This is a genomic window from Achromobacter sp. 1014246743 (assembly GCF_059760725.1).
Map to the genome: position 1 here is coordinate 1 of NZ_JCBANA010000027.1, position 57,671 is coordinate 57,671.

Sequence of the window (57,671 nt, forward strand, 5' to 3'; positions counted from 1 at the left end):
GCAACAAGGCGGTGTACCTGGCGCTGGGCGTGCTGCCGGACGGCACCCGGGACATCCTGGGCCTGTGGATCGAGCAGACCGAGGGCGCCAAGTTCTGGATGAAGGTGTTCAACGAGCTTAAGACCCGCGGCACCCAGGACATCCTGATCGCGGTCACCGATGGTCTGAAGGGCATGGAGCAGGCCTTGAACGCGGTGTTCCCGGCCACGACGCTACAGACCTGCATCGTGCACCTGATCCGCGCCAGCCTGGACTACGCCAGCTGGAAGGAGCGGCGTACGGTCGCAGCGGCGCTCAAGCCCATTTATACCGCGCCCACTGTCGAAGGCGCGCTGGCGGCCCTGGCAGAGTTCGAGCGGGGGCCCTGGGGGCAACGCTACTCGCCGATCGTCGATGCCTGGCGCCGAGCGTGGGACCGGGTGATCCCGTTCTTTATGTTCCCCCCGGCCATCCGCAAGGTGATTTACACCACCAATGCCATCGAGAGCATCAATGCGCAGTTGCGTCGGGCGGTCAAAACCCGAGGCCACTTCCCCAGTGACGAGGCGGCCACCAAACTGCTCTGGCTGGTACTGCGCAACATTACCGAGAGCTGGGGTGGCGCCACACATGACTGGAAAACCGCCATGAACCAGTTCGCCATCATCTATGCCGAACGCTTCACTGACCCGTATCGCTGAGATAGCATCGATAGGCCTGACCGAACCTCGGTCAGGCATTTACTGCCTTAAACACAAAAATACTGACAGTCCCCTGCTTGCGCATGCTGACTATCTCGCGCGCCGCCCATCGGGCGCTGCACATTCATGTCGAACGCCACGGCATCCGCGCCGCTACAGGCCAACAGCATTGCCGATGCCACCTGCATCGCACACACACAAGAGCGACATCGTCACGCCACCAACCCCGCCACCCACACGCGAGAGCGGCATCGGTGCACGCAAGACGCCGCGTAAGCTTCGTAAGGCCGCCCGCGCGGCCGGCACGAAGCGGGCAACGCCCCACCCCGCCCACCCCACTCTGACGGGGATAAATATGCCAAGCACACCACCCGCCCCAGCGCCCGAGGCTAATCTTCAACGTGAGCGCTTGGCGGTGTCGGTGTGGGGTGGGCGGGGCGTTAGATGCGCCCGAGGGAATCCGTAGGGAAGGCCGAAGGCCTGGACGAGGATGACGACGGGGCAGTCCGGAGCGAAGGCTCCGGACCGCAATCGTAGCCCCGCCCACCCCACACCGACACCGCCAAGCGCGGCTCAAGAACTCAACAGGCTCAAGAGCCCAACTCAAGGCAACCGATACTTCTCTTCCCGATAGACCCAACTCCCCCACAATCCATGCGCCAAAGCTTCTTTCACAAGCGCATCGTCTGCCGGCTCAACAGGTTCGTAGATCTCATCACGCCCCACCGGCGCCGCCTCATACCGATATTCTTTTGGTGCCTTCGACGGTTCCAGAACCAGCAGCTTGTCGCCGCGTAGATAGCCGAAATTATCTGCGTACTGCATCAGCGCCCGATTCGGATCTCGTTGCGTCAGATCTGCGCCCAGCATCGGGTTCACGTTGTCCAGGCCGATCAGGGACAGCAGTGTCGGCGCCATGTCGATCTGGCTCACGATGCGCTCGTCCTGGCGGGGGGTGATGCCGGCGCCCAGGATCAGCGCGGGGATCTGGAAGTGGCGCACCGGGACCGGGATCGAGCCGTAGACGCGGGAGTCGTGGTCGGCGATGACCAGGAATACGGTGTTGTTCCAGTACGGGGCCTGGCGGGCCTTGTCGAAGAATTGGCCCAGCGCCCAGTCGGCATAGCGCACCGTGTTGTCCACGCTGGCCGGGTCGCCCACCGGCTGGATGCGGCCGGCGGGGTACTCCCAGGGGGAGTGGTTGCTGACCGAGAACGCCAGGGTGAAGACCGGCTTGTCGCCGTCTTCGCGCAGCAGGCGGTCGACCTGGTTGAACATGTCTTCGTCGGACGCGCCCCACGAACCTTCGAATACCGGGTTCACGAACTTCGGACGGTCGACGATTTCATTGAAGCCGTTGCCCAGGAAGAACGCGCGCATGTTGTCGAAATGCGATTCGCCGCCGTAGACGAAACGCGAGTGGTAGCCGTGCTTGCCCAGCACCTGTGCCAGCGTGAAAAAGCCGGTCTGCGAGCGCGGCAATTTCACCACGGCGTCGGCCACGCTGGGCAGGAAGCCTGCGGTCACGGCCTCGATGCCGCGCACCGAACGGGTGCCGGTGGCGTAGGCGCGGTGGAACATCCAGCCGTCCTTGGCCAGGCGGTCGATGTTGGGCGTCAGGTCCTTGCCGCCCAGGCTGCCGACGTATTGGGCGCCCAGGCTTTCCTGCAGGATGATCACCACGTTCAAGGGCTTGTCGCGACGCACGGTGGCTTTCTGTTCGTGCAGGCTGGGGTAGCGCGGGTCCAGCGGCGGGCCGGACAGGCCGGCTTTTTCTCGCACGATGGCGTTCATCTCGTCCACCGGCATCTTGGGATACATCGCGGCCGACGAGCGTTCGTCGCGCATGCGGTAGGCGGCGTCGAACACGCTATACAGCGAGTTCAGCGCCAGCGAATTGACCATGGCGTCGGAACTGAATGCCACCTTGGCCGGATTGATGGGGCGGTGTTCCAGCGTGCCGCGGGCCCCCAGCACGACCAGGGCCAGGATGACCAGCGTCGCCACCGGCCGCTTCCACCATGCCATGAACGGGTCGCGCACGCGCACCGGGAACAGCTTGATCGCCAGCCAGGCCGCCAGGATCAGCACGATGGCGGCGGCGAGCAGCACGCCCTTGTAGCCTTGCCACAGCATCGAGCCGACTTCTTTAGGATTGAGCAGGTAGATGAAGTACAGGCGGTTGGGCCGCGTGTCGTATTCGGCGATGAATTGCGGCGTGGACACTTCCAGCAGCACGTACAGCATCCACCAGAGGCGGAACCACCAGGCCGTGACGCGGGCGCCCCAGGCGCGGTGGCCGAACCACGGCGAGAACACCGCGGGCAGCGCGATCACCATCGACAGCAGGCAGACGTCGATGCGCAGGCCCCCGAACAGCACGGGCCACAGGCCGCCGGCGGCTTCGACGCGGTCCCACATCCACAGCGCCAGGCCCAGCCGGCTGAGGGTCAGCAGGATCAGGACGGACAGGATGAACCGGAGTGTCAGGCGGCGCATGCGACGGCCCTCCCCTGGCGGCTGCCAAGCCCTAGTGTTGATGCGTCGCTACGATGACCGAGCCAAACCATGCCGTGCCGTCCGGTGAATGAAAACGGCCACAAGGTTAACGCGGTTTCATGGCCCCGACGGCGGCGAGTCGCGAAGGCAGGACGACGAACAGAAGCATACAAACGTTGTATGACGTCGTATTTCAATTGCGCCGGCATCGCGCCCGGGCGGGTTGATGGCCGTATCGTCCGCTGCGACGGCCCCAACGCGGGGTGCGCCGCCGCGGCGGCGCCCTGGCCCTTATTGCACCTTGCGCAAGCGCTCGCGGCTGTTGCTCAAATGGGTGCGCATCGCGGCGCGGGCGCCTTCGGCGTCCTGGCGGACGATGGCGCTGTAGATGTCTTCGTGCTCCAGGTTGACCCGGGCCAGATAGGCGGGGCGGTCTTCGTGGGCGAACTTGGCCGAATTGATGCGGGTACGGGGAATGATGGCCGAACCCAGGTGCGACATCAGGTCGGCGAAATAGCGGTTGTCGGTGGCCTGGGATACCAGCAGGTGGAACTGGAAATCGGGGGTGATGGTGTCGCCGCCGCTATCCAGCGCGCTCTTGAAGGCGTCCAGCGCGCGGCGCATGTCGGCCAACTGGGCCTCGCTGCGGCGGATCGCGGCCAGGCCCGCGGCCTCGCTTTCCAGGCAGATGCGCAGTTCCAGCAGCACCAGCACGTCGCGCACGGTGGCGATATCGGCCGGGTCCACGCGGAAATCGCCGCCGCCGCTGGGCTCCAGCGCGTAGGTACCCACGCCATGGTGGGTTTCGACCAGGCCTGAAGCCTGCAGCCGCGACAGGGCTTCGCGCACGACAGTACGGCTGACGCCGAACTGCCGCATGATTTCGGACTCCGTGGGCAGCTTGTCGCCCGGGCGGATCTCGCCGCTCCGGATGCGTTCGGAGATGCTCTCGACCAGGCCCTGGGCCAGGTTGCGGGGACGACGCTGCGGCAAGACGGGGGTATCGACAGGAGCGTTCATCAGGGATTATCCGAAAGCGGTTGCGTGGAGCTTGACTGCAAAATTTCGTGGTTATTATACTTTGGGCAGGTTGTACGATAACGTACCAGATACGTCCTCTCCACCGCGCCATCCACCGAGTGTTGCGCCATGAGCCAAGTTGTCGACCGCATGCCCGCTTCTCCGCGTTGCCATCGCCTGCTATTGACCGGCGCGGCCGGCAACCTGGGCAAGGTACTGCGGCCACGCTTGAAAGCCCATGCCGACGTGCTGCGGGTTTCCGACGTGGCAGCGATGGCGCCCGCCGGCCCCGGCGAAGAGGTCATGCCCTGCAACCTGGCCGACGCCGCCGCCGTGTCCGAACTGGTGCGCGGCGTCGACGCCATTGTGCACCTGGGCGGCGTTTCCGTGGAACGTTCTTTCGAGGAAATCCTGCCGGCCAACATCCAGGGCGTGTACCACGTGTACGAAGCTGCCCGCGTCCATGGCGTGCGGCGCGTGGTGTTCGCCAGTTCCAACCACGTGATCGGCTTCTACGAACAAGGCGCGCAACTCGATGCCGACGTGCCGCTGCGCCCCGACGGCTACTACGGCCTGAGCAAGGCCTACGGCGAAAACCTGTCGCGCTTCTACTACGATCGCTACGGCATCGAGACGGTCTGCCTGCGCATCGGCTCGTCGTTTCCCGAGCCCAAGGATCGCCGCATGATGGTCACCTGGCTCAGCTATGACGACCTGACCGACCTGGTGGTGCGATCCCTCTTCACGCCGGGCGTCGGCCACCTGATCGCCTACGGCGCGTCGGCCAACCGAGACAGCTGGTGGGACAATGCCCGCGCCGCCGCGCTGGGTTTCGCGCCCAAGGACTCGTCCGAAACCTTCCGTGCCCAGGTCGAGGCGCAGCCGCCCTTGCCCGCCGACGACCCGGCCGCCCGCTACCAGGGCGGCGCCTTCGTCAAGGCCGGCCCCTTCCCCTTTCCGCCCCGCTGATTCCCGCCCCCGCCATGGCGACCTCCGCTGAACGCATCGGCACCCAGCTCTGCGGCGTGGGCGAAAGCCCGGTCTGGCGCGCCGCCGAGCAATCCTTCTATTGGACCGACATCCCTGGCCGTGCACTCTGGCGCTGGACGCCGGCCAACGGCGCGATCGACCACTGGGCGCTGCCGCAGATGGCCGGCTGCATCGCGCCGCGCGGCGACGGCTGGCTGCTGGCCATGGAAGACGGGCTGTACGCCTGCGGGCCGCTGGTCGCGGGGCAGGCTTGCCTGCCGCAGTCGCTGGTCTGCGTGCAGCATGGGGCGCCCGGCATGCGCTTCAACGACGGCCGCTGTGACCGCCAGGGCCGCTTCTGGGCCGGCACCATGGTCATGGACATGAGCCTGGCCAGCCAGGCCGGCCGCCTGTACCGGCATGACGGCGGCGACGCGCTGCATGCCGTGATCGACAACCTGATCGTGCCCAACGGCCTGGCATTCAGCCCCGACGGCCGCACCCTGTACCTGTCGGATTCGCATCCGGCACGGCAGGTGGTCTGGGCCTACGACTACGACACCGACACCGGCGTGCCGAGCAACCGCCGCGTGTTCATCCCGAAGCTGCCCGCCGGCCGCCCCGACGGCGCGGCCGTGGACGCCGACGGCGGCTACTGGATCTGCGGCAACGAAGCGGGCCGCATCTACCGCTACACACCGGACGGCCGGCTGGACCGCAGCGTCGACGTGCCCGCCCCGCGAGTCGCGATGTGCGCCTTCGGCGGGCCGGACCTGGATGTGCTGTTCGTCACGTCCATCCGCCCCGCGGACGCGGCCCCCGGCTCCCTGGCCGGCGCCGTCTTTGCCCTGCGCCCCGGCGCGCGGGGGCTGGAGGAAACCGCAAGCGCCGGCTAGCACCCGACCGCGGCGCAAGCCTTGCGCCCACGCATGAGTAGTAGGCAGGTCCGACACATCAAAGAGCTTCGGGGCCCCATGGGCCCTCAACGAAACGCCGTACTCCCTACCGGAGGTAGACATGCTTGCCCCGACCCTGACCCGCGCCCTCCTGGCCGCGGCTGCCTTGCTGACGCTGATTCCCGCGACCCATGCCGCCGAGCTGCGCTCCGCGGATATCCATCCCGACGATTACCCCACCGTGCAAGCCGTGCGCCAGTTCGGCGAACAGGTCAAGCAGCGCACCAACGGCCGCATCACCGTCAAGGTGTATGCCGGCGCCGCGCTGGGCAACGAAGACGATTCGATCGAACAAGTGAAGATGGGTGCGCTGGCCATGGCGCGCGTCTCCAGCGCCGCCATGCACAACATCTGCCAGACCACGCGGGTGCCGTCGCTGCCGTTCCTGTTCCGCTCCAAAGAGCACTTGCACAAGGTGCTGGACAGCGACATTGGCGAGCAGATCCTGCGTTCGTGCGAGTCGGCCGGCTTCGTGGGCCTGGCCTGGTATGACAGCGGCTCGCGTTCGATGTACACGCGCAACAAGCCGATCAAGACGCTGGCCGACGCCAAGGGCCTGAAGATCCGGGTGCAGCAGTCGGACCTGTCGGTGGCCATGGTGGAAGCGATGGGCGGCAACGCCACGCCGATGCCGATGGGCGAGGTCTACACCTCGCTCAAGACGGGGCTGGTGGACGCGGCCGAGAACAACTACCCCAGCTACGAGAGCGCGCACCACTACGAAGTGGCCAAGTACTACGCCATGACCGACCACACCATGACGCCCGAGATACTCATCTTCTCGAAGCGGCAGTGGGACAAGCTGTCGGCCGACGACCAGAAGATCCTGCGCGAGGCTGCACGCGAATCGGTGCCCTACATGCGCAAGTTGTGGGACGAGCGCGAACAGAAGTCCCGCGCCGTGGTCGAGAAGGCCGGTTCGCAGATCGTCGAGGTAGACAAGGCCTCGTTCCAGGCGGCGATGAAGCCGGTCTATGACCGCTACGTCACCACCCCCGACATGAAAGACCTGGTCGCCAGGATCCAGGCCGTCCAGTAAGGGAACATCATGTTGGCTACCTCCACGAATGAACCGGATGTCGCGGCGGGGGGCCGGGCGCATGCCCTGGCTGCCCCGCTGGACGCCTACTCCCGCGGCTGCGCCAAGCTGGCGCGCCTGTGCATGTGGACCAGCGTGTTCGGGCTGGTCTGCCTGATCGTCGCCGTATCGCTGCAGATCTTCGGCCGCCATGTGCTCAACAGCACGCCCACCTGGGCCGAAAGCCTGGCCTTGCTGCTGGTGCTGTACGTCACCATGCTGGGCGCGGCGGTAGGCGTGCGCGATGCCGGCCACATCGGCTTCGAGTCGCTGGTGGACGCGCTGCCCGCGGCCGGCCAGCGTCGCCTGAAGATATTCATCCATCTGCTGGTGCTGCTGTTCGGCGTGCTGATGGCCTGGAACTGCGCCCTGCTCGCCGAATCCGTCTGGCTCTACAAGATTCCCAACCTGGGCATCTCCAATGGCTGGAAATACATTCCTGCAGCCCTGTCCGGCACGTTGATCGCGCTCTTTTCCATCGAGCACGTCATCGCCCTGCTGCGCAACCAGAAGGTGGTACCGGCATGGCGCTGACCCTACTCTCGTTCACCTTCATGGGCTTCCTGGTGATCGGCGTGCCGGTGGCCTTCGCCATCGGCCTGTCGTCCATCACGGCCATCATGTACGAAGACCTGCCGCTGGCGGTCGCCTTCCAGCAGATGACCTCGGGCATGAACGCGTTTTCGTTCCTGGCCATCCCGTTCTTCATCTTTACCGGCGAGCTGATGCTGTACGGCGGCATCGCCGACCGCATCGTGGCCTTCGCCAAATCGCTGGTGGGGCACGTACGCGGCGGCCTGGGCATGTCCAACGTGGTGGCCTGCACGCTGTTCGGCGGCGTGTCGGGTTCGCCCGTGGCGGACGTGTCGGCGATGGGTTCGGTGATGATCCCGATGATGAAGCGCGAGGGCTATCACGCCGACTACGCCGTCAACGTCACGACCCACGCGGCGCTGGTCGGCGCGCTGATGCCCACCAGCCATAACATCATCATCTACACGCTGGCCGCGGGCGGCAAGGTGTCCATCGCCGCCCTGATCGCCGCGGGCGTCGTGCCCGCGCTGATCCTGACGCTGTGCAACCTGGCGGCGGCCTATTTCGTGGCGCGCAGCCGCGGCTACCCGGCAGGCACGTTCCCCGGCTGGGTCATCGTCGCGCGCTCGCTGGTGGCGGCGGCGCCGGGGCTGTTCGTGGTGGTGCTGATCATCGCCGGCATCCTGAGCGGCGTCTTCACCGCAACCGAATCGGCCGCGGTGGCGGTGCTGTACGCCTTGGCGCTGACCATCTTCGTCTATCGCTCGCTGACCTGGGACCAGTTCGTGCGCGCCGCCAGCAAGGCGGTCAAGACGACCGGCGTGGTGCTGCTGCTGATCGGCATTTCTGCCACCTTCGGCTACCTGATCAGCTTCTATGGCGTGGCCGAGAAGACCGGCGAACTGATGGCGTCGGTGTCCACCAGCCCCTGGGCCATCTTCCTGATGGTCAACGTCATCCTGTTCGTGCTCGGGACCTTCCTGGACATGGCCGCGACCATCCTGATCTGCACGCCGATCTTCCTGCCGATCTGCATGCAGTACGGCATGGGCCCGGTGCAGTTCGGCATGGTGATGCTGCTCAATTGCGCACTGGGGCTGAACACACCGCCGGTGGGCACGACGCAGTTCGTGGGCTGCGCCATCGGCGGCGTCTCGGTGGGCACGGTGATGCGAACGATCTGGCCGTTCTACGGCGCGCTCTTGGCGGCCCTGGCGCTGGTGACCTACGTGCCGGCGTTCTCGCTATGGCTGCCCGGCGTGCTGCTCAACTGAACCGTTGGAAGCGGGGACGCGCCGCTGGCGTTCCGTCCCCGCAGCACCGGCCAGAAGAACAGCGCCGCGAGCAGCCACATCAAGGCCGCGGACCAAAGCGTCTGGCTCAGGAAGTGCGCCCCTTGAAGGATGCGTACGGCGGAAAACGCCACACCGGCCACCACGCCCGCTGCCAACCCCCACCACCGCCAGCCCGGCCGCCCGGCCGCCCAACCGGCGAAATACAGGGTCAGCATGGAATAACCGGCGCCGGCATGCCCGCTGGGCAGGGCGCCCCCCGCCTTGCTCCGGTCCCAGGTCCACCAGGACAAGGGATACGGCGTGTAGCCGCCCAGGGTGTCCAGGTCATAGGGACGCGGCAACGTGGTGTAGTGCTTGAGCTGGTTGACCGCCAACTGTCCGACCAGGCAGGTCAAGGCCACGGCCAGCGCCGCACCGCGCAACGGACGCCAGGCCGGGATGCGGTAGCTGGCGGCGGCAACCGCCACGGCGCCCAGGGCGATGCCGATGGGCAGGGTGAGGACCATGCGATGCCCCACCAGTTCGAGCCAGCGGTTGGTATGCAATGGGAAATCATCCAGCGCGGGGCTGAACAACGCCCGTCCGATCGCCAGGTCCAGGCCTGACGCGTTTGCCCACCACGCCAGGCAGGCGAGCATCAGCGTCACGCCAAGGACATGCGTGAAGAAATAGGAAGCAGACGTCGGCCTGGCAGACGCAGGCAGGGATAACGGTGGCATGAAGGGCACGGGGCGGCGGCGGTCGGCCGAAGCGGACAGCTTAGGCTCGGAATAGTCGAAAATTCGTCAAATTCGCTCACGCACTGCCATCCCGCTCGTGCGTGCCCCCTGAGCCACCCGCTCAAGCCGCTGCGCCGGCCGTATCCAGCCGCAGCGTAAAGCGCGTGCCGCGATTGTCGCCTTCGCGGGAGGAATCGACTGTCAGCGTCCAGCCCTGCATGTCGCAAACCCGCTTGGCGATCGCCAGCCCCAGGCCGCGGGCGGTTTCGTCCCGCCCGGCCATACCTGAATCGCGCATCCGGCCGCTGTAGTAGCGACGGAACAAGAACGGCAGATCGTCCGCCGCAATCCCTTTGCCGTCGTCTCGGAGCAAAAGGGTACCGTCGGCCTCGAGGCTGGCGGTCAGGGTGGCCGGCGCGGCGTGTTCGACCGCATTGCGCACCAGGTTGCGCAGTACGGTCAGCAGGGCATAGCGGTCCAGGATGCGGATGTGGTCCGCCGCGATGCGATTGTCGAACCGCAGACCGGCCATTTCCGCCTGCGTTTCATAGCCGCGCCACGCGTCCAGCATGCACTCGGCCAGATCGACCGGTTCCGGGGGCCGCAGTTGGTCGCGGGCCATGGCGCGCGCACTCTCCAGGCAGACGATGACGTCATCGACGTTATCCACCACGCGCGTCAACCGCTGGCGCTGATCCGGGGTCAGTTCCTGCGTCAACAGCATCAGTTCGCTGTCGGACCGGATGGCCGCCAGCGGGGTCCGGACCTCGTGGCTGAGATTGCCGGCAAATTCGCGCTCGCGCGCGATCGATCGGTCGACCTGATTCTGCACCCGGTTGAAGGCCTCGATCAGCCGGCCCGCCTCGTCGTCACGGGTCACCGCCAGGTCGGGCGCCCCCGGCGCCCAGGTCGACAAGCGGTCAGTCAGGTCAAGCAGCGGCCCGACCGCCACCGCGGCCACCCTGCGTGACAAGGCATAGGCGCCCACCACGCAAATCGCTCCGACACCCAGCACGATCAACCCGAAATCATGCACCCGCTCTTCGTTGTCGGTCGCGTCGTACAGCAGGTAAACCTTGCCGGTGCCGGTTTCAGCCACCATCACATGCCAGGTGTAGGCGCCGGGCTCGATCAGGTGCAGGCCGTTGTCCAGCCCGCGGATCTCTTCGGGCATGCCGACGGCCGGCTCGCCGTCGACGCTGAGCCAGGCCCGCATGGACCCGCCCAGTTCGCGGGCGCCGCGGCGCGGCAGGAACTGGTCGCTGGTGCGTGCGTGCTGCACCAGGCGGTCCATTTCGGTGTTGAGGATGTCGTTGACCAGGTCGTCTTCCATCTGGTCGAACGTCAGGTAGGCCAGCAACGCCAGGGCGGTGACGAACAACGCCACGGTGCCTGTCAACGCCCACACCACGCGTTGGGTCAGGGTCCCCGCCCCTGTCGAGGGCCGATTCATGCGGCCGCTCCGCTGGCCACCAGCCGCCAGCCCGTGCCGTGCAGGGTTTCGATGCCGTCAAAGCCGGCGTCGGCCAGCGCACGGCGCAGCAGGTGCACCTGGCTGCGCAAGGCGTCGGAAGACGGCGGTTCGCTGCCCCACAGTTGCGCTTCCAGCTCTTCCCGCGACACCACCCTGCCCGGATCGCGCAAGAGCGCTTCAAGAATGATGGTTGCCTTGCGCGTCAGGTGCACCGGCTTGCCTGCGATGGACACCATGCGGCTGCGCGTGTCGTACTGCAGGTCGCCAAACACCCGCACCGTGTCCACCGTGGAACCCTTGGCGCGCTGGATCAGCGCCAGCAGGCGGGCTTCGACCTCCAGCAGCGCGAACGGTTTGGTCAGGTAGTCGTCGGCACCATGGGAAAAGCCGGCCAGCTTGTCTTCGAGGCTGTCGCGCGCGGTCAGCACCAGCACCGGCAGCGCAAGGCGCTTCTCGTTGCGCAGCGCGTGCAGCACCGCGTTGCCGTCCATGCCCGGCAGGCCGATATCCAGGATCATCGCGTCGAATCGCTGCTCTTCCAGGCGCTTGAGCGCGGCCGGGCCGCTGTAGGCCACGTCCGGCAGAAACTTGCGCGCTTCCAGGAAGGTGTACAGGTTGCCGGCGATGATGTGATCGTCTTCGACGATCAGGATCCGTTGATTCTCACCCGCTGCGGGACTGGCCGCCATCGTTGCATTCCCCATGGAAAGAAAGGTTGAGCGCCCCGCGTCAGGCCTGCAGCACCTTGCCGGGATTCATCAGGCCTTGCGGGTCGAGCGCGCGCTTGATGCGGCGCATCAGCGCCAGTTCGACCGGACTCTTGTAGCGCGGCAGTTCGTCGCGCTTGAGTTGGCCGACGCCATGTTCGGCGCTGATCGAGCCGGCGTGGGCATGCACGCTGTCGTGCACCACGCCGTAGATGTCGCTTTGCAGCGCCAGCAGTTCAGCTTCGGTCTGGCCCGGCGCATTGGCCACGTTGTAATGCAGGTTGCCGTCGCCCAGATGGCCGAAGATCACGTGCCGCACGCCCGGAAAGCGCGCCTGCAGCAAGGCGTTGGTCTGGTGTACGAACCCGGCGATGGCAGAGATGGGAATGGACACGTCATGCTTGACGGACTTGCCCAGCTCGGCCTCGGCCAGCGGGATGCTTTCGCGCAGGTGCCAGAGCGCCTTGCTCTGCGCCACGTTGGCGGCGATGGCGGCGTCATTCACCAGGCCGGCCTCGATGGCCTCGCCCAGCACGGTCTCGAAGCGCTCGCGCGCGTGGGTCTCGCTTTCACTGTCGGACAGTTCCAGCAGCGCGAACCAGGGCGAGGCGGCGGATTCTCCTTCAAAGGGCAGGCGCTGCTGCGGAAACAGCCGCACCACGGCCTGCAGGCAGTGGCCGCTCATCAGCTCAAAGCCGGTCAATGCGGCACCGAAGCCGGCGCGGGCGCGGGACAGCAATTCCACCGCGTTGTCGATGCTGTCCAGGGTCAGCAGCGCCGTGCACGAGGCCACCGGCCGGGGGAACAGCTTCAGCGTGGCGGCCGTGATGATGCCCAGCGTGCCTTCGCTGCCGATGTACAGGTCGCGCAGGTCGTAGCCGGTGTTGTCCTTGCGCAGGCCACGCAGGCCGTCCCAGATCTCGCCTTCGGCGGTCACGACTTCCAGCCCCAGGGTCAGGTCGCGTGTGTTGCCGTAGCGCAGCACCTGCGTGCCGCCGGCGTTGGTCGCCAGGTTGCCGCCGATGGTGCAGCTGCCTTCGGCCGCCAGGCTCAGCGGGAACAGGCGGCCCGCGTTGGCCGCGGCCTCCTGCACCGCCTGGAGGATGCAGCCGGCTTCGACGGTGATCGTGTCATTGTCGGTATCCAGCGCGCGCACCCGGGTAAGGCGGGCGGTGGACAGCACCACGGCGTTGCCGGAATCGTCGGGCGTGGCGCCCCCGCACAGGCCGGTATTGCCGCCCTGCGGCACCACCGGCACGCCGTGGCGCGCGCACAATTTGATGGCGTCTGCCACTTCCTGGGTGGAGCCCGGGCGGATCACCGCCAAGGCCGCACCGCGGTAGCGCCGACGCCAGTCCAGCACGTAGGAATCGGCATCCGCGCCGGTCAGCACATGGGACTCGCCCAGGAGGGACTGCAAATCGCTCAGCAAATTCATACGCGCCGCACAGGAAATCGCGCCGGGCCGCGCCCGGACGCTGTTCAAGGGAGATGCGGCCTATTGTAGAGGCAGCGGCGCCTCGGGCGCCCGTCCGGCCTGACCGACCGCCTGATCCAGTCGGGTGCCCGTCAGGCCCGTGCAGTAGGCCCGCGACGCGATGCGATTCATCAGGAAGGCCCTGTCCACCCCGGCGGGGCCAGGCATTTCGGACAGCGCGCGGTAAGCGCGCCGCAGGGCTTCGCCGCGCGTGGCTCCGCACACCAGCAGGCGGGTGCAGGGTTTGCGGCGCTCAGCGCAGCCGTCGATGCGCACTTCCAGCGCATGCGCGGCAACGGGTTCGAAATCGGCCACCGCCGCCCCCGAGCGCGGTTGCGATTCGGCGCAGATCACGCGAAAGACCCCGCTGCGGTCGTCCAGCGAAAAGGCCACGGTGCCCATGCCTTTCCAGGCACGATCGCGCGCGACGCTGGCCGCAATGGCACGCAGCGCGCGTTCGATGGAGGCCGGCAGGTGCGGCGCCGGACATTCGGCGATCAGCACCCGGGCATCGCGCCAGACGCAACGCTCCCAGGCCCGGCCGGTCGCCAGGTCGCCCTCGGGCGATACGAATACGTGGATGTCGAGCCGGCGCTCACGCCCGGCGGCAGGGCCGGCGAAGTCCGTGGGCGGGCCCCGCCTGCGTCTGGCGCCGCCCGATGACATGACTGTGGATACTTTGGCTCCCATGGCCCCTCCGGTCTTTCCACTTGCATGACAAGCGTATCACCTTCGGATGACCCGCAACTTTCGGGCCCTTGGCCTTGCCCTTGCGCAAGCCGCTTGACGCCCTACGGCGGCCGCCGGATGATGCGCCCCGCCCCAATGGGGGATAATTCACGTTTGTGCCCCGCCCGTCCGGTGCTTCCGGCGTAGGGGTTAACCAGCAGACATGGCCGGATTTCCTCGCAATGCCCTGCCCGCTGCACGCCATATCGTTAATGGAATAAGGAACCGTCGTGGCCGACAACACGCAATTTCCCGCCTCGGTATTCAAGGCCTATGACATCCGCGGCACCGTCCCGGACCTGATCGACGCCCGCTTCGCCCGTTCGCTGGGCGTGGCGCTGGCCGCCCTTGCGCAGGCCCAGGGCATCCAGACGCTGGTGGTGGGCCGCGATGGCCGCCTGAGCAGCGAAATGCTGTCGCAAGCGTTGCAGGAAGGCATGCTGGAAGGCGGTGTCGACACCCTGGACATCGGCCAGGTACCCACGCCGCTGGTGTATTTCGCTGCGAACACCATGCAGACCGGCTCGGGCGTTGCCATCACCGGCAGCCATAATCCGCCCAAATACAACGGCTTCAAGATGATGATGGGCAGTCGCGCCCTGTATGGCGAAGACGTGCAGGCCCTGGCCCGCGTCATGAATGGCGCCCCTGCTGCCCCGGCGGCACGGCCGGGCGTGCGCCGCGAACTGGACCTGGTGGCCTCCTACATCGCCCGGGTGGCGTCCGGCGTGAAGCTGGCGCGCCCCATGAAAATCGCGATCGACTGCGGCAATGGCGTGGCCGGTGCCATTGCGCCGCAGCTGTTCCGCGCGCTGGGCTGCGAAGTCACCGAGCTGTTCTGCGAAGTCGACGGCACCTTCCCCAACCATCATCCCGATCCGGCCGAACCCAAGAACCTGCAAGACCTGATCCACTGCCTGGCCACCACCGATTGCGAGCTGGGGCTGGCGTTCGACGGCGACGGCGACCGCCTCGGCGTGGTGACCAAATCGGGACAGATCATCTGGCCCGACCGGCAACTGGTGCTGTTCGCCCGCGACGTGCTGGACCGCAACCCCGGCGCCACCATCATCTATGACGTCAAATGCAGCCGACACGTCGGCCTGTCGGTGCAGGCCGCAGGCGGTGAACCACTGATGTGGAAAACCGGCCACTCGCTGGTCAAGGCCAAGCTGGCCGAAACGGGCGCCCCGCTGGCCGGCGAAATGAGCGGCCACATCTTCTTCAAGGAACGCTGGTACGGCTTTGACGACGGTCTCTACACCGGCGCCCGCCTGCTGGAGATCGTGTCCCGCTTCGCCGATGCCGGCGCGCCGCTGGAAGCGTTGCCGCAAGACATTTCCACGCCCGAACTGAAGCTGGAAATGGAAGAGGGCCAGCCCTTCACGCTGGTGCAGGCGCTGCAAGAGCAGGGCCAGTTCCCGGACGCCGTGCGCGTCGTGACCATCGACGGGGTGCGGGCCGAATACGCAGACGGCTTCGGCCTGGCGCGTCCCTCCAACACCACGCCCGTCGTGGTGCTGCGCTTCGAGGCGCAGACGGCCGAGGCGCTGGCCCGCATCCAGGGTGATTTCCGCCGCGAACTGGCCAAACTTGCCCCCGACGCCACGCTGCCTTTCTAGATTCCCATGTCCTTGCCCAACAGCCCCGCCTGGCAGCGTTTCACCGCCGCGGCAAAAACCGCCAACCTGGACGGCGAGCAACTGCGACTGATCAACGCTCCTGGCCTGCGCCTGGACCTGAGCGCACAAGCGCACTCGCCCGAGCTGCAAGGGGCCGCGGCCGATCTGCTGGCGCAGCAAGGCTTCGAGGCCGCACGCGCCCGACTGTTCGACGGCGGCAACGCCAACTGGACCGAACAGCGCCCCGCCTGGCATACCGCGCTGCGCGCCTCGCAGCCGCCTGCCCTGGTCGCCAGCGCGGTGCTGGCCGAGCGCGAACGCGTGCGCCAGTTCGTGCAGCAGGCCGACGCCGCCAAGCGCTACAGCTGCGTGCTGCACCTGGGCATCGGCGGCAGCGACTGGGGCCCCCGCCTGGTGACGCGGGCCCTGCGCTACGGCGCCGCACGCCGCGAAGTGCGCTTCGCCTCCAACGTCGATTCGCACTCCGTCGCCGACGCCATGAGCCGGCTCGATCCGCACAACACGCTGATCATCGTCGCCTCCAAGTCCTTCACCACCACCGAACCGCTGGCCAACGCCGAGGTCGCCATGAACTGGCTGCGCGATGCCGGCGTGGCCGACCCGATCAAGCAGGTGGTGGCCATTACCGCCAACGTCGAAGCGGCGCTCAACCTGGGCATTTCGCCCGACCACATCTTCCAGATCTGGGACTGGGTGGGCGGCCGGTATTCGCTCTGGTCCGCCATCGGCCTGCCCGTGGCGCTGGCCCTGGGCAACGATGCCTTCGACCAATTGCTGGCCGGGGCCGCGGCCATGGACGACCACTTCCGTCACGCGCCCTTTGCCGAGAACGCGCCCCTGCAACTGGCGCTGGCCGGCGTCGTCAACCGCAGCGTGCTGGGCTACGACTCGCTGGTCATCTCGCCCTACGATTCCCGGCTGTACCACATCGTGCCCTGGGCGCAGCAGCTCGAAATGGAATCCCTGGGCAAGGTCGCCACGGCCGATGGCAGCCCGGCGGGCGTCCCGACCGGGCCGGCGGTGTGGGGCATGTCGGGCACCGATTGCCAGCACACGTTCTTCCAATGGCTACACCAGGAATCGACGGGCGCCCCCGTCGATTTCATCCTGTGCGAGCAGCCTGACCACGACTATGCGCGCCACCACGAACTGCTGATCGCCAACTGCCTGGCCCAGCGCGCGGCGCTGCTGCGCGGCAAATCGTTCGATGATGCGCTGGCCGAAACCTCGCTGACCGAAAAAGATCCCGCCAAGGCCCGGGTGCTGGCGCAGCACAAGGTGCATCCCGGCGGCCGCCCGTCTTCGTTGATCGTGCTGCCGCGCCTGGAAGCCTATGCGCTGGGCGCGCTGCTGGCGCTGTACGAGCACAAGGTCTTCACACAGGGCGTGATCTGGGGCATCAATCCCTTCGATCAATGGGGCGTGGAGTTCGGCAAGGCGCTGGCCAAGAACATCATCCGCGAGCTGGACGCGCCCGCTTCGCAGGCCGCCCCCCAGGACCCCTCCACGCGATTCTGGATCGACGCGATCTCGCGCCGCGGCTGACGCCCCCCCCTATGGACAGGGCTGGATGACGGGCCAATAATGGCCCGTCATCCATTCCGGAGCGCCCCATGCATCCGCTAGCCCGTCGCACCACCCGGCTTCTCGCCTTCCTGGCGCTGACCGCCGCCGCAGCCAGTGCCCAGGCGCAAACCACCCCGGGCATGGTCGCCGCCGCCAATCCGCTGGCCGCGGCCGCGGGCCTGGATGCCCTGAAGCGCGGCGGCAGCGTCGTCGATGCAGCCATCGCGGTGCAGATGGTGCTGACCGTCGTCGAGCCCCAATCGTCAGGCCTGGGCGGCGGCTCGCTCATGCTGGTATGGGACCAGGGCAACGCCACCCTGTCGGCGCTGGACGGCCTGGCCGCCGCGCCGGCACGGACCACCGCCAGCCTGCGCACCGACGTCAACGGCGAAACCCTGCCCCTGAAAGACGTGGCGCGCTATGGTCGCCCGGTAGGCGTGCCTGGCACCGTGCGTGTCATGGCACTGGCGCACCAGCGCTACGGCAAGCTGCCCTGGGCCAGCCTGTTCCAGGCGGGCATCCACAGCGCCGAAGACGGCTTCCCGATGTCGCCCTATCTGCACGACAGCCTGCAACGCCTGCCGCAACTGGCCGAGAACCCCGCCATTCGGAGCGTGTTCTACGACTCCCAAGGGCAGTTGCTGCCGGTCGGTGCCACGGTGCGCAACCCGCTGCTGGCCGATGCGCTGCGCAAGGTAGCCGCCGACCCCGAAGCCATCAACCAGGGCGCCCTCACCGCCGATATCCTGGCCGTAACCCGCGCCGGCAAGTATCCCAGCCTGATCCAGGCCCAGGACCTGGCCGCGTATCGTCCGGCCGAACGCTCGCCGATCTGCGGCCCCTTCCTGTCCTGGAAGGTCTGCACCTTTCCGCCCCCCAGCTTCGGCGGCGTCTCTGTCTTGCAGCAACTGGGCATGCTGTCGCAACGCCGCATCGACAGGTTGGCCCCCGGCTCGGCCGCGGCCGACCATATGCTGATCGATACGGCCCGTATCGCGCGCGCCGACCGGCTGGCCTATATCGGCGACCCCGACCAGGTCCAGGCACCGGTGCGCCAGTTGATCTCGCCCGCCTACGTCGAGCAGCGCACCGCTTTGCTGTCCGGCAAGGCAGCCGTGCATCCGCGCCCCGGCGTGTTCGCGGGCGTGCCGGCGCCGGCCGGCGCCGAGGCCCCTGGCACCACCGAGACCAGCCAGGTCGCCATCGTCGATGCGCATGGCAACGCCTTGTCCATGACCACCACCATCAACCTGAACTTCGGTTCCTGGCTGATGCCGCATGGCTTCTTCCTGAACAACGCCCTGACCAACTTCTCGTCGGCCCATGGCAAGGATGCGCCCAATGCCATGGCGCCCAACAAACGGCCGGTCACGTCGATGGCGCCCACCATGGTGTTCGATCACGACGGCAAGCTGGTGCTGGTGACGGGATCCGCCGGCGGCGGCTACATCGTCGACTACATCGCGCAGGCCGTGGTGGGCACGCTGGCTTGGGGCCTGCGCCCGGCCGATGCGCTGGCGCTGCCGCACGTCGCGGGCAACACCGGCCGCAGCCAGGTCGAAAAAGACCGTGTGCCACTCGAAACGGCCGCGCAGTTGGCGGCGCAAGGCCACAAGGTCGAACAGGTCGAAATGAAAAGCGGCGCCGCCGCGATTCGCGTGACGCCGCAAGGGCTGGATGGCGCGGCAGACCCGCGCCGCGATGGCGCCGCGCTGGGCGGCTAGAACCCAGGCCTGGCGGCGCCCAACCGCGCCGCAAGCGGGCCGGCGAGTGCGCTACGCGCTCAGCGTGTCGTACAGGTCCACGTGGATTCGGGCAACGCGCTCGATGTTGAACTCGCGCTCGGCCAAGGCCCTGCCGGCCGCGCCCATGGCCTGCCGCAACGCCGGATCGCCGGCCAGGCGGGCAATGGCATCCGCCAGCGCCTGCGGGTCGCGCACCGGCACCAGCAAGCCCGTCTTGTCGGGGTCGATCGCATCGCGGCAACCCGGCACATCGGTCGTCACCACGGCACGGCCGCACGCGGCCGCTTCGATCAGCGATTTGGGCAAACCCTCGCGATACGAGGGCAACACGGCGATGTGCGAAGCCGCATACAACTGCGGCACATCCGAACGCTCGCCCAGGGCCTGGACGCACCCTTCACGCTGCCAGGCGTCCACCTCGGCCTGCGTGGCCGAAGCGGGATTGCCCGCGTCCACGCCGCCCACCAGCCGCATGGTCACCGGCACGCCGCGCTCGCGCAGCAGCCGGGCGGCCTGCACGAATTCCTGTACACCCTTGTCGCGCAGCAGACGCGCCACCATGGTCGCCACCACCGGCGGCGCGGCCGGTTCGGGCTGCGCCCGGTAGTCGTCCAGGTCCACCCCCGCGCCGCGGATCAGCACCACCTGTTCGTCACGCACCGCGCCCAGCGACTTGAGCATGTCGCGATCGCTGGCGTTCTGGAAGATGACGCGGCTGTTGGGGTGCCCCAGCGCAATGCGGTACAGCCGCGCCACCACGACGCGCACCAGCCGCATCTTCAGCGAGTTGGACAGGAACACGAAGCCCAGCCCGGAAATTGCCGCCACCATGCCCGGCACCCGGGCCAGGCGCGCGGCGATGCCGCCGTAAAGCACCGGCTTGATCGTCACCAGGTGCACCACCTGCGGCCGCAGGCGGCGGAACAGGCGTAGAAGCGCCAGCAGCGTGCCCAGCTCCTGCAGCGGATGCTTGCCGCTGCGCGTCATGGGAATGGCGTGGTGCGTCATGCCCAGCGCCTGGATATCCGCTACCGCAGGGCCGTCCATCGTGGCGACGTGCACGTCGTAGCCCGCGCGCTGGGCGGCCAGCGCCAGCGGCACGCGGTGCGACATGAAGAACGCGGGGTTGTTGACGACGAACAGCAGACGGCGGGCGGCGCTCATGCCGTTTCTCCGGAAATGCGGCGCCAGACCGCGATGTAACTTTGCACCATCCGCGCCAGGTCGAAGTTTTCCAGCACCCGGGCGCGCCCTGCCTCGCCTGCGCGTCCCTGGCCACGTGACGCCACTTCACGCAGGCCTGTTTCGATGCCGCGCGCCAGCGCCTCGGGCTGCTCGGGCGGCACCACCACGCCAGTCTCGCCGATGATGTAGGCAGCATCGCCCACGTCCGTCGCCACGCAATAGACACCGCAGGCCATCGCCTCGGCCACCACGTTGGGAAAGCCTTCGGCGCAGCTGGACAACACATGCAGGTCCAGCCCGTTCATCACCGCAGGCACGTCGTCACTGGGGCCGGCCAGCACCAGCCGGTCGCGCAGGTTCAGTTTGTCGACCAGCGCCATCAAGTCCGGGTTGTCCACAGTCATGCCGCGCCCTACCAGCACGCAGCGCAGGCCGGCATCGCGGCCGTCACGCACCAGCGCGGCCACCGCGCGCAGCAGGTTGGCATGGTCTTTGAGCGGGTCCCAGCGGGCCACGCAGCCAATCACCGGCACGTCGCCGGCCAGGCCCCATTGGGCCCGCACGCGTTCGCGCGCGGCCAGGTCCGGCGCGTAGCGCGACAGGTCGTAGCCGTTGGAGATCACCACCATGCGGTCGCGCCGGTAGCCCTTGGCGGCATGGCGTTCGGCGGCATTCTGCGCGGCGCAGACAATCGCCCTGGGCAAAACGCCGGACAAGGCCGCGCACGCACGCAGCACCATGCGCGCCGAGCGGCTGCTGCGCTCAAGATGGGCGCCCGAATTGCGAATGCCCCAGGCGATCGCGCGCACGCCAGCCAGACGGGCCGCCATGCCGCCGATCAGGTCGGCGTGGTACATCCAGGTCTGCACGGCGTGCGGCTTGGCCTGCGCGATCACACGGCGCAGCGCCATGAAACCGCCCAGGCTGACGCGGCCGCGAGCCATGCCAAGCGCGTGGACGGCAACCCCCGCGGCGCGCAAGCGCGCACCGTAGATGCCTTCGTCGGTGAGCGACACCACCACGTGTTCGACGGCCGGGTCCGGATAGGTGGCCAGGCGCCACAGCACGGATTCGGCGCCGCCCTGCCCCAGGCCGGTAATGACGTGCACGACACGCAATGCGGCCTGGCTCATCGCCCTTCCCTGACGGCTTCGAACAGTTCATCCCATTCCGACAGCACGCTGGCCAGCGCATAGCGCTGGCGCACGGCGGCCGCGGCGCGCGCCCCCATCTGCTGGCGCAGCGCGATGTCGCCCAGCAGGCGCCGCAGCGCCTCGCGCAGCGCGTCGCGGTCGCCAGCGGGCACCAGCAGCGCGTCCTGGCCGTCGCGCGTCATTTCGCGCGGGCCGCTCGGGCAATCGAATGCGGCGCAGGGCAGGCCCAGCGCCATGGACTCCAGCAGCACATTCGGAAACCCTTCCACCAGCGAACTCAGCACGAAGGCCTGGCCACGTGCCAATTCGTCCCATGGCGTTTCGGTTCGGCCGGGCAGCGCGACCCGCGATTGCAGGCCCAGCCGTGCCACCTGTTGTTCGAGCGCGCCGCGCTCGGGGCCTTCGCCCCAGATGCGCAGGTTCCAGTCCGGAAAATCGGGCGCCAGCTGCGCGAACACATCGATCAGGAGGTCGAACTGCTTGTCGGTCACCAGCCGACCCATCGCCAATAGCGTGCGCGGCGAACCGTCATCGCTCTGCGTCACCAGCGGCGCATCCAGCAGCGGCGCGGGCAGCGGGTTGGGAATCACGGCCAGGCGTTTGATGCCCGGCACCTGGCGCGAAAACGGGCCGGCCGTGTCGGCCGCCTGCACCGTGACCATGTCGGCACGCGGATACAGCAGGCGGCGCAGCCGACGCCACACCGTGCCGGTGGTGGTCTCGGCCACCGGGTTGGTGCGCTCGCAGACGATGAGCGGCGCGCGCAATCCGCGCGTCGCCAGGATGGCGGCGACATTGACGTTGGTCAGGAACGACACCACCACATCCGGCGCGGTATCGCGGATGTGCCGGCGCAGCGCCAACAGGCGCCGCAGCGCGGCCAGCGGCCCCGACACCCGGGTACCCGCCAGGTCTGCCAGCCATTCCAGCTTGACCTTTTCCGACAGGGGATAGAAGCAGGTTCCCTTGGACGAGTAGGTCGGCGTCAGGGTGACATCGTCTCCGCGTTCGGACCAGGCGTTGACCAGCGTGGCGGCCACGCGCTCGGCGCCCCCGGCGTGCATGGAACTGACCAGCATCAATATCTTCATTCGTCAGCGACTCCCAAACGTTCCTCCTTGCTCACCGCCTGCGCGGTAGCGGTCCAACCAGGCCTGCATCATCAGCACGCCCCAAAGATGGCTATCCCAATTGCGATGGCCGGACACATGCTCGCGCCACTTGCGCAGAATGGGCTCCGGCTCGAACCAGCCTTCCTGGCGCAGGCGCGCCGGGTCCAGCAAGGCCTCGGCCCAGTCGCGCAGCGGACCACGCAACCAGGCGGCCAGCGGCACCGCGAAACCGCGCTTGGGCCGGTCCACCAGCGCCTGCGGCACGTGGCGGTACAACACCTGGCGCAGCAGCCACTTGCCGGTGGCGCCGCGCACCTTGTACTGGTGCGGCAGGCTCCAGGCGAATTCATAGACACGGTGGTCGATCAGCGGCACGCGCGTCTCGAGGCTGACCGCCATGGCGGCGCGGTCCACCTTGACCAGGATGTCGTCCGGCAGGTAGGTCACCGTGTCGAGCTTCATCATGGATTCGAAGATCGAGCCGCGCATCTCCTGCGCGAACTCGGAGACCGGCTCGACGCCGCCCTTGACCACGCGGGCCGGGTCGGACCAGTACGACACGAACAAACGATAGAAATCGCCGCGCGTATCGGCGCGCAACAGCTCGCCCAGCTTGCCGACCTTGCCGCGCCAGGCGCCACGGCCTGGCAGATGGGTGGACGCGCTGAGCAGCGCGCCGGCAGGCGTCCGCAGCAGGGACGGAACCCGCTCGAATTTCTGCCACCAGTTGTTGACGCGGAAATAGCGCGAATAGCCGCCGAACAGTTCATCGCCCCCGTCGCCCGACAGGGCCACGGTGACATGCTGGCGCGCCATGCGCGTCACCAGCGAGGTGGGAATCTGCGACGAATCGGCGAAGGGTTCGTCGTACATGTCGGCCAGACCCGGCACCACGGCCAGCGCGTCGTCGGCGGTGACGTACAGTTCGGTGTGGTCGGTGCCCAGGTGCATGGCCACCGCCTTGGCGTGCTGCGCCTCGTCGTAGCCCTTTTCATGGAAGCCGATGGCAAAGGTGCGCACCGGCTGCGAGCTCTGCGCCTGCATCAGCGACACGATGGTCGATGAGTCGATGCCACCCGACAGGAACGCGCCCAGGCTGACGTCGGACAGCATCTGGCCACCCACGGCCTTGGACAGCACACTTTCCAGCGCGTCGGTGGCTTCGGCATCGGAACCGAACGACAGGCGCGATTGCGCCGCGGCGTCCGCGGCTTCGCGCGCCGACCAGTACACGTGCGGCTGCGGCATGCGGCGGCTGCGGGTGTCGTCAGCAGTGAATTCGATCCAGGTGCCCGGGGGCAGCTTGGCAATGCCTTCGTAGATGGATTGCGGCGCCGGAATGTAGTTGTGCCGCATGAACGAGGCCAACGCATTGCGGTTCAGGTTGCGGCCGAATCCCGGGATCGGCATCAGCCCCTTGAGCTCCGAGGCGAACACCAGTTCCGCGCCGGAATACCCGTAGTACAGCGGCTTTTCGCCCATGCGGTCGCGCGCCAGCATCAGCTTGCGCGAGGCGCGGTCCCACAGCGCGATGGCGAACATGCCTACCGAGGCCTGCAAGGTGGCCTCGATGCCCAGCGCGGTGAAGCCCGCCAGCAGCGTCTCGGTATCCGAATGGCCTCGCCAGTCCGGCGCCAGGCCGGACTGTTCCAGCTGCTGGCGCATATCCATATGGTTGTAGATCTCGCCGTTGAACACCATGACGTAGCGGCCGCAGGCGGACACCATCGGCTGGTGACCGGCCTCGGTCAGGTCCTGGATCGCCAGGCGCACGTGCGCCAGCGCCAGCTCGGCGCCGGTGTCTTCCCAGAAGCCGTTGCTGTCCGGTCCGCGGTGACGGATGCGGCGGCAGCTTTCCGCCAGCACTTGCGCCTTATCGCCCAGGGGGCCCCAAATTCCGACAATTCCACACATGATCTAGGTTCTCGTGGTCACCGCAGCAACGGCGTGACGCGCGGCCTATCGGCCCGGTGCGCGCACGCCGTCAAAAAGTTCTTCCCAAAGGCCCAGCACCCGCTCGGCCGAAAACCGCTCGCGCACCGCCGTGGCCGCCTGGGCCATGCGCTGGCGGCCGGTTTCGTCGGACATCACCGCATCGAGTGCGCGGCACAGCGCATCCACATCGCCGTTGGGCCGCACCAGCACGCCATCGACGCCGTCACGCACGATCTCGCGCGGGCCGGTATCGCAATCGAATGCCACCGCGGCCAGACCGCTGGCCATGGATTCCAGCAGCGTATTGGACAGCCCTTCGAAACGCGAGGTCAGCACATACAGATCGGCGCTTTGATACCAGTCGCCCACGTTGCCCGCCCGGCCGGGCAAGCTGACGCGGTCTTGCAGGCCGGCGCCTTGCACCTGCGCCTCCAGCGCGCGGCGTTCGTCGCCTTCGCCCAGGATAACCAGATCCCAGTCCGGATGCGACGGCGCCAGCCGGGCATAGGCCTGCACCAGCAGGTCGAATCCCTTGTCTGCGTGCAGCCGGCCCACGGCCAACAAACGCTTGCGGCCGTCACCCGTTTGCGGCGTCAGCATCGGCATGCCCTTGGGCAGGGGCCAATGCACCGGATTGGGGATGACGGCCAGCCGCGACCCCGGCACATGCTGCGCCAGCCAGTCGGCAGTGCCGCGTGTCAGGGCCACGACACGCGCGGCCCGGGGATACGTGAATCGGCGCAGTCGCTGCCAGAAACCGGACATCGCTTGCGAGGGGGGATGGGTGTGTTCGGTGGCGATGACCCGCGTGGACAGCCCGGTCGAAGCCAGCACGGACAGGACCGACGCCGTCGTCATCATGCCCAGCACGATATCGGGGCGAAACGCCTTGATCACTCGGCGCAGCGCGCGCACCCGCTGCACATTGCTCAAGATGCCGCGCAGGCCCCCGCCCTCGCCCGCCGTATGCAGCACTTCGCGCCGCACCTTGGGATGCAGGGTGTAGACGTCGCCGTCGGCGCTGGCCTGCGTCACCACCATCACCTCGCGGCCCATGCCGGCCCAGTGCGCGCTCAGGTCGGCGGCCACGCGTTCGGCGCCGCCGCCATGCAGTGAATGGATGAACAGCAGCACGCGTTGCGTGCGGGCGAAGTCGGCTACGGGCATTCAGTCGGCCTCTTGGGGTTCAACGCGGCGCAGGGCCACCACCAGGTAGCAGGCATAGGACAGCAAATACATCAGGCTGGTCGCCAGCATGATGCCGGCCGCGCCCATCCTGGGCGCCAGCACCATGTTCAGTCCTGCCTTCAGCGCAAAATTGCCCACCGCGATGGCGGACATGATGCGATAGCGGTTCTGGCTGGCCAGCAACTGCACCAGGATCAGCACGCCAAAATAGAACGGCAGCTGCAAAAGGCCCCAGCGCAGCACGTGCGCCACGGCCTCGGTATTCTCGGCAGTGAACGCACCGCGCTGGAACAGCACCGATACGCCCCACGGCGCCAGCAGCCAACCCACGGCCACGGCGGCCGCGCCGGCCAGCACCATCAGCATCGACCATTTCAGTGCCATGGCGCGCGCACGCGCCGTATCGCCCCGCGCCTGCACGTCGGCCAGCACCGGCAAGGCCGCACGCCCCACCGATACCGCGCCGATGCCCAGCACCAGCGACAGCAGGCGGCTGGCGTAGCCCAAGGTCGCGTTGGCATTGGCGCCCAGGTTGGCCGCGGCGTATTGGTCCAGCGGCCCCACGAAGCTCATGGCCACCTGGCCGATCAGCATCACGCCCGCGGCGCTCATCAGTTCGGGCCAGTGCGGCGAGCGCAACGTCAGCCGGGGCGAACCCCAGAAACCGCCGTCGGCCCGCGCGGCCAGCCAGGCCAGCCACACCGTCTGGATCGCATAGCCCACCAGCGTGCCCCACAGCAGCGGCCCGACGCCGTCGGCGCTGGCCGCCAGCATCACCCACGCCAGCGTGGCCACGGCAGGCACGCTGTCGAGCAAGGTATTGACGTGGCGTTCATGCGACCGCAACCGCGCGGCGCTGATGCCGGCCACCAGCAACAGGGCCGACACGGGCGCGAACGCCACCAGCAGATCGCCGGTCATGCCGCCCACCCGCGCGGACAGGCCCTGCCCCAAACTGCTCAGCACATGCGGCCAGGCGAACCAGGTCAACAGCGCCAGCGCAATGCCGGCCGCCGCCACCCAGCCCTGCAGCTCCCGGATGAATTGGTCCCGCTCGGCGTCGTCGGCGCGGCGCAGACGCACCAGCACCGGGATCAGCACCACCGACAGCACGCCCACGATCGTGACCGGCAGCCAGGTGGCCATGGTCATCGTGAATTGATAGGCGTCGACGGCGTCGCTGACGCCGTAGCGGTACGCCACCGCCATTTCCTTGATGGCGCCGGCGGCCTTGCCCAACAGCAGGAACACCGCCACCCGGAACGCGCCTTTGAAGATGCGCTGGTGGTCCGGGTGGATGGTGCCGAGTTTTCGGATGAGTGCTTTCAAATCAACGCAGGAATTGCGTGTACCAGGGCATTGCCACTTCCAGGCCCTGCAGCACGGTGTGCGTGGGCTGGTAACCCAGCAGACGGCTGCCCTTGCTGACGTCAGCCTGCGAATGGCGCACGTCGCCGGCGCGGAAGTCGCCGTAGACCGGCTTCTTGCCGTAGGCGACGTCCTGCTTGCCCAGCGCCTGCACCAGGAATCCGAACAGGTCGTTCAGGGTGCTGCGGCCGCTGACGGCCACGTTGTAGACCTGGTTGCGGGCCTCGGGCGGCGCCATGGCGGCCAGGATGTTGGCCTGCACCGCGTTGTCCACGAAGCAGAAGTCGCGGCTGGTCTCGCCATCGCCGTTGATGGTGACGTCGTCGCCCTTGATCATGGCGGCGGTCCATTTCGGGATCACGGCAGCGTAGGCGCCGTCCGGGTCCTGGCGCTTGCCGAACACATTGAAGTAGCGCAGTCCCACCGTCTCGAAGCCATACGAGCGCGCAAACACGCTGGCGTACAGTTCGTTGACGTACTTGGTGACGGCGTAGGGCGACAGCGGATTGCCGATGTTCTCTTCGACCTTGGGCAAGGCCGGGTGGTCGCCGTAGGTGGAGCTGGACGCGGCATAGACGAAGGATTTCACTTCGGCGTCGCGCGCGGCGACCAGCATGTTCAGGAAGCCGCCGATGTTCACCTCGTTGGTGGTGATCGGGTCTTTCAGCGAACGCGGCACCGAACCCAGGGCAGCCTGGTGCAGCACGAAGTCCACGCCCGCGGTGGCGCGGCGGCAGGCTTCCAGGTCGCGAATGTCGCCTTCGATGAAGCTGAAGCGGCGCCATTGCTCGGGCGTGACGGTGTCGCGCACCTCATCCAGGTTGCGCTGGTGGCCGGTGGCGAAGTTGTCCAGGCCGACCACGGTCTGGCCCAGCTTGAGCAGCGTTTCCAGCAGGTTCGAGCCGATGAAGCCGGCGCAGCCGGTCACCAGCCATTTGCGCGGCGTGGCGGAAAGTTCACGGGTAACGGTTTCGTAGCGGGTCGTCATGGCCGTATCCCCTTACAGACGCAGATCGGATTCGGCGGGCGACAGCACGTACTTCAGGTCGTACAGGATGTGCTCGGCCTTGCCCAGCTTGCGGATGCCTTCGGCGCCCAGGGCCTTGAACTGATTGTGCGCGACTGCCAGGATCACGGCGTCGTACTTGCCCTCTTCGGGCTTGGCGACCGGCGTGATGCCGTATTCGTGCACCGCTTCTTCGGCCTCGACCCACGGGTCGTACACGTCCACGTCGACGTTGTAGTCGCCCAGTTCCTTGACGATGTCCACGATGCGCGTGTTGCGCAGGTCGGGGCAGTTTTCCTTGAAGGTCAGGCCCATCACCAGCACGCGCGCGCCCTGCACGTGGATGCGGCGCTTGGTCATGGCTTTGACCAGCTGCGACACCACGTAGCCGCCCATCGAGTCGTTCAGGCGGCGGCCCGCCAGGATGATCTCGGGGTGGTAGCCAATGGACTGCGCCTTGTGCGTCAGGTAGTACGGATCCACGCCGATGCAGTGGCCGCCCACCAGGCCCGGACGGAACGGCAGGAAGTTCCACTTGGTGCCGGCGGCCTGCAGCACGGCTTCGGTGTCGATGCCCATCTTGTTGAAGATCAGGGCCAGTTCGTTGATCAGCGCGATGTTGACGTCGCGCTGAGTGTTCTCGATCACCTTGGCGGCTTCGGCCACACGGATGCTGGACGCCTTGTGCGTGCCGGCCGTGATGATCTGCTTGTACAGCTGGTCCACCAGTTCGGCGACTTCCGGAGTCGAGCCCGAGGTGACCTTCTTGATGGTGCTGACGCGGTGTTCCTTGTCGCCCGGGTTGATGCGCTCGGGGCTGTAGCCGGCGTAGAAGTCGACATTGAACTTCAGGCCCGACACGCGCTCCAGCACCGGCACGCAGTCTTCTTCGGTAGCGCCGGGGTAGACGGTCGATTCGTAGATGACGATGTCGCCACGCTTGAGCACGGCGCCGATGGTCTCGCTGGCTTTCACCAGCGGGGTCAGGTCCGGTTGCTTGTATTCGTCGATCGGAGTGGGCACGGTGACGATGAACACGTTGGCCTGGCCCAGCTCGGCGCGGTCGGCGGTGTAGCTCAGCTGGCTGGCTTCGGCCAGCTCGGCATCGCTGACTTCCAGCGTGTGGTCGTGGCCAGCCTTCAGGGCGTCGATCCGGCGGGTGTTGATGTCAAAGCCGATGACCGAGCGCTTCTTGCCGAATTCGACCGCCAGCGGCAGGCCGACATAACCCAGGCCGACAACCGCGAGTTTCACATCCTGAATACGCAACATAACTCTCCCTTCACCGTAAAACGATTACGGCATTTTAAATATGGTCGGGGTAATGGATAACCGGGCCCCCGGCGGATATCGCCGGGGCACCCAAGACTTAATCGGCCCGCAAGACGGAAGGCAGCAACAGCCACCCCGGACGGCGCCAGGACACCAGCCGCGCGTACAGCCAGATATAGACGCTGGCGAACACCACCAGGCTGGCGCCAAGCGCCCAGGCGTTGTCCCACCAGATGGTGGCGGGCACCAGCCCGATCAGGGCCAGCACCCACATGTAGGGCGACGCCAAGGCGTTGCACAGCGCCGGCACCGCATGGCGACGACCGCGGCTGAAGGTCACGCGGACCAGGCGGCGGAACACCAGTTGATGCAGGTGCAGGGCATCGGGCTGGTCCACCGGCACGCCCCGCTTGAAGCGGCGGCGCCAGATGGAGAACCCGGTTTCGAAAACGGGGTAGAACAGCACGGCCAGCGCGTAGAACGGCGATACCGAAGGGTTGCGCACCACCAGCAGCACGGCCAGTTCGGCCAGCATGAAACCCAGGAAATACGCCCCCCCATCGCCCAGGAAGACGCGGCCGAACGGAAAATTCCAGACCAGGAAACCCAGCGTGGCCGAGGCCAGCGCCGCCGAGATCAGGAAGATCGGCACATCGCCGACCTGCAGCGCGACCAGGCTGATGGACACGGCCATCAGCGTGGCAACCATGCCGGCCAGGCCGTTCATGCCGTCAACGATGTTCAGGGCGTGGGTACAGCCGCCCACGGCGAACATGGTGAACAGCAGGGAAACGGGCCAATACGACAGGACGTAGTCCACGGGCGCCATGCCGACACGGCTGACGCCACCCAGCAACCACCAGGCGATCGCGGCGGACAGGAAGGCCGCCAGCAGGCGCTTGCTGGCGCCGATGTCTTTGGTGATGTCTTCGAGCAGGCCCGCCACGAACACGGGCAGCGCCGACACGAACAGCGCCGGCCACAGCCAGGTCAGGGTCATGTTGTCGGGCCCGAGCACCAGCAGGCCCAGGAGCGTGCCGGCCAGCACGGCCAGGCCGCCGACGCGAGGCGTGGCGCGCGAATGGTTCGCTTGCGGTTTGTTGAGGTCGCTGTCGCCGGTGAAGGCGCCATGCCAGCGCTCCGACGCCACGATGAGTCCGCCCACCATGAACGCGACCACGCAAATGTACAGCCAGGTCACAAGGTCACCTTTGGTTGGTCTATCGAGACAGGCCGGCCATTATCGGCCGCAGGTGTAACGCCCATATATGGGAGGAATAAGGAAGTGCAATGCACCGGGACAGAACGTAACACCCGGCATCCGGAACTACGCGCATGGCTGCCGCCCCGATAAACGAGGGTGAATGCGGCGCGGCGAGAGACGCGCGGAAATACGGATTTCATGGATTAATTGTAGAGCTTTCCGCTGCGGCGCACGCGAAATATCCAAGGGAAAACGCCAGGATCATTGCGGGCGATTTCGCCCCGGGCCGGCCATCGCCGGACCACCGCTTCACCCTGCGCCCTGCGCCCTCAAAAAATAGGGACGCATTATTTCAAGATAAAAAAAAGCCCGAGATCGTAAGATCTCGGGCTAAATCCACCAAAGGAGGAGGGTGGAGGAGACAACCTTGGCATGTCGGGAGCGGCCTTGAGGTTTCGCTCGCTACGCTGTCGGGGTACGGGTTTTGCTTGGGTACCGCGCCGACTGCGTTTCAACATCCGATGAGATGCATAGTATCGGGTTTTTTTGTGCGATGCAAGAATTTTTTTAAGCGTGCGGCAACCGGACATTCCACGTTGCATTTTTGCCGCAACTTCGCGGACGCCTGCCCGCAAAGCCGCGCCCAGCAATGACTTTGCGAAACGACGGGTTTTTGCCGAACGGGTTAACCCCTTGCGGACTTACCCTAGACCTTGCCGGGTAATCCCGCCCTATGATTTGCACCAGAAAGGTGCATCCGGCACCAATATGCGGCAATTTTTGCGCATTGCAACATTTCGGCAACGCGCCCCTCGGGCGGCACATTCAGATCCAGTAGGCCGTCGTGGTCATGACCTTGGACATGGCCCGCATCGCCGTCTTGACCGGCCCGGGCAGCGGCACGCCGCCGGCCGCTTCGGCGCTGGCGCGATGCTGGGCTTCGTCTTCCTTCATCTTCTGCACGATCTGGCGCGACCGGGCGTCCTGCGCCGGCAACGTACGCAGATGGCCGTCCAGGTGCGCCTCGACCTGCTTTTCGGTTTCCGCCATGAAACCCAGGTTGCGCGGCACGCCGGCGTAGCTGGCCAGCACGCCCAGCGCGAACGAACCGGCGTACCAGACCGGATTCAGCAGGCTGGGCCGGCTGCCCAGTTCCGCCAGGCGCTGGTTGCACCAGACCAGGTGATCGACCTCTTCGCTGGCCGCGTCCAGCAACAAGGCGCGCGGGCCGGGTTCGCGGCATGCCGCGGCCTGGCCGCGGTACAAGGCCTGGGCGCAGACCTCGCCCACATGATTGACCCGCATCAGCCCGGCCGCGTGGCGCTTTTCCTGCGCCGACAGGGTGTCCGGTGCCTCGTCTGCCGTGGCCGGATTGGGCCGGCCGGCGCTGGCGCTGCCGGACAGCACGCGCAGCGCGCGGTCGGCTTCGGCCAGCACGGCGTCCAGCGGACTGACGCGACGCAGGAAAGAGGCGGGGCCGGATGGGAACAGGGCGGTGGACATGGACAACTCCTGGAATTGGGGCGCACACACCCCTGATACGGGGCGGGGCTCTCGTGCCTGGAATTGTACGCAACGGGTATCATCAGCCATTGACTGCGCTCAAGCACCCGCACAAGGACTCCGACACATGGAATGCACGATCGACTGGGGCGGCCCCAACGGCATGCTCTTCACCGCCAGCACTGGCAGCGGCCACGTTGCCGTCATGGATGGCGCGGTGGACGGCGGCGGCCACAACCTCGCCCCCCGCCCGATGGAAATGCTGCTGGCCGGCACCGGCGGCTGCACCGCCTATGACGTGGTGCTGATCCTCAAGCGCGGCCGCCATGCCGTGACCGGCTGCAGCGTCAAGCTGCAGGCCGACCGCGCCGATGTCGACCCCAAGGTGTTCACGCGCATCCATTTCGCCTTCACCGTCACCGGCCGCAACTTGCCCCGGGCCGCCGTCGAACGCGCGGTGCAGCTGTCGCACGAAAAATACTGCTCGGCGTCGGCCATGCTGGAAAAAACCGCCGAGCTGACTTTCTCGGTGGACATCGTCGACACCCAGGAAGCCCCCGCCACGGCCTGACGCGACCGCGCCCTTTCAGCCTTTTCTGATTCTGTACCCATGAAACAATACCTGGACCTCGTTCAATCCATCCTGGACACCGGCGCGTGGCAGGAAAATCGGACGGGCATACGCACCCTGAGCATGCCGGGCGCCTCGCTGCGCTTCGACCTGCAACAGGGCTTTCCGGCCGTGACCACCAAGAAGCTGGCCTTCAAGTCGGCCATCGGCGAGATGGTCGGCTTCCTGCGCGCCTCGCGCAGCGCCGCCGAATTCCGCGAGCTCGGGTGCAAGGTCTGGGACCAGAACGCCAACGAAAACAGCCAGTGGCTGGCCAACCCCTATCGCGAAGGCCCCGACGACCTGGGCCCGGTGTATGGCGTGCAATGGCGCCAGTGGCCGGCCTACAAGGTGCTCGATGCCGGCCGCCAGGAACAGATCGCCGACGCGCTGGCCCGTGGGTACACCAGGGTCGCCGACCTGCAGGAAGACGGCGCCCCCAAGGTGCTGCTCTATAAAGCCGTCGACCAGTTGCGCCAGTGCCTGGATGCCATCCACGAGCGCCCGGGCGACCGCCGCATCCTGTTCCACGGCTGGAACTGGGCCCAGATCGAAGAAATGGCGCTGCCGCCCTGCCATCTGCTCTACCAGTTCCTGCCCAACGCGACCACCCGCGAAATCTCCCTGTGCCTGTACATCCGCTCGAACGATGTCGGGCTGGGCACGCCGTTCAACCTGACCGAAGGCGCGGCCCTGCTGCACCTGGTGGGCCGGCTGACGGGTTACAAGCCGCGCTGGTTCACGTACTTCATTGGCGACGCCCACATCTACGAGAACCATCTGCCGATGCTGCGCGAACAGCTGACGCGCACGCCGTATGAAGCGCCCCAGCTCGTCCTGTCCGACCGTATTCCCGATTTTGCCCAGACCGGCCGCTACGAGCCCGAGTGGCTCGAGAAGGTCGAACCGGGCGATTTCTCGCTGGCGGGCTACACCCACCACGCGCCTCTCACCGCGCCGATGGCCGTTTAAGACGTGGCGGTTCGGCCGGCTGGCGGCCGTCCGCGACGCCGGGATGCGCAAGTGAAGATTGGTGAGCTTCTGGAAGCGCGTTTTCGGTATAACCCATCCCTTAGCCTCGGACGCGCGTCCAGCAAGCCCCGCGCGCCGTTGCTTCTGAACGGCCCATGCCGCGCCGTGCCTGCCGCTCGCCGCGAAACCGGGCACCCCGCCCGGCCTTCCCGGCCGCCTGCACCGCAGCGCCGCACCCCCTATCCAGACAAGAGAGTACGTGAATCGCCAGCGTCGACAGCAGGACCCGCTTGCGGCCCAGTTGCAACTGTTGACTACTAATTGATTTGAATTGAGGCCGGCGCGGCGGCTGTATGCGCCCAGGACAGGACCCCAAAAATGCTCGTTGGAACATATAACCCTTCGCTCGTCCTCGTATCCCTAGGGGTCGCCATCCTGGCGTCGTATACGGCGCTGGGCATGGCCAACCGCGTGCGGGCCGCGAACGGGCTGCCGGCGGCGCGTTACTGGTTGGCCGGCGGCGCAACGGCCATGGGCATCGGCATCTGGGCCATGCATTTCGTCGGCATGCTGGCGTTCAGCCTGCCGATTCCCATGGGGTACGACCTGCCGCTGACCCTGCTGTCGCTGGTCATCGCCATCGGCTGCTCGGCCTTCGCGCTGTGGATCGTCTGCAAGGACGAGCTGCCCTGGTCGCGGTTGATTGCGGGCGCCCTGCTGATGGGCGCAGGCATTGCGGCGATGCACTACATCGGCATGGCCGCGATGCGGATGATGCCCGGCATCTCCTACAACCCGGCGTGGTTCGCCCTGTCCATCGGCATCGCCGTGGCGGCCTCGGGCGCCGCGCTCTGGATCACCTACCGCCTGCGCCAGGACGGCCCCCGGGTGGCGCTGTCGCGGCCGCTGGCGGCCGTGGTCATGGGCCTGGCCATCGTCGGCATGCACTACACCGGCATGGAAGCGGCCGGCTTTCCGGAAGGCAGCATCTGCATGGCGGCCAACGGCGGCATTTCGGCGGGCTGGCTGGCCATTGCCGTGACTGCGGTGACCCTGAGCGTGCTGGCCATCGCCCTGGTGGTGGCGGTGCTGGACAACCGCCTGGAAGCCCGCACCTCCGCCTTGGCCTCGTCGCTGGCCGAAGCCAACGAAGAACTGGTGCAACTGGCACTGCACGACACGCTGACCAAGCTGCCCAACCGCATCCTGCTGGAAGACCGGCTGGAGCAGGCGATTGAAAGCGCCAGCCGCCGCAAGGGCTATTTCGCCGTGCTGTTCTTCGACCTGGACGGCTTCAAGGCGGTCAATGACGCCTACGGCCACCATACCGGCGACGCCCTGCTGATCGACCTGGCCCAGCGTATCCGCCAGACCCTGCGCACGCAGGACACGGTCGCGCGGCTGGGCGGCGACGAGTTCATCGTGCTGAGCGAGGTGGTGGAACCCACCGACGCCGCCAACGTGGCGGACCGCCTGATCGAGGCCATTGCGCGGCCGGTCATGGTGTATGGCCACGAAGTGCTGGTGACCTCCAGCGTGGGCATCGCCATCTACCCGAATGACGGTGAAGACACGCACGCGCTGCTGACCAACGCGGACGCCGCGATGTACCACGCCAAGCGCCTGGGCGGCACCGGCTACAGCTTCTTCGAGCCGTCGATGAACGCCGACGCGCACGAGCAGATCGAGCTGCTGCACGACCTGCGCCTGGCGCAGGAGCGCGACCAGTTCGTGCTGCACTATCAACCCAAATACGAAGCGCCCGCCGGCCCCATCATGGGGGCCGAGGCGCTGCTGCGCTGGAACCACCCGACCCGCGGCCTGGTGGGCCCGGACCAGTTCATTCCCACGGCCGAGAAGACCGGGCTGATCCTGTCGATCGGCGAATGGGTCATCAACGAGGCCTGCCGCCAGATGCGCGAGTGGATCAACGCCGGACAGGGGCACTGGACCATTGCCGTGAACATCTCGGCGCTGCAGTTCGCCCATGCCAGCCTGGTCGAAACCGTGCGCGCCGCGCTGGCGCGCCATGACGTGCCGCCGTCGTGCCTGACGCTGGAAGTGACCGAATCCACCGCCATGCGCGACGCCGAGGCCAGCCTGACGGTGCTCAAGCGCCTGTCGGGGCTGGGCGTGACCATTTCCATCGACGACTTCGGCACCGGCTATTCCAGCCTGCTCTACCTGAAGCGGCTGCCGGCCACGGAATTGAAGATCGACCGCGGCTTCGTCAACCAATTGGAAAACGACAACGAGGACGCCGCCATCGTCTCGGCCATCGTCGCGCTGGCCCAGCAACTGAACCTGCGCATCGTGGCCGAGGGCGTGGAAACCACCGCGCAGCAGAAATTCCTGACCGGGCTGGGCTGCGACTCGCTGCAGGGCTTCCTGCTGGGCAAGCCGATGCCGGCCAGCGAGTTCCTGGAACACGCGTCGGGCTGAATTTGCTACGCTTGGGGCCTTCCCGCCGGCCCTGCCGGCCGACCTCCCCGAGCTTCCCGACCGCATGTCCGCCAGCCTTACCCTGATCGTCGCCTATTCCACCAACCGCGCCATCGGGCGCGACAACGCCCTGCCCTGGAAATTGCCGGGCGACCTGGCACATTTCAAGCGCAGCACGCTGGGGCACCCCATCATCATGGGGCGCAAGACCTGGGAATCGCTGGGCCGCCCCCTGCCCGGGCGCACCAACATCGTCGTCAGCCGCAATCCGGATTTCAGCGCCGCCGGCGCCACGCTCGTGCCGTCACTGGAAGCGGCCATCGCCGCCTGCGGCGACAGCGCCGACGCCTTCGTGATTGGCGGCGCGCAGATCTATACGCAGGCGCTGCCGCTGGCCCGCCGCATCCTGGCCACGGAAGTCCATGCCGAGGTCGAGGGCGACGCCTTCTTCCCGCTGCTGCCGGGCTTCCAATGGAAGGAAACGGCGCGCGAAGCGCAGCCGGCCGAAAACGGCTACGACTACGATTTCGTCACGTACGAACGGGCCTGACCCGCGCCAGCCTGCGCGCGGCCTGGCCGGGGATCCGCCGGCATCCTCCAGGCGGCGTCGGCATCCGCTAGGCGGCGCCGGCGTTGCGCATGAAGCGCCATAGCGCCGGCGCTTCGGAATAGGCCACGTTGAAGCGCACCCAGGGCGTATCGGCCTCGTCGGCCTCGAAATACGACCCCGGCGCCAGCCAGATGCCGTCTTTCAGGGCCGACTCGGCCAGGCCATTGGCGCCGCGTTCGCGCCACTGCCCGGCCACCTTCGCCCACAGGAACAGGCCGGCCTGGGGCCGCGCATAGACCTCGAAGCCATGCTGCGCCATCTGTCCGGCCACGTTGGCGTGCGCCTGGGCCAGGCGTTCGCGGGTGCGCTCGATGTGCGCCCGGTAACGGCCTTCGCGGATGACCTGGTGGACGATGCGCTCCATGATTTCGGGCGAGGTCAGGCCCACCGCCATCTTGGTGCGAGCGATGTCGCGGGTCAGGTCGCGATGCGCCACCACGTAGCCCACCCGCACGGACGGGCTGATGACCTTCGAATAGCCGCCCAGGTAGACCACCCGGCGCCCGCCGTCCAGCGCCGCCAGCATGGGCGTGACGCCCGGCGCCAGCTCGCGCGAGATGTCGTCTTCCACCACCCACAGCCCATGGCGTTCGGCCAGTTGCAGGATGCGAAAGGCGTTGGCCATGCTGATGCTGGCCCCGGACGGATTCTGCAGCGCGGTGTTGACGAACAGCGCCCGCGGCCGGTGCTGCGTGGCCGCGCGCTCCAGGGCGTCGCAATCCAGGCCGTCCAGGGTGCGCGCCACCGGCACCACCCGCAGCCCGGCCAGGCGCAGCATCTGCAACAGGTTGGCGTAGGCGGGTTGCTCGACCAGTACGGTGTCGCCCGGCCGCAGCAGGGTGCGGATCACCATGTCCAGCCCGTGGGTCACGCCCTGAGTCAAGAGCACCTGGGATACCTCGACCTCCATGCCCTGCGCGCTGAGCGTGGCGGCGATGGTTTCACGCAGCGGCGCGTAGCCGTAGGGATGGCCGTAGTGGGCGATGCGCATGGCCGGCACCCGGCCCATGTGGCGCAGCGCCACGTGCAGCCCTTCTTCATTCAGCCACTCGCCCGGCAGCCAGCCGCAGCCCGACTTGATGGGAATGGAGTGGTCCGCGAAGATGTCCGACAGCAGCCAGCTCGCGTTCAGGCGGGGCGGCTCCCAGGATTGCGGCTCGCCCCGGCGGGCGGGCGCGTCCGGCTGGGCCACCCGGTAGCCGGCGCCCGGGCGTGCGGCCAGCCAGCCCAGCGACACCAGGCGGCTGTAGGCGCTGGCCACGGTGAAGGTGCTGACCGCGTGCTGGCGCGCGAACTCGCGCACCGAGGGTAGGGACATACCCGGACGCAGCAGTTGGGCCTCGATGGCTTGCAGGATGGCCGCCACCAGCTGGTCCACCAGCGTGGGGGCCTGGCCGCGGGCGCGCACGGGCTGGAAATCAATCACGGCAGAAACGTTAACTGTACAGTTGTCATGCTTGCAACTATACAGTTAGCCCGCTTTGCGCGGATTGTATATTTTCAATCCGCGCGGGACGCACCAGAATCATTCGCATCCGCCGGCTGCCTGCACGCGACGCAGGCAACGCCGGGCCTGTCACCCCCTGGAGCCGCCATGAACGCCCCCGCCGAGTTGCCCGACCTGTCCCATCTCTGGATGCCCTTTACCGCCAATAAACAGTTCAAGGCGCATCCCCGCATGCTGGCGGCAGCGAAAGGCATGTACTACACGTCGGCCGACGGTCGCCAGATCCTGGACGGCACGGCCGGCCTGTGGTGCGTGAACGCCGGCCACGGCCGCCAGGAAATCGTCGACGCGATTTCCCGCCAGGCCGGCATCATGGACTATGCGCCGGGCTTCCAGCTGGGCCATCCGCTGGCCTTCGAAGCCGCCACCGCCGTGGCCAGCTTCATGCCGCAGGGCCTGGACCGCGTCTTCTTCACCAACTCGGGTTCCGAGTCCGTCGACACGGCGCTGAAGATCGCGCTGGCCTACCACCGCGCCCGCGGCGACGGCCAACGCACCCGCCTGATCGGCCGCGAGCGCGGCTATCACGGCGTGGGCTTTGGCGGCATCTCGGTCGGCGGCATCTCGACCAACCGCAAGACTTTCTCCGGCGCGCTGCTGCCCGCCGTGGACCACCTGCCCCACACCCACAACCTGGAGCAGAACGCCTATTCCAAGGGGCAGCCCGCCTGGGGCGCCCATCTGGCCGACGAGCTGGAACGCATCATCGCGCTGCACGACGCGTCCACCATCGCCGCCGTGATCGTCGAGCCCATGGCCGGCTCCACCGGCGTGCTGATCCCGCCCAAGGGCTACCTGGAAAAGCTGCGCGAAATTACGTCCAAGCATGGCATCCTGCTGATTTTTGACGAAGTCATCACCGCCTACGGCCGTTTGGGCGCCGCCACCGCATCCGAATTCTTCGGCGTCACGCCCGACCTGATCGCCATGGCCAAGGGGGTCAGCAACGCCGCCGTGCCCGCGGGCGCCGTCGCCGTGCGCCGCGAAGTGCACGACGCCATCGTCAACGGACCGGCCGGCGGCATCGAGTTCTTCCACGGCTATACCTATTCGGCGCACCCGCTGGCCGCCGCCGCCATCCTGGCAACGCTGGACATCTACCGCCGCGAAGACCTGTTCAGCCGTGCCCGCAAGCTGTCCGGCGCGTTCGAGCAGGCCGCCCACAGCCTGAAAGGCGCGCCGCACGTCATCGACGTGCGCAACCTGGGCCTGGTATCCGGCATCGAACTGGCGCCGCGCGCCGGCGCACCGGGCGCACGCGCCGCGGAAGTGTTCCAGAAATGCTTCGACAGCGGCCTGATGGTGCGCTACACCGGCGACATCATCGCCGTCTCGCCCCCGCTGATCATCGAAGAGGCCCAGATCGGCCAGATCTTCGAGCAGATCGGCAAGGCGCTCAAGGAAGTCGCATGACGCCGCGCCCCGCCGCCGCGTCCACGCGACGCCGACGGGGCGTTGTCCCCCACCTGCGCGCGGGCCTGCCCGCCGCACACTGACACACTCGCGGGCGGCCCTGGGCCGCCCTCCGGCATTTTCAAAGAACCCGTTCCGAGCCTTTCCCATGAAGAAGATTCCGCACTACATCAACGGCCAGCACTACGACGGCCGCAGCAACCGCTACGCCGACGGCTTCAACCCGGCCACCGGCGAAGTGACCACGTCCGTGCCGCTGGCGTCCACCGATGAAGTGGCGCTGGCCGTGGCCTCGGCCAAGGCCGCCTTTCCCGCCTGGTCCGAAACGCCCGCACTCAAGCGTTCGCGCGTGCTGTTCAACTTCAAGGCGCTGCTGGACAAGCATCAGGACGAGCTGGCCGAACTGATCACCCGCGAGCACGGCAAGGTGTTCTCGGATGCCAAGGGCGAAGTCATGCGCGGCATCGAGATCGTGGAATTCGCCTGCGGCATTCCGCAACTGCTCAAAGGCCAGTATTCGGACCAGATCGGCGGCGGCATCGACAACTGGAGCATGCGCCAGGCGCTGGGCGTGGTGGCCGGCATCACGCCGTTCAACTTTCCCATGATGGTGCCGTGCTGGATGTTCCCCGTGGCCATCGCCTGCGGCAACACCTTCGTGCTCAAGCCGTCCGAACGCGACCCGTCGGCGTCCCTGCGCCTGGCCGAACTGCTGACCGAAGCCGGCCTGCCCCCCGGCGTCTTCAACGTGGTGCATGGCGACAAGCAGGCCGTGGACGCGCTGATTGCACATCCTGACGTCGAGGCCCTGTCCTTCGTCGGCTCGACCCCCATCGCCGAATACATCTACGCCGAAGGCACCCGCCGCGGCAAGCGCGTGCAGGCGCTGGGCGGCGCCAAGAACCACCTGGTGGTGATGCCCGACGCCGACCTGGACCAGGTCACCGACGCCCTGATGGGTGCGGCCTATGGCTCGGCCGGCGAACGCTGCATGGCCATCTCGGTGGCCGTGGCGGTGGGCGACGTGGCCGACAAGGTGGTCGAGCGCCTGATCCCGCGCGTCAAGGCGCTGGTGGTCAAGGACGGCATGAACGGCGACGCCGAAATGGGCCCGCTGGTCACCGCGCAGCACCGCAACAAGGTGATCGGCTACATCGAAGACGGTATCGCCGCCGGCGCCGACATGCTGGTCGACGGCCGCGACCTGAAGGTGCCGGGCAACGAAAAGGGCTTCTTCCTGGGCGGCACGCTGTTCGACAACGTCAAGCCAGCCATGAACATCTACCGCGAAGAAATCTTCGGACCGGTGCTGTGCATCGTGCGCGTGCCCGATTTCGCCTCGGCGGTCGAACTGATCAACGCCCATGAATTCGGCAACGGCGTGGCCTGCTTCACGTCCGACGGCGGCGTGGCGCGCGCTTTCGCCCGCCAGATCAAGGTCGGCATGGTCGGCATCAACGTGCCGATCCCGGTGCCCATGGCCTGGCATTCGTTCGGCGGCTGGAAGCGGTCGCTGTTCGGCGACCACCACGCCTACGGCGAAGAAGGCATCCGCTTCTACTCGCGCTACAAGAGCGTGATGCAGCGTTGGCCGGACAGCATCGCCAAGGGCGCGGAATTCACCATGCCCGTGGCCAAGTAGTCGCGCCACACGCGTCCACACCGCCCCGGCCGCGGCGGCCGGGGCTTTGCCGAAAGACACAACAAGGGGAATCCTGATGCGTATCGGGATAGGCGGCTTTCAGCATGAAACCAATACGTTCGCGCCCTCGCGCGCGACGTGGGAAGACTTCGCCGAAAAGGGCGGCGGCTGGCCCAGGCTGGTCAGCGGCCCGGCCATGTTCCAGGCCGTGGCCGGCGCCAACATTCCGGTGGCCGGCTTCATCGAGGCCATGGGCAGCCATACGCTGCTGCCCGCCACCTGGGCTGCGGCCAGCCCTTCCGGACTGGTCACCGAAGATGCGTTCGAATGCATCAGCGCGCTGATCCTGCAGGGGCTGTCGCAGGCCATGCCGCTGGACGGCGTCTACCTGGACCTGCACGGCGCGATGGTCACCGAGCACCTGGACGACGGCGAGGGCGAACTGCTCAAGCGCGTGCGCGCGCTGGTGGGCCCCGACGTGCCGGTCGTTGCCAGCCTGGACCTGCATGCCAACGTCACGCGGGCCATGGTGCAGCATGCGGACGCGCTGGTCTGCTATCGCACCTATCCGCACATCGACATGGCCGAGACGGGCCAGCGCGCCGCCGCCCTGCTCGCGCAGCGCCTGGCGGGCACGCCGCGCAGCCACGTCGCGCTGCGCCAGTTGCCCTATCTGATTCCACTGTGCTGGCAGTCCACCGACATCGAGCCGTCGCGCAGCCTGTACCAGCGGCTGGGCGACATCGAAGCCCGCGGCGCCCGGAGCCTGTCGTTCGCCACCGGTTTTCCGGCCGCGGATTTTCCGGATTGCCTGCCCGCGGTCTGGGCCTACGGAGCCACGCAGGCCGAGGCCGACGCGGCCGCCGACGAAATGGCGCGCGCCGTGCTCAACGCCGAACGCGACTTCGGCGGCACGCTCTACACCCCTGACGACGCGGTGACCACGGCCCTGCGGCTGGCACGCGACGCCCACGCGCCCATCGTCATCGCCGACGCGCAGGACAACCCCGGCGCCGGCGGCAGTTCCGACACCACGGGGCTGTTGCGCGCCCTGATCCGCCACGACGTTCGCGATGCCGCCATCGGCCTGATCGTCGACCCCGAGGCCGCCTTGGCCGCACACCGCGCAGGCGTCGGTAAGACAGTCCGAATTTCATTGGGTGGACATTCGGGTATTCCTGATGACGAACCCCTGGACGCCGAGTTCATCGTAGAGAAAACTTCCGATGGGCGCTTCGATACGCACGGCGCGTTCTACCGCGGCTTCCACATGGATCTCGGCCCCAGCGCCTGCCTGCGGATCGGCGGCGTGCGCATCGTGGTGGCGTCCAGCAAGGTGCAGATGGCCGACCAGGAAATGTTCCGCTTCGCCGGGGTGGACCCGCGCCGCGCGGCGATCCTGGCGGTGAAAAGTTCGGCGCATTTCCGGGCTGATTTCACGCCCATCGCGCACACGATCCTGGTGTGCGCCGCACCGGGCTCGATGCTGATGGATGCGGCTAAACAACCATGGACACGGTTGCGTCCGGGCATCAGAATGGCGCCTTGCGGCCCGGTCTTCGCCGGACCCGCTACAGCCTGACCCTCGCACGCCGCGCCCCTGGCGCGGCGCGTTAACGACGTAGCGGCTCAACATGCCGCTCACTACGCATCAAGGGGATTTTCATGCTCAAGTTTGTCCGCGCGGCCGCTTTGGCCAGCGCCACCCTGCTGATGGCCCACGGCGCCTACGCCGAGACCGTCATCAAATCGGTGATGCACTCGCCTTTGCGGCTGACCGACCCGCACGCCACCACCGCGTACATCACGACGTGGCACGGCTACATGATCTACGACACGTTGCTGGCCACCGATGCCAACAACAAGATCCAGCCGCAGATGCTGGAAAAATGGGACGTCTCGGCCGACGGCAAGACCTACACCATGACGCTGCGCCCGGGCCAGAAATGGCATGACGGCAAGCCCGTCACGGCCGAAGACTGCGTGGCGTCCATCAAGCGCTGGGCCGCGGGCGACGGCATGGGCCGCACCCTGCTCAAGTTCACGGACAAGATCGAAGTCATCGACGACAACAGCTTCCGCATCGTCATGAAAGAACCGACGGACCTGGCGCTGCGCGCCCTGTCCAAGCCCACCGGCACGGCGCCCTTCATGATGCCCAAGCGCATCGCCGACCTCGCCATCGGCCAGCCCATCACCGACATGACCGGTTCGGGCCCCTTCAAGATCGTCGAATTCAAGCCGGGCGTGAAGACCGTCTACGCCAAGTACACCGACTACGTGCCGCGCAAGGAACCCGCCAGCGGGTTGGCCGGCGGCAAGGTCGTGAACGTGGACAAGGTCGAATGGGACGTCATGCCCGACGCCCTGACCACCGCCAATGCGCTGTTGGGCGGCGAGATCGACTTCGTCGAGCAATTCCCCTATGACCTGTTGCCGATGATCGAAGGCAACAAGGACCTGAAGGAAGAATCGCTCAGCCCGGTCGGCTACTTCACGATGTACCGCTTCAACTTCAAGTACCCGCCCTTCAACAACAAGAAGATCCGCCAGGCCGCCATGTACGCCATCGGCCAGGAAGACGTGATGAAGGCGCTGGTGGGCAATCCCAAGTACTGGCGAACCTGCGCATCGCTGTGGGGCTGCGGCACGCCGCTGGAAACCGACATCGGCAAGGACGTCGTGGTGCCCTCGAACATCGAGAAGGCCAAGGCCCTGCTGAAGGAAGCCGGCTACGACAACACCCCCATCCTGGTGATGCACGCCACCGACGTGGGCACGCTGTCGGCCCAGCCGGTGGTCATGGCCCAGGCCCTGCGCAAGGCCGGCTTCAACGTCAACCTGGCGGCGATGGACTGGCAGAGCGTGGCGACCCGCCGCGCCTCGAAGGCAGCGCCGGCCGAAGGCGGCTGGAACATCCACAACACCAACTGGTATGCCACCGACGTCATGGACCCGGTGCGCTCGGCCCCGGCCGCGGCCAATGGCGACAACGCCTGGTTCGGCTGGCCTGACTTCCCCCAGGTCGAGGAACTGCGTACCAAGTTCGCGCTGACCTCCGACCCGGCCGAACAGAAGAAGATCGCCGACGAGCTGCAGCGCATCGGCATCGACGAGGGCCTGTACGTGCCGCTGGGCCAGATGTCCGTGCCCACCGTGTACTCGGCCAAGTTGTCCGGCCTGGTGCATGCACCGGTGTTCGCGTTCTGGAATGTGAAAAAAGCCCCTTGAAGGGCAGCAGCCAGGGCCTGCCCTCAGGCAGGCCCTGATTTTGGGGGAATTACATGCTGGCATTCGTTTCACGCCGGCTCCTCGCGACCATCCCCGTACTGGTGATGGTCGCGGTGGTGGTCTTTGCGATATTGCGTGCGGGCTCGGGCGATCCGGCCATCATCATGGCCGGCGACGGCGCCACGCCTGAACGTGTCGAGCAGATACGCCAGACGATGGGCCTGGACAAGCCGGTGGTCCAACAATTCTTCATCTGGGGCGGCCGGCTGTTGCAGGGCGACCTGGGTACCTCGCTGATGTCCGGCGTGCCGGTCACCAAGCTCATCAGCCAACGGCTCGAGCCGTCGCTCAGCCTGGCGGTGCTGACCCTGATCTTCACCCTGATCGTGGCGATTCCGCTGGGCGTGCTGGCGGCCTGGCGCCAGGGCCGGCTGCTGGACCGCGCCGTGATGGGCTTTTCGGTGCTGGGCTTCTCGGTGCCGGTGTTCGTCACCGGCTACCTGCTGATCTGGACCTTCGCCATCAAGCTGGGCTGGTTCAACGTGCAGGGCTATTCGCCACTGGCCAATGGCTTCTGGCCGTTCCTGCACCGGCTGATCCTGCCGTCGCTGGCGCTGTCCACCGTGTACATCGCCCTGATCGCGCGCATCACGCGCACCAGCGTCATCGAGGTCATGGGTGAAGACTTCATTCGCACGGCGCGCTCCAAGGGCCTGACCGAAACCGGCGTGCTGCTGGGGCATGCGCTGCGCAACGCGGCCGTGCCCATCGCCACGGTGGTGGGCCTGGGCATCGCGCTGTTGATCAGCGGCGTGGTCGTGACCGAATCGGTCTTCAACATTCCCGGCCTGGGCCGGTTGGTGGTCGAGGCCGTGCTGGCGCGCGACTACCCCGTGATCCAGGGGCTGACGCTGTTCTTCGCGTTCGTCTACGTGTTCATCAATCTGGTTGTCGATTGCGCCTACACGGTGTTCGACCCCCGTATCCGATACTGAGGCCACGCCATGCACACGCCAACCGACGCCGCCGTAGAGGCGGCCGCCGACCTCCCCGGAGGCGGCAATCCCCACGTCACCGCCTGGCGCCAGATCCGCCAGGGGCTGCGCAGCTGGCCAGTCATGCTGGCCCTGGTGGTGCTGGCCGTCATCGTGGCCATCGCCGTGTTCGCGCCGCTGCTGGGCACCGTGGACCCCACCCAGATCAACCCCGGCGCGCGCTTGAAGCAGCCCTTTGCCGACTATCTATTCGGCACGGATGCCTTCGGCCGCGACGTCTGGTCGCGGGTGGCCTACGGTGCGCGCATCTCGCTCATCGCAGGCCTGGGCGCCGCCGTCGTCAGCGTGGCCATCGGCCTGGTCATCGGCGTGATAGCGGGCTGGTTCCGGTCGCTGGACGGCTTCATCATGCGCACCATGGACGCCATCATGGCGATTCCCGGCATCTTGCTGGCGATCGCCCTGGTGTCGGCCACCGGCGCCAGCCTGATGACCGTGCTGATCGCCATCACCATCCCGGAAATTCCGCGGGTGGTGAGGCTGGTGCGGGGCCAGATCCTGACCGTGCGCGGCGAGCCCTATGTCGAGGCCGCGCTGGCGCTGGGCACGCCGCTGCCGCTGCTGCTGTGGCGCCACATGGTGCCCAGCACCGTGGCGCCCCTGACCGTGCAGGGCACCTACGTGTTCGCCTCGGCCATGCTGACCGAAGCCATCCTGAGCTTCCTGGGCGCGGGCATCCCGCCTGAAATCGCCTCCTGGGGCAACATCATGTCCGAAGGCCGCATGTACTTCCGCATGCTGCCGGGGCTGATCCTGTTCCCGGGCCTGTTCCTGTCGCTGACCGTGCTCAGCGTGAACATCCTGGGCGACGCGCTGCGCGACGCGCTGGACCCGAAAATGGTGCGCAGGATCTGATGCCGATGACCTACTCTCCCACTCCGCCCGCGGGCGATACCTCGTCCGCCGTCCTGGCCATCCGCAACCTGTCGGTGGAAGTCGCCGGCGCAGGCAACCGCGTCGTGCGCAACCTGAGCCTGGACGTGCATGCCGGCGAAACCGTCTGCGTGGTCGGCGAATCCGGCTCGGGCAAATCCGTCACCTCGCTGGCCGTCATGGGCCTGTTGCCGCCGGGCGTGCTGCGCATCAACGCGGGCTCGATCCGCGTCGAAGGCGAAGACGTCGCCAGCGCCACGCCGCGCCGGTTGCGCGAACTGCGCGCCACGCGCATGGCCATGGTGTTCCAGGAACCCATGACCGCCCTGAACCCCGTGCACACGGTCGGCAAGCAGGTCGACGAAGTGCTGCGCCTGCATCGCCGCATGTCGGCCGCCGAGCGCCGCGCCAAGGTGCTGGAGATGTTCCGCTCGGTGCACCTGCCCGACGTCGAACGCATTTTCGACGCCTACCCGCACCAGCTGTCGGGCGGCCAGCGCCAGCGCATCGTGATCGCCATGGCGCTGATCCTCGAACCCAAGCTGCTGATCGCCGACGAACCCACCACGGCGCTGGACGTCACCACGCAGAAGCAGATCCTGCTGCTCATCAAGGAACTGCAGGTCAAGCACAAGACCGCCGTGCTGTTCATCACGCACGACTTCGGCGTGGTGGCCGAGATTGCCGACCGCATCGTGGTGATGAACCGCGGTGACCTGATCGAAAGCGGCACGCGCCACGAGATCCTGGCCGAGCCCAAGCAGTCGTACACGCGGCGCCTGGTGTCGTCCGTGCCCAGCCTGGTGCCGTCGCGGCGCGACGCGCCCGCCGGCCAGCCGGTGCTGCACGTCAAGGGTCTGGGCCGCACCTACGGCGGCAAGCGCGCGCTGCTGTCGCGCCGCGCGCCGCAGAACGTCATCGCCGCCACGGACGTGAACCTGACGCTGCGCAAGGGCGAGATCCTGGGCATCGTGGGCGAGTCCGGCTCGGGCAAGTCCACCGTGGCGCGTTGCATCGTGCGCCTGATCGAGCCCACCGCCGGCCACATGATGATGGGCGGCGAAGACCTCAGCACCCTGTCCGGCGCCGCGCTGCGCCCGGTGCGCCGCCGCATCCAGATCGTGTTCCAGGACCCCTACCGGTCGCTGAACCCGCGCCGCACGGTGGGCGAATCCATCATCGAAGGCCTGCTCAATTTCGGCATGCCGCGCGAAGAGGCCCTCAAGCGTGCCGGCGAAACCCTGACCGTGGTCGGGCTGAGCCCCGACGCGATGCGGCGCTACCCGCACCAGTTCTCGGGCGGCCAGCGCCAGCGCATCTGCATCGCGCGCGCGCTGGTGATGGACCCGGAAATCCTGGTGGCCGACGAGGCCGTGTCCGCGCTGGACGTGTCCGTGCAGGCGCAGGTGCTGGAACTGCTTGAACAGGTGCGCCAGCGCACCGGCGTGGGCGTGCTGTTCATCACCCATGACCTGCGCGTGGCCGCGCAGATCTGCGACACCATCATGGTCATGCAGCGCGGCAAGGTCGTCGAGACCGGCAGCGCCGAAACCGTGCTGACCGAACCCCGCCATGAATACACCCGCGCCCTGATCGACGCGGCGCCCGGGCGCGACTGGGACTTCCGCAATTTCCGGCCCGTCGCGGCCGGCCAGACGCCTGCCGCCACCGCCTGACGCGCCCTCATCCACTGGAACCCGCCATGCCGCAACCGCACGAACTCTCGGCCCAGGAACTGCTCTCGGCCTATCGCAACAAGACCTTGTCGCCCGTCGAGGCCACGCGTTCGGTGCTCGATCATATCGAGCGCTGGGAACCGCACATCCACGCCACTTACGCACTGGACCCGGAGCAGGCCCTGACCCAGGCCCGCGCCTCGGAAGCGCGCTGGATGAAGGGCGAACCCCAGGTCTGCGGCGGCTACACGCTGGACGGGGTGCCCGCCACCATCAAGGAAAACATTGCCACCCGCGGCGTGCCGGTGCCGCTGGGCACCGCTGCCACGGAGCTGACACCCGCGACGGCGGACGCCCCGCCCGCGGCCCGCATGCGCGAGGCTGGCGCCGTCGTGCTGGGCAAGACCACCATGCCCGACTACGGCATGCTGTCCTCGGGCCTGTCGAGCTTTCACGAGCTGACGCGCAACCCCTGGGACGTCACCAAGAACCCCGGCGGCTCCAGCGCTGGCGCAGGCGCGGCCGCCGCCGCCGGCTACTGCCCGTTGCATATCGGCACCGACATCGGCGGCTCGGTGCGCCTGCCGGCCGCCTGGTGCGGCATCGCCACGCTCAAGCCCAGCCTGGGCCGCATCCCCATCGACCCGCCGTTCATGGGCCGCTGCGCCGGCCCCATGACCCGCACCATCACCGATGCCGCGCTGATGATGGGCGTGCTGTCGCAGCCCGACGTGCGCGACCACATGAGCCTGCCCTTCCAGGATTTCGACTGGCTCAACCTGACCCAGGACGTGCGCGGCCTGCGCATCGGCCTGTTGCTGGACGCCGGCTGCGGCCTGCCGCTGGACCCGGAGATCCGCCAGGCCGTCGAGGCGGCAGCCCGCCTGTTCGAGGCCGCCGGCGCCATCGTCACGCCCATGAATCCCTGGATGACGCCCGATATGCTGGACGGCGTCGACCGCTTCTGGCGCACGCGCTCGGCCATCGACCTGGGTGCGCTGCCTGAGACGCGTCGCGCCAAGATCCTGCCGTTCATCCGTACCTGGGCCGAAAGCGGCGGCGGCCAGGCCGGCGAGGCCGTGTTCCGCAGCTACTACGAAACCCTGAACGTACGCGCCAGGACTGTGGCCGCCTGCGCCCCATACGACTACGTGCTGTCGCCGGTGGCGCCCGTGGTGGCCTACAACGCCGAGTGGGCTGCGCCCACCAACGACGTGGCGACCACCATGCACCACATCGGCTACACCCTGCCCTACAACATGAGCGAGCAGCCGGCCGCGTCCGTCAATTGCGGCTACACCCGCGCCGGGCTGCCCATCGGCCTGCAGATCGCGGGCGCGCGCTTTGACGATCTGGGCGTGCTGCGCGTGGCGCACGCCTGGGAGCGCATGCGCCCGGCCCAGCACCCGTGGCCCCAGCCACCCGGCGCGGCCTGATTCCTTCCGTCGGCCGGCCTTCCCGCCGGCCCTTTTGCTTTCCGGTCTTTCCCCTTTGGCAACCCACAGGACACCCCATGCGTTGGCTTCTGGCAATGATCAAGCACGAGACGAACACCTTTTCGCCCGTGCCGACCCCGCTGTCGCGGTTCTTCCGCGGCGCCCCTGACATCCTGGAAGGCGAGCGCGCCATCCGGGCCTACGAAAACACCGATAGCGGCCTGGGCGGTTACATCGAGGTGGCGCGGCGCGTCGGCGCCGAGATCGTGGTGCCGGTGGCGGCCGAATCCTGGCCCAGCGGGCCGGCCAGCAGCGACACCCACGAAGCGCTGTGCAAGCGGGTGCTGGACCAGGTCCGGCGCGGCGGCTTCGACGCCATCCTGCTGGACTTGCACGGCGCCATGGTGGCCGAAGGCGTGGAAGACGCCGAAGGCGACCTGCTGCGCCGCTTGCGCGAAATAGACCCCAAGACGCCCGTGGCCGTGACGCTGGACATGCACGCCAACATCTATGCCGACATCGTCGACAACGCCACCGTCATCAGCGGCTTTCATACCTATCCGCACGTCGATATCCGCGAGGCGGGCGTGCGCGCCGCCAACGTCATCGTGCGCACCCTCAAGGGTGAAATCAAACCGGTCATGACCTGGGCCAGCAAGCCCATGCTGCCGCACGTGATGTGCCAGGGCACGCACGCCGAACCCAACAAATCGCTGCAGGAACGCTGCAAGCAGCTCGAAGCCGGCGGCGTGCTGGCCGCCTCGGTATTCGTGGGCTTCCCGCACGCGGATATCCGCGAAGCCGGGCTGAGCGCCGTGGTCTGTACGGACGGCAACCTGGCCCAGGCCGAGCAATACCGCGACGAGCTGCTGGACCGCGCCTGGAACGACCGCGCCAAATGGGTCTTTCATCCTGAGCCGCTGGTGCCCACCATCACCCGCGCCAAGGCCATCGAACACGGGCCGGTGGTGCTGCTGGACCACTTCGACAACACCGGTTCGGGCGGCACCATGGACACCACTGCCGTGCTGGCCGAAGTGCTGCGCCAGGAACTGGACAACGTCGTGTTCTACGCGATCTGCGACCCGCAGGCCGCGCGCGAGGCGGCCGCGGCCGGCGTGGGCAACCCGATCACCCTGGCGCTGGGCGGCAAGGTGGCCATGCCCGCCATCAAGCAACCGAGCGAACCGCTGACGGTCACGGGACGGGTCAAGCTGGTGTTTGACGGGGTCTACCTGAATCGCGGCCCGATGTATCGCGGCGTGCGCAACGATACCGGGCTGACGGTGGTGATCGATACCGGCCAGGTCGAGATCGTGGTGGTCTCGCGCCACCAGGAACCCTTCGACATCAATTGCCTGCTGTCGGCCGGCATCGACCCGCTGCAAAAGCGCTACGTGGTGCTGAAAAGCCGCGTGCACTGGCGGGCGGGCTTTTCCGACATGGCGACCGACGTGATCGAGTGCACCGGCGTGGGCGTCACCACGTCCGATTATGGGCAGCTGGAATTCAAGCACGTGCGGCGCCCCATCTGCCCCCTCGACCCGCTCTGAAGCCGGTTTTGTCGACAATATGGCCGGCGCCCCACGGCGCCGGCTTTCATTTTGAAATCTTCGGTAACTGGGCGCACCCTCCACGCGCGATCTGCCTCGGTATACTCGCCCCGGTCCTTAGAGGACGATGAATCCGTCTATGCCGCTGCCCGCCTGTTTCACGGCGCTGCACCGCGGCCGGATCTGACTCGATAATCAACGACAAAGCAAAACGATGAAAAAGAGCGTAGCGATCACCTTAGCCGTGGTCATAGTGGGAGCGGGAAGCTGGGTAGGTGCCACGTGGTACACCGGCAAGCGCATTGAAGAAAGCGCCCAGCGCCACCTGGCCGAAACCAACGAAAAGCTGGCCAAGATCACGCCTTTGTTCGGTCTGCGCATCGACCAGATCAAGTATGAGCGCGGCCTGTTCTCGACCCAGGCGCGTTACGGCCTGTCGTTCGTCAAGAACGACAAGAGCCCGCAGGAAATGCCCGACGGCATGGTCGAATTCGATGCCAACATCGAGCACGGCCCGTTCCCCAAGAGCGCCCTGGCGCGCGGCGCCATCGCCCCCAAGCTGGCGTTCTTCCATGCTGAACTGGCCAAGACGGACAACGTCAAGCCGATCTTCGAGCTGACCAAGGACGTCTCGCCCCTGATCACCGACGCCATGGTCAGCTTCGGCGGCAACACCGCCTCGACCTCGAAGATCGCGCCGGTCAAGGTCACCCACGAAGGCAACTCGGTCGACTTCAGCGGCATGACCATCACCGGCACCTTCGACCGCGGCCTGCAGAGCGTCACCGCGCACGCGCAGACCGATACGCTGGCCGTGGACGGCACCAAGGGCAACGACCCGATCAAGATGCTGCTGTCGGGCCTGTCGATCGACGTCGACAGCCGCATGGGCAAGTTCGGCCTGTCGATCGGCGATTCGGGCTTCAAGATCAAGCGCACCGAGGTCTTCAAGCCTGACGCCGATGTCAAGGTTACGCTCGACAACTTCGGCTACACCGTCAAGGTCGCCGAAGATGACAAGACCATCAATGTGCAAGCCGCCTACCAAAGCGGCGACATCAACGTGAACGACGTGGCGCTGGGCAATGCCCAGGCCGTGATCAAGCTGGCCAAGCTGGACGGCGCCGCGGTCAAGCAACTGTCGGACACCTACAACCAGCTGCTCCGCCAGTACATGGCCGATACGCGCGACGAAGGCCTGAACGACGAACAGTTCCAGGTGCTGCTGGACAACGCCGGCAAGCTGCTGGCGGGCAACCCGTCGTTCAGCATCGACCCGATCAGCTGGAAGACCGCCAAGGGCGAAAGCAAGCTGACGTTCTCGCTGGACCTGGCCAACCCGCCCAACGTCAAGGACCTGACGCCGCAGGAAATCATCGTCAAGGCCATCAAGCAGATCGATGCCACGCTGGTGATCTCCAAGCCGATGGTGCAAGACCTGATGGTGCAGTATGGCGTCAAGAAGGGAGGCATGGCCGCCGACAAGGCCGCCGAGGAAGCCGCCGACAACGTGCGCAGCATGTCCGGCATGGCCGAGATGTTCAACGTGGGCAAGAACGAAGGCGACAACATCGTCGGCAAGTTCCACTTTGCCGATGGCATGGGCGACCTGAACGGCAAGAAGATCCCCGCCGACGAACTGTTCTCGGGCCTGCTCAGCGCGGCCAGCATCTCGCCCAGCGTGACGGACGACGATGAAGAATCCGAACCTGCCGCGGGCGCCACCTCGGGCATGGACGGCGACGTCGCCTCGGCGTCCAGCAGCGAGACGCTGCAGGACTTCAACGTCGACATGGTCGTCAGCATGCTCGACGACATGGGCTACACCACGCGCAAGACCGACGGCGACGAAGGTCCCGTGCTGATCCTGGACGCGGGCAGCACCGGCGCCACCGACCTGCGCATGGAATTCCTGTGCAATGACTTCACCGAGAAGTGCTACGACCTGGTCGTCACCGCCACGTACGCCACCAAGAAGCCCGCCTCGCTGAAAGCCATCAACGCCTGGAACCGCGAATACCGCTGGACCCGCGCCTACCTGGACGAAAAGAACCAGGCCGTGCTGCAGATGGACATGAACGCGGAAGGCGGTATCGGCAAGGACAACCTGCAGATCCTCATCAATACGTACTTCAGCATCACCGAAGACTTTGCCAAGACCTTGACGGCCGCGCCGGCGAAGTAAGCCCTCGCGCGCAGGCTGCCCCGCCCCCCGGGCGCGGCGGCGGATACGACAAGCAAGGGGCCGCACGCACAGTGCGGCCCTTTTTGCATCCGCGCGCAGCCGCCCCGGGTGCCACCAAAGAAAAAGCCCCGGCTTGAAACAAGCGGGGGCTGCGGTCTTGCCACGCGGGCCCGCCTCGCGGCAGGCCCGTCGCACGCTTACGCGTAGGCTTCGATCGGCAGGCAGGCGCACACCAGGTTGCGGTCGCCATAGGCGTTGTCCACACGGGCCACCGGCGGCCAGTACTTGGCGTCGCGCAGGGAAGCCACCGGGTAGGCAGCCTGCTGGCGCGGGTAGTCGTGCAGCCATTCTTCGGCCAGCAGCATCTGCGCCGTGTGCGGCGCGTTCTTCAGGACGTTGTCTTCGCGATCGCGTTCGCCGCGCTCGACCTGGGCGATTTCCTCGCGGATCGAGATCATGGCGTCGATGAAGCGGTCCAGTTCGGCCACGCCTTCGGATTCGGTCGGTTCCACCATCAGCGTGCCGGCCACCGGGAAGCTCATGGTGGGGGCATGGAAGCCGTAGTCCATCAGGCGCTTGGCGATGTCTTCGGCGCTGATGCCGCTGGTTTCCTTGAGCGGACGCACGTCCAGGATGCACTCGTGCGCCACGCGGCCGTTGCGGCCCGCGTACAGCACCGGGTAGTGGTCGCGCAGGCGGGTGGCGATGTAGTTGGCGTTCAGGATGGCCACTTCGGTGGCGCGGCGCAGGCCGTCGGCGCCCATGAGCGCGATGTACACGAACGGAATCGGCAGGATGCCGGCCGACCCGAACGGGGCGGCCGAGACAGGGCCGACGTGGGCCTCGCCGGGCAGCTTGCCCTGCTCGTTGACCACGCCCGGCAGGTACGGCGCCAGGTGGGCGCGCACCGCCACGGGACCCACGCCCGGGCCGCCGCCGCCGTGCGGAATGCAGAAGGTCTTGTGCAGGTTCAGGTGCGACACGTCGGAACCGAACTTGCCCGGCTGCGCCACGCCGACCATGGCGTTCATGTTGGCGCCGTCCAGGTAGACCTGGCCGCCGGCCTGGTGCACCAGGTCGCAGATCTCGGTGACGGCTTCCTCGAACACGCCGTGCGTGGACGGGTAGGTGATCATCAGCGCGGCCAGCTTGTCGCCGACCTGTTCGATCTTGGCGCGCAGGTCGGCCAGGTCGACGTTGCCGTTGGCGTCCGAGGCCACGACCACGACTTCCATGCCGGCCAGCTGGGCCGAGGCCGGGTTGGTGCCGTGGGCCGACGACGGGATCAGGCAGATGTTGCGCTGGTGCTGGCCGTTGGCCTGGTGGTAGCCACGGATGGCCAGCAGGCCGGCGTATTCGCCTTGGGCGCCCGAGTTGGGCTGCAGGCTGATGTTGTCGTAGCCGGTGATTTCGCACAGCGCGGCCGACAGGCGGGTGATCAGCTCGTCGTAGCCCTGGCTTTGCGAGGCGGGCGCGAACGGATGGATCAGCGCGAATTCGGGCCAGGTGATGGGGATCATCTCGGCGGTGGCGTTCAGCTTCATGGTGCACGAGCCCAGCGGGATCATCGTGCGGTCCAGCGCCAGGTCCTTGTCGGCCAGCTTGCGCAGGTAGCGCAGCATGTCGGTTTCGGATTGCACGCTGGAGAACACCGGGTGCTTCAGGATGGCGCTTTCGCGGGCCACGGCGGCGGGAATGCCGCTGGCGGCCGCGGCGTCCAGCGCGTCGATGTCGAGTTCGACGTCATCGCGCTCCAGGCCGGCGGCAAACACGTTGACCAGCGCTTGCAGGTCGGCGGCGGTGACGGTTTCGTCCAGCGAGACGGCCAGGCGGGCGCCGTCGACGCGGCGCAGGTTGATGTGCTCGCACTCGGCGGCCGTCAGGATGGCCGGGGTGGCGGCGCCGGTTTCCAGCAGCAGCGTGTCGAAGAAGGTGTCGTTGGCGACCTTGATGCCCAGCTTGCCGAGTTCGGCGCGCAGGATGGCGGTGTAGCGCTGCACGCGATGGGCGATGCGGCGGATGCCGGCCGGGCCGTGCCACACGGCGTACATGCCGGCCATGACGGCCAGCAGCACTTGCGCCGTGCAGATGTTGGACGTGGCCTTTTCGCGGCGGATGTGCTGTTCGCGTGTTTGCAGCGCCAGGCGCATCGCCGGGTTGCCCTGGGCGTCCTTGGACACGCCGACCAGGCGGCCGGCCATGTTGCGCTTGAAGGCATCCTTGCAGGCCATGAAACCGGCGTGCGGGCCGCCGAAACCGAACGGCACGCCAAAGCGTTGCGCCGAACCGACGGCGATGTCGGCGCCCCATTCGCCCGGGGCGGCCAACAGCGCCAGCGCCAGCAGGTCGGTGGCGACGGCCACCACGGCGCCTTGGGCGTGGGCCGCGTCAGCCAGCTTGCGGTAGTCGGACACCGAGCCGGTGCTATGCGGGTATTGCAGCAGCACGCCGAAGCATTCCGGCAGGCCCTCGGCTTCGTCGCCGATGGCGATTTCGATGTCCAGGCCTTCGGCGCGCGTGCGCACGACTTCGATAGTCTGGGGATGCACGTGGCGCGAGATGAAGAACACCGGGCTCTGCGACTTGGCGCCGCGGCGGGCCAGCGTCATGGCTTCGGCGGCGGCGGTGCTTTCGTCCAGCAGCGAGGCGTTGGAGATGTCCAGCCCGGTCAGGTCGGCGACCATGGTCTGGTAGTTCAGCAGGGCCTCGAGGCGGCCCTGCGAGATCTCGGGCTGGTAGGGCGTGTAGGCCGTGTACCAGGCGGGATTCTCGAGAATGTTGCGCAGGACCACGTTGGGGGTCTGCGTGCCGTAGTAACCCTGGCCGATGTAGTTGCGAAAGACCTTGTTGCGGCCGGCGATCTGCTTCAGTTCGGCCAGCACGTCGGCTTCGCTGCGCGAGGGCGGCAGCGCCAGCGGGGCCTGGCTGCGGATCTTGGGCGGCACGACTTCTTCGATCAGGGCGTCCAGGCTGGCGCTGCCGATCACGGCAAGCATGGCGGCCTGGTCGGCGTCGGAGGGGCCGATGTGGCGGGGAATGAAGTCGGTGTGGGTGTCTAGGGCGCGCGACATGGAGGGATCTCGGGGTAGCAGGTGTCGTCGGGGGACGAACGGTGATGCATCTTGCGGACGGGCGCGACGCCTGGCGCCGCCGCCCGCCCGGACAGGCTTAGCCGTTGGCGACGGCTTCGTAGCCGGCAGCGTCCAGCAGCTTGTCGGCATCGGCGGCGTTGACCGGCTTGATCTTGAAGATCCAGGCCGTGAAGGCCGATTCGTTGATCAGGTTGGGGTTGCTTTCGAGTTCGTCGTTGAATGCGACGATTTCGCCGGCGACCGGGGCGTAGATGTCGGAGGCGGCCTTGACCGACTCGACCACGCCGGCGGTTTCGCCTGCGTTCAGCTTGGCGCCGACCTTGACGTCGCCGACGAAGACCAGGTCGCCCAGTTGGTCCTGGGCGGTATCGGTGATGCCGACGACAAACACGTCGCCTTCGGCTTTGACCCATTCATGGGACTGGGTGTACTTGCGATCGGTGGGCAGACTCATGGGAACTCCTGAGGGATTCGGGTAGAAGAATGGTGTTGCGCGCCTCGCGCCGGCAGCCCGCCCGCCACGGGGGGCCTGCGGCGCGAAGCTTCGAGTTTACGAGTGTTCGACGGCTTTGCCGTTACGGACAAACGGCAGTTTGCAGACCAGGGCGGGCACCCATTTGCCGCGGATGTCGACCTCGACCGTATCGCCCGCGGCCACGCCTTGCGGCAGGCGGGCAAAGCCGATCGATACGCCCAGCGTGGGCGACATGGTGCCGCTGGTGAGTTCGCCGGTGCCTTGCGCGGTGCGCACGGCCATGTGGGCGCGCATGACGCCGCGTTCCTGCAGCTTCAGGCCGACGAAGGCGGCGGGCGTGGCGAATTGTTCCAGCGCGTCGCGGCCGATGAAGCGGCGCTCGGGGTTTTTCAGGGACACCGTCCAGGTCAGCGCGGCCTCGCCGGGCTGGGTCAGTTCGTCCATGTCCTGGCCGTACAGGTTCATGCCGGCTTCCAGGCGCAGCGTGTCGCGCGCGCCCAGGCCTGCCGGGCGCACGCCCTGGGCGACCAGGTCGCGCCACAGCTGCACGACGTCGGCAGCGGGCAGCACGATTTCAAAGCCGTCTTCGCCGGTGTAGCCGGTGCGGGCCACCAGGGTGTCGTCGCCGATGCGGGCGGCCACGAACGGGGTCAGCGGTTCACTGGCGGCCTGCCAGGCCGGGCGCGCGGCCCAGACCTTGGCGCGGGCGTTGGGGCCCTGCACGGCGACCATGGCCAGGTCGCGGCGCGGCGTGATGGTGACGTCGAACTTGCCGGCCTGCTTGACGCGCTGCATCCAGGCCATGTCTTTGTCGGCGGTGCCGGCGTTGACGACCACGCGCCATTGGTCGGCGGCGAAGAAATAGACGATCAGGTCGTCGA

The 57,671-nt window shown here is 67.3% G+C and carries 44 protein-coding genes (1 of these 44 running past the window's edge); 23 read left to right on the forward strand and 21 right to left on the reverse strand.

Annotation, left to right across the window (positions count from 1 at the left end):
• On the forward strand, positions 1–680 hold a 680-nt coding region (locus AC6LJ2_RS13270; protein ID WP_498151543.1), incomplete at its 5' end, for an IS256 family transposase.
• Between the two features lie 603 nt (positions 681–1,283).
• Here the strand turns inward: AC6LJ2_RS13270 and AC6LJ2_RS13275 are convergent.
• Positions 1,284–3,179 carry an LTA synthase family protein gene (locus AC6LJ2_RS13275; RefSeq protein ID WP_445657523.1) on the reverse strand — a complete coding sequence of 632 codons (1,896 nt, stop codon included), beginning with the start codon at positions 3,177–3,179 and terminating at the stop codon, positions 1,284–1,286.
• Between the two features lie 291 nt (positions 3,180–3,470).
• Entirely contained in the window at positions 3,471–4,199 is a 729-nt protein-coding gene (locus AC6LJ2_RS13280) for a FadR/GntR family transcriptional regulator (protein WP_263909654.1), read from the reverse strand.
• Between the two features lie 129 nt (positions 4,200–4,328).
• Here AC6LJ2_RS13280 and AC6LJ2_RS13285 point away from each other — a divergent pair, with 129 nt between their 5' ends.
• The 5 genes from AC6LJ2_RS13285 (at position 4,329) to AC6LJ2_RS13305 (ending at position 9,010) form a co-directional block, all read left to right on the forward strand.
• Complete coding sequence (locus AC6LJ2_RS13285) at positions 4,329–5,168, forward strand: NAD-dependent epimerase/dehydratase family protein (protein WP_498151544.1); 840 nt, start codon at positions 4,329–4,331, stop codon at positions 5,166–5,168.
• A 14-nt stretch (positions 5,169–5,182) separates the two neighbouring features.
• Positions 5,183–6,064 (forward strand): SMP-30/gluconolactonase/LRE family protein, encoded by an 882-nt coding sequence (locus AC6LJ2_RS13290; RefSeq protein WP_498151545.1) that lies wholly within the window; start codon positions 5,183–5,185, stop codon positions 6,062–6,064.
• Positions 6,065–6,185: 121 nt separating this feature from the next.
• The gene (locus AC6LJ2_RS13295; protein ID WP_263909648.1) at positions 6,186–7,163 is read left to right on the forward strand and encodes a TRAP transporter substrate-binding protein; all 978 of its coding nucleotides are present in this window, start codon (positions 6,186–6,188) and stop codon (positions 7,161–7,163) included.
• Positions 7,164–7,172: 9 nt separating this feature from the next.
• A complete protein-coding gene (locus tag AC6LJ2_RS13300; protein WP_263909647.1) occupies positions 7,173–7,736 on the forward strand; it encodes a TRAP transporter small permease in 564 nt (187 codons plus the stop codon).
• The gene (locus AC6LJ2_RS13305) at positions 7,727–9,010 is read left to right on the forward strand and encodes a TRAP transporter large permease (RefSeq protein ID WP_445657526.1); all 1,284 of its coding nucleotides are present in this window, start codon (positions 7,727–7,729) and stop codon (positions 9,008–9,010) included. Before AC6LJ2_RS13300 ends, AC6LJ2_RS13305 begins: the two co-directional genes overlap by 10 nt.
• On the opposite strand, the gene AC6LJ2_RS13310 is transcribed toward AC6LJ2_RS13305, so the two are convergent.
• From AC6LJ2_RS13310 to AC6LJ2_RS13330, 5 genes are all read right to left on the reverse strand, one after another.
• Positions 8,962–9,678: a phosphatase PAP2 family protein gene (locus AC6LJ2_RS13310; RefSeq protein ID WP_263909643.1), complete on the reverse strand. Its 717-nt coding sequence runs from the start codon at positions 9,676–9,678 to the stop codon at positions 8,962–8,964. The genes AC6LJ2_RS13305 and AC6LJ2_RS13310 overlap by 49 nt on opposite strands.
• A 193-nt stretch (positions 9,679–9,871) precedes the next feature.
• The gene (locus AC6LJ2_RS13315; protein ID WP_263909642.1) at positions 9,872–11,203 is read right to left on the reverse strand and encodes a sensor histidine kinase; all 1,332 of its coding nucleotides are present in this window, start codon (positions 11,201–11,203) and stop codon (positions 9,872–9,874) included.
• Complete coding sequence (locus AC6LJ2_RS13320) at positions 11,200–11,913, reverse strand: response regulator transcription factor (protein WP_445657527.1); 714 nt, start codon at positions 11,911–11,913, stop codon at positions 11,200–11,202. Before AC6LJ2_RS13320 ends, AC6LJ2_RS13315 begins: the two co-directional genes overlap by 4 nt.
• A 40-nt stretch (positions 11,914–11,953) precedes the next feature.
• Entirely contained in the window at positions 11,954–13,369 is a 1,416-nt protein-coding gene (locus AC6LJ2_RS13325) for an FAD-binding oxidoreductase (protein ID WP_498151546.1), read from the reverse strand.
• Between the two features lie 60 nt (positions 13,370–13,429).
• Complete coding sequence (locus tag AC6LJ2_RS13330) at positions 13,430–14,098, reverse strand: BPTD_3102 family carboxylase-like protein (RefSeq protein WP_263909636.1); 669 nt, start codon at positions 14,096–14,098, stop codon at positions 13,430–13,432.
• A 269-nt stretch (positions 14,099–14,367) separates the two neighbouring features.
• Between AC6LJ2_RS13330 and AC6LJ2_RS13335 the strand changes: the two genes are divergently transcribed.
• The 3 genes from AC6LJ2_RS13335 (at position 14,368) to AC6LJ2_RS13345 (ending at position 19,070) form a co-directional block, all read left to right on the forward strand.
• Positions 14,368–15,759 carry a phosphomannomutase/phosphoglucomutase gene (locus AC6LJ2_RS13335; protein WP_498151547.1) on the forward strand — a complete coding sequence of 464 codons (1,392 nt, stop codon included), beginning with the start codon at positions 14,368–14,370 and terminating at the stop codon, positions 15,757–15,759.
• Complete coding sequence (gene pgi, locus AC6LJ2_RS13340) at positions 15,760–17,325, forward strand: glucose-6-phosphate isomerase (RefSeq protein WP_498151558.1); 1,566 nt, start codon at positions 15,760–15,762, stop codon at positions 17,323–17,325.
• A 68-nt stretch (positions 17,326–17,393) separates the two neighbouring features.
• A complete protein-coding gene (locus tag AC6LJ2_RS13345; RefSeq protein ID WP_498151548.1) occupies positions 17,394–19,070 on the forward strand; it encodes a gamma-glutamyltransferase family protein in 1,677 nt (558 codons plus the stop codon).
• A 51-nt stretch (positions 19,071–19,121) separates the two neighbouring features.
• Here the strand turns inward: AC6LJ2_RS13345 and AC6LJ2_RS13350 are convergent, their stop codons facing one another.
• The 10 genes from AC6LJ2_RS13350 to coq7 all read right to left on the reverse strand — a co-directional run bounded on the left by AC6LJ2_RS13350 (position 19,122) and on the right by coq7 (position 32,018).
• Positions 19,122–20,255 (reverse strand): glycosyltransferase family 4 protein, encoded by a 1,134-nt coding sequence (locus AC6LJ2_RS13350; RefSeq protein WP_445657530.1) that lies wholly within the window; start codon positions 20,253–20,255, stop codon positions 19,122–19,124.
• Positions 20,252–21,409, reverse strand: a complete 1,158-nt coding sequence (locus AC6LJ2_RS13355; protein ID WP_498151549.1) for a glycosyltransferase family 4 protein — start codon at positions 21,407–21,409, stop codon at positions 20,252–20,254. Before AC6LJ2_RS13355 ends, AC6LJ2_RS13350 begins: the two co-directional genes overlap by 4 nt.
• Positions 21,406–22,521, reverse strand: a complete 1,116-nt coding sequence (locus AC6LJ2_RS13360; protein ID WP_263909625.1) for a glycosyltransferase family 4 protein — start codon at positions 22,519–22,521, stop codon at positions 21,406–21,408. The genes AC6LJ2_RS13355 and AC6LJ2_RS13360 overlap by 4 nt, the downstream gene beginning before the upstream one ends.
• Positions 22,522–22,524: 3 nt before the next feature.
• Entirely contained in the window at positions 22,525–24,456 is a 1,932-nt protein-coding gene (gene asnB / locus AC6LJ2_RS13365) for an asparagine synthase (glutamine-hydrolyzing) (protein ID WP_498151550.1), read from the reverse strand.
• A gap of 45 nt (positions 24,457–24,501) precedes the next feature.
• Positions 24,502–25,644 carry a glycosyltransferase family 4 protein gene (locus tag AC6LJ2_RS13370; RefSeq protein WP_498151551.1) on the reverse strand — a complete coding sequence of 381 codons (1,143 nt, stop codon included), beginning with the start codon at positions 25,642–25,644 and terminating at the stop codon, positions 24,502–24,504.
• The gene (gene murJ / locus AC6LJ2_RS13375) at positions 25,645–26,994 is read right to left on the reverse strand and encodes a murein biosynthesis integral membrane protein MurJ (protein ID WP_445657534.1); all 1,350 of its coding nucleotides are present in this window, start codon (positions 26,992–26,994) and stop codon (positions 25,645–25,647) included.
• Position 26,995: 1 nt separating this feature from the next.
• Positions 26,996–28,021, reverse strand: a complete 1,026-nt coding sequence (locus AC6LJ2_RS13380; RefSeq protein WP_263909618.1) for an SDR family oxidoreductase — start codon at positions 28,019–28,021, stop codon at positions 26,996–26,998.
• Positions 28,022–28,033: 12 nt separating this feature from the next.
• On the reverse strand, positions 28,034–29,311 hold the full coding sequence (gene tviB / locus AC6LJ2_RS13385) for a Vi polysaccharide biosynthesis UDP-N-acetylglucosamine C-6 dehydrogenase TviB (protein ID WP_263909616.1): 1,278 nt from the start codon (positions 29,309–29,311) through the stop codon (positions 28,034–28,036).
• 97 nt (positions 29,312–29,408) lie between these two features.
• On the reverse strand, positions 29,409–30,512 hold the full coding sequence (locus tag AC6LJ2_RS13390) for an MraY family glycosyltransferase (protein ID WP_263909614.1): 1,104 nt from the start codon (positions 30,510–30,512) through the stop codon (positions 29,409–29,411).
• Positions 30,513–31,340: 828 nt separating this feature from the next.
• Positions 31,341–32,018 (reverse strand): 2-polyprenyl-3-methyl-6-methoxy-1,4-benzoquinone monooxygenase, encoded by a 678-nt coding sequence (coq7, locus tag AC6LJ2_RS13395; protein ID WP_263909611.1) that lies wholly within the window; start codon positions 32,016–32,018, stop codon positions 31,341–31,343.
• A gap of 127 nt (positions 32,019–32,145) precedes the next feature.
• Here coq7 and AC6LJ2_RS13400 point away from each other — a divergent pair, with 127 nt between their 5' ends.
• From AC6LJ2_RS13400 to AC6LJ2_RS13415, 4 genes are all read left to right on the forward strand, one after another.
• Entirely contained in the window at positions 32,146–32,589 is a 444-nt protein-coding gene (locus AC6LJ2_RS13400) for an OsmC family protein (RefSeq protein WP_025139406.1), read from the forward strand.
• A gap of 39 nt (positions 32,590–32,628) precedes the next feature.
• Complete coding sequence (locus AC6LJ2_RS13405; RefSeq protein WP_263909609.1) at positions 32,629–33,600, forward strand: thymidylate synthase; 972 nt, start codon at positions 32,629–32,631, stop codon at positions 33,598–33,600.
• Between the two features lie 378 nt (positions 33,601–33,978).
• Positions 33,979–36,042 carry a putative bifunctional diguanylate cyclase/phosphodiesterase gene (locus AC6LJ2_RS13410; protein ID WP_263909608.1) on the forward strand — a complete coding sequence of 688 codons (2,064 nt, stop codon included), beginning with the start codon at positions 33,979–33,981 and terminating at the stop codon, positions 36,040–36,042.
• Between the two features lie 64 nt (positions 36,043–36,106).
• Positions 36,107–36,592: a dihydrofolate reductase gene (locus AC6LJ2_RS13415; RefSeq protein ID WP_263909606.1), complete on the forward strand. Its 486-nt coding sequence runs from the start codon at positions 36,107–36,109 to the stop codon at positions 36,590–36,592.
• Positions 36,593–36,659: 67 nt separating this feature from the next.
• Here AC6LJ2_RS13415 and AC6LJ2_RS13420 read toward each other — a convergent pair whose 3' ends face one another.
• Positions 36,660–38,078, reverse strand: coding sequence for an aminotransferase-like domain-containing protein (locus tag AC6LJ2_RS13420; RefSeq protein ID WP_263909605.1), 1,419 nt, complete (start codon positions 38,076–38,078; stop codon positions 36,660–36,662).
• A 168-nt stretch (positions 38,079–38,246) separates the two neighbouring features.
• Between AC6LJ2_RS13420 and aptA the strand changes: the two genes are divergently transcribed.
• The 10 genes from aptA (at position 38,247) to AC6LJ2_RS13470 (ending at position 53,223) form a co-directional block, all read left to right on the forward strand.
• Positions 38,247–39,572, forward strand: a complete 1,326-nt coding sequence (gene aptA / locus AC6LJ2_RS13425) for an omega-aminotransferase AptA (protein WP_263909603.1) — start codon at positions 38,247–38,249, stop codon at positions 39,570–39,572.
• A gap of 148 nt (positions 39,573–39,720) precedes the next feature.
• Complete coding sequence (locus AC6LJ2_RS13430) at positions 39,721–41,214, forward strand: CoA-acylating methylmalonate-semialdehyde dehydrogenase (protein WP_263909601.1); 1,494 nt, start codon at positions 39,721–39,723, stop codon at positions 41,212–41,214.
• Between the two features lie 76 nt (positions 41,215–41,290).
• Entirely contained in the window at positions 41,291–42,796 is a 1,506-nt protein-coding gene (locus AC6LJ2_RS13435) for a M81 family metallopeptidase (protein WP_498151552.1), read from the forward strand.
• An 83-nt stretch (positions 42,797–42,879) separates the two neighbouring features.
• Complete coding sequence (locus AC6LJ2_RS13440) at positions 42,880–44,445, forward strand: ABC transporter substrate-binding protein (RefSeq protein ID WP_263909597.1); 1,566 nt, start codon at positions 42,880–42,882, stop codon at positions 44,443–44,445.
• A gap of 53 nt (positions 44,446–44,498) precedes the next feature.
• Positions 44,499–45,440: an ABC transporter permease gene (locus AC6LJ2_RS13445; RefSeq protein ID WP_263909595.1), complete on the forward strand. Its 942-nt coding sequence runs from the start codon at positions 44,499–44,501 to the stop codon at positions 45,438–45,440.
• Positions 45,441–45,449: 9 nt separating this feature from the next.
• The gene (locus AC6LJ2_RS13450; RefSeq protein WP_445657536.1) at positions 45,450–46,355 is read left to right on the forward strand and encodes an ABC transporter permease; all 906 of its coding nucleotides are present in this window, start codon (positions 45,450–45,452) and stop codon (positions 46,353–46,355) included.
• A 5-nt stretch (positions 46,356–46,360) separates the two neighbouring features.
• Positions 46,361–48,049 carry an ABC transporter ATP-binding protein gene (locus AC6LJ2_RS13455; RefSeq protein WP_263909590.1) on the forward strand — a complete coding sequence of 563 codons (1,689 nt, stop codon included), beginning with the start codon at positions 46,361–46,363 and terminating at the stop codon, positions 48,047–48,049.
• Between the two features lie 26 nt (positions 48,050–48,075).
• Positions 48,076–49,485 (forward strand): amidase, encoded by a 1,410-nt coding sequence (locus AC6LJ2_RS13460; protein WP_498151553.1) that lies wholly within the window; start codon positions 48,076–48,078, stop codon positions 49,483–49,485.
• A gap of 77 nt (positions 49,486–49,562) precedes the next feature.
• Positions 49,563–51,038, forward strand: a complete 1,476-nt coding sequence (locus AC6LJ2_RS13465; protein ID WP_498151554.1) for a M81 family metallopeptidase — start codon at positions 49,563–49,565, stop codon at positions 51,036–51,038.
• Between the two features lie 214 nt (positions 51,039–51,252).
• Complete coding sequence (locus AC6LJ2_RS13470) at positions 51,253–53,223, forward strand: DUF945 family protein (RefSeq protein WP_445657538.1); 1,971 nt, start codon at positions 51,253–51,255, stop codon at positions 53,221–53,223.
• Positions 53,224–53,420: 197 nt separating this feature from the next.
• Here AC6LJ2_RS13470 and gcvP read toward each other — a convergent pair whose 3' ends face one another.
• From gcvP to gcvT, 3 genes are all read right to left on the reverse strand, one after another.
• Positions 53,421–56,294, reverse strand: a complete 2,874-nt coding sequence (gene gcvP, locus AC6LJ2_RS13475) for an aminomethyl-transferring glycine dehydrogenase (RefSeq protein WP_263909582.1) — start codon at positions 56,292–56,294, stop codon at positions 53,421–53,423.
• 97 nt (positions 56,295–56,391) lie between these two features.
• Positions 56,392–56,769, reverse strand: a complete 378-nt coding sequence (gene gcvH / locus AC6LJ2_RS13480; protein ID WP_025139390.1) for a glycine cleavage system protein GcvH — start codon at positions 56,767–56,769, stop codon at positions 56,392–56,394.
• A gap of 96 nt (positions 56,770–56,865) precedes the next feature.
• Positions 56,866–57,671: the 3' portion of a glycine cleavage system aminomethyltransferase GcvT gene (gcvT, locus tag AC6LJ2_RS13485; protein ID WP_445657539.1), read on the reverse strand. 295 nt of this gene lie beyond the right edge of the window; 806 of the gene's 1,101 nt are visible here — the last part of the coding sequence; the start codon falls outside the window, past its right edge; the stop codon is at positions 56,866–56,868.

Excerpts from the sequence above, each read along its gene's own strand:
- AC6LJ2_RS13275 (WP_445657523.1), bottom strand. The coding sequence starts at position 3,179 with ATGCGCCGCCTGACACTCCGGTTCATCCTGTCCGTCCTGATCCTGCTG.
- AC6LJ2_RS13280 (WP_263909654.1), bottom strand. The coding sequence starts at position 4,199 with ATGAACGCTCCTGTCGATACCCCCGTCTTGCCGCAGCGTCGTCCCCGC.
- AC6LJ2_RS13285 (WP_498151544.1), top strand. The coding sequence starts at position 4,329 with ATGAGCCAAGTTGTCGACCGCATGCCCGCTTCTCCGCGTTGCCATCGC.
- AC6LJ2_RS13290 (WP_498151545.1), top strand. The coding sequence starts at position 5,183 with ATGGCGACCTCCGCTGAACGCATCGGCACCCAGCTCTGCGGCGTGGGC.
- AC6LJ2_RS13295 (WP_263909648.1), top strand. The coding sequence starts at position 6,186 with ATGCTTGCCCCGACCCTGACCCGCGCCCTCCTGGCCGCGGCTGCCTTG.
- AC6LJ2_RS13300 (WP_263909647.1), top strand. The coding sequence starts at position 7,173 with ATGTTGGCTACCTCCACGAATGAACCGGATGTCGCGGCGGGGGGCCGG.
- AC6LJ2_RS13305 (WP_445657526.1), top strand. The coding sequence starts at position 7,727 with ATGGCGCTGACCCTACTCTCGTTCACCTTCATGGGCTTCCTGGTGATC.
- AC6LJ2_RS13315 (WP_263909642.1), bottom strand. The coding sequence starts at position 11,203 with ATGAATCGGCCCTCGACAGGGGCGGGGACCCTGACCCAACGCGTGGTG.
- AC6LJ2_RS13320 (WP_445657527.1), bottom strand. The coding sequence starts at position 11,913 with ATGGCGGCCAGTCCCGCAGCGGGTGAGAATCAACGGATCCTGATCGTC.
- AC6LJ2_RS13325 (WP_498151546.1), bottom strand. The coding sequence starts at position 13,369 with ATGAATTTGCTGAGCGATTTGCAGTCCCTCCTGGGCGAGTCCCATGTG.
- AC6LJ2_RS13330 (WP_263909636.1), bottom strand. The coding sequence starts at position 14,098 with ATGGGAGCCAAAGTATCCACAGTCATGTCATCGGGCGGCGCCAGACGC.
- AC6LJ2_RS13345 (WP_498151548.1), top strand. The coding sequence starts at position 17,394 with ATGCATCCGCTAGCCCGTCGCACCACCCGGCTTCTCGCCTTCCTGGCG.
- AC6LJ2_RS13350 (WP_445657530.1), bottom strand. The coding sequence starts at position 20,255 with ATGAGCGCCGCCCGCCGTCTGCTGTTCGTCGTCAACAACCCCGCGTTC.
- AC6LJ2_RS13355 (WP_498151549.1), bottom strand. The coding sequence starts at position 21,409 with ATGAGCCAGGCCGCATTGCGTGTCGTGCACGTCATTACCGGCCTGGGG.
- AC6LJ2_RS13360 (WP_263909625.1), bottom strand. The coding sequence starts at position 22,521 with ATGAAGATATTGATGCTGGTCAGTTCCATGCACGCCGGGGGCGCCGAG.
- asnB (WP_498151550.1), bottom strand. The coding sequence starts at position 24,456 with ATGTGTGGAATTGTCGGAATTTGGGGCCCCCTGGGCGATAAGGCGCAA.
- AC6LJ2_RS13370 (WP_498151551.1), bottom strand. The coding sequence starts at position 25,644 with ATGCCCGTAGCCGACTTCGCCCGCACGCAACGCGTGCTGCTGTTCATC.
- AC6LJ2_RS13380 (WP_263909618.1), bottom strand. The coding sequence starts at position 28,021 with ATGACGACCCGCTACGAAACCGTTACCCGTGAACTTTCCGCCACGCCG.
- tviB (WP_263909616.1), bottom strand. The coding sequence starts at position 29,311 with ATGTTGCGTATTCAGGATGTGAAACTCGCGGTTGTCGGCCTGGGTTAT.
- coq7 (WP_263909611.1), bottom strand. The coding sequence starts at position 32,018 with ATGTCCACCGCCCTGTTCCCATCCGGCCCCGCCTCTTTCCTGCGTCGC.
- AC6LJ2_RS13400 (WP_025139406.1), top strand. The coding sequence starts at position 32,146 with ATGGAATGCACGATCGACTGGGGCGGCCCCAACGGCATGCTCTTCACC.
- AC6LJ2_RS13405 (WP_263909609.1), top strand. The coding sequence starts at position 32,629 with ATGAAACAATACCTGGACCTCGTTCAATCCATCCTGGACACCGGCGCG.
- AC6LJ2_RS13410 (WP_263909608.1), top strand. The coding sequence starts at position 33,979 with ATGCTCGTTGGAACATATAACCCTTCGCTCGTCCTCGTATCCCTAGGG.
- AC6LJ2_RS13415 (WP_263909606.1), top strand. The coding sequence starts at position 36,107 with ATGTCCGCCAGCCTTACCCTGATCGTCGCCTATTCCACCAACCGCGCC.
- aptA (WP_263909603.1), top strand. The coding sequence starts at position 38,247 with ATGAACGCCCCCGCCGAGTTGCCCGACCTGTCCCATCTCTGGATGCCC.
- AC6LJ2_RS13430 (WP_263909601.1), top strand. The coding sequence starts at position 39,721 with ATGAAGAAGATTCCGCACTACATCAACGGCCAGCACTACGACGGCCGC.
- AC6LJ2_RS13435 (WP_498151552.1), top strand. The coding sequence starts at position 41,291 with ATGCGTATCGGGATAGGCGGCTTTCAGCATGAAACCAATACGTTCGCG.
- AC6LJ2_RS13440 (WP_263909597.1), top strand. The coding sequence starts at position 42,880 with ATGCTCAAGTTTGTCCGCGCGGCCGCTTTGGCCAGCGCCACCCTGCTG.
- AC6LJ2_RS13445 (WP_263909595.1), top strand. The coding sequence starts at position 44,499 with ATGCTGGCATTCGTTTCACGCCGGCTCCTCGCGACCATCCCCGTACTG.
- AC6LJ2_RS13450 (WP_445657536.1), top strand. The coding sequence starts at position 45,450 with ATGCACACGCCAACCGACGCCGCCGTAGAGGCGGCCGCCGACCTCCCC.
- AC6LJ2_RS13455 (WP_263909590.1), top strand. The coding sequence starts at position 46,361 with ATGACCTACTCTCCCACTCCGCCCGCGGGCGATACCTCGTCCGCCGTC.
- AC6LJ2_RS13460 (WP_498151553.1), top strand. The coding sequence starts at position 48,076 with ATGCCGCAACCGCACGAACTCTCGGCCCAGGAACTGCTCTCGGCCTAT.
- AC6LJ2_RS13465 (WP_498151554.1), top strand. The coding sequence starts at position 49,563 with ATGCGTTGGCTTCTGGCAATGATCAAGCACGAGACGAACACCTTTTCG.
- AC6LJ2_RS13470 (WP_445657538.1), top strand. The coding sequence starts at position 51,253 with ATGAAAAAGAGCGTAGCGATCACCTTAGCCGTGGTCATAGTGGGAGCG.
- gcvP (WP_263909582.1), bottom strand. The coding sequence starts at position 56,294 with ATGTCGCGCGCCCTAGACACCCACACCGACTTCATTCCCCGCCACATC.
- gcvH (WP_025139390.1), bottom strand. The coding sequence starts at position 56,769 with ATGAGTCTGCCCACCGATCGCAAGTACACCCAGTCCCATGAATGGGTC.